The 55172-nt window shown below is 70.3% G+C and carries 58 protein-coding genes, 1 pseudogene and 1 riboswitch (2 of these 60 running past the window's edge); of the genes and pseudogenes, 18 read left to right on the top strand and 41 right to left on the bottom strand.

Features of this window, described 5'->3' with window-relative positions:
- The 3 genes in view from ACH4YP_RS36325 to ACH4YP_RS36315 are tightly spaced (at most 49 nt apart) and all read right to left on the bottom strand, a layout consistent with a single transcriptional unit that may run on beyond the window.
- Positions 1-16, bottom strand: the 5' end (the start) of a protein-coding gene (locus ACH4YP_RS36325) for an ABC transporter ATP-binding protein (protein WP_398495146.1). 1139 nt of this gene lie to the left of the window's left edge; the window shows 16 of its 1155 coding nt (coding positions 1-16); its start codon is at positions 14-16; the stop codon falls past the left edge of the window.
- Positions 17-27: 11 nt separating this feature from the next.
- Entirely contained in the window at positions 28-1272 is a 1245-nt protein-coding gene (locus ACH4YP_RS36320; protein ID WP_361062301.1) for a spermidine/putrescine ABC transporter substrate-binding protein, read from the bottom strand.
- Positions 1273-1321: 49 nt separating this feature from the next.
- Positions 1322-2842 carry a gamma-aminobutyraldehyde dehydrogenase gene (locus ACH4YP_RS36315; RefSeq protein ID WP_398495144.1) on the bottom strand — a complete coding sequence of 507 codons (1521 nt, stop codon included), beginning with the start codon at positions 2840-2842 and terminating at the stop codon, positions 1322-1324.
- 207 nt (positions 2843-3049) lie between these two features.
- Here ACH4YP_RS36315 and ACH4YP_RS36310 point away from each other — a divergent pair, with 207 nt between their 5' ends.
- Positions 3050-3607, top strand: coding sequence for an NADAR family protein (locus ACH4YP_RS36310; protein WP_398495142.1), 558 nt, complete (start codon positions 3050-3052; stop codon positions 3605-3607).
- Between the two features lie 241 nt (positions 3608-3848).
- Here the strand turns inward: ACH4YP_RS36310 and ACH4YP_RS36305 are convergent, their stop codons facing one another.
- A complete protein-coding gene (locus ACH4YP_RS36305) occupies positions 3849-4751 on the bottom strand; it encodes a DUF4190 domain-containing protein (protein WP_398495140.1) in 903 nt (300 codons plus the stop codon).
- Between the two features lie 99 nt (positions 4752-4850).
- Here ACH4YP_RS36305 and ACH4YP_RS36300 point away from each other — a divergent pair.
- Positions 4851-5944: pseudogene (locus tag ACH4YP_RS36300) on the top strand (adenosine deaminase).
- A 28-nt stretch (positions 5945-5972) separates the two neighbouring features.
- The gene (locus ACH4YP_RS36295) at positions 5973-6665 is read left to right on the top strand and encodes a glycerophosphodiester phosphodiesterase (protein WP_361062155.1); all 693 of its coding nucleotides are present in this window, start codon (positions 5973-5975) and stop codon (positions 6663-6665) included.
- Here ACH4YP_RS36295 and ACH4YP_RS36290 read toward each other — a convergent pair.
- The gene (locus tag ACH4YP_RS36290) at positions 6662-7261 is read right to left on the bottom strand and encodes an NADPH-dependent F420 reductase (protein ID WP_398495138.1); all 600 of its coding nucleotides are present in this window, start codon (positions 7259-7261) and stop codon (positions 6662-6664) included. The two genes, ACH4YP_RS36295 and ACH4YP_RS36290, sit on opposite strands and share 4 nt — an antisense overlap.
- Positions 7262-7331: 70 nt before the next feature.
- On the opposite strand from ACH4YP_RS36290, the gene ACH4YP_RS36285 reads away from it, so the two are divergent.
- Complete coding sequence (locus ACH4YP_RS36285; protein WP_361062160.1) at positions 7332-7739, top strand: helix-turn-helix domain-containing protein; 408 nt, start codon at positions 7332-7334, stop codon at positions 7737-7739.
- Here the strand turns inward: ACH4YP_RS36285 and ACH4YP_RS36280 are convergent.
- Both ACH4YP_RS36280 and ACH4YP_RS36275 read right to left on the bottom strand, forming a co-directional pair.
- Positions 7678-9339, bottom strand: a complete 1662-nt coding sequence (locus ACH4YP_RS36280) for an RNA polymerase sigma factor (RefSeq protein ID WP_398495136.1) — start codon at positions 9337-9339, stop codon at positions 7678-7680. The genes ACH4YP_RS36285 and ACH4YP_RS36280 overlap by 62 nt on opposite strands.
- Before the next feature lie 23 nt (positions 9340-9362).
- Positions 9363-10637 (bottom strand): alginate lyase family protein, encoded by a 1275-nt coding sequence (locus ACH4YP_RS36275; protein ID WP_361062165.1) that lies wholly within the window; start codon positions 10635-10637, stop codon positions 9363-9365.
- Between the two features lie 277 nt (positions 10638-10914).
- Here ACH4YP_RS36275 and ACH4YP_RS36270 point away from each other — a divergent pair, with 277 nt between their 5' ends.
- Positions 10915-12072 carry a serine hydrolase domain-containing protein gene (locus ACH4YP_RS36270; protein WP_398495134.1) on the top strand — a complete coding sequence of 386 codons (1158 nt, stop codon included), beginning with the start codon at positions 10915-10917 and terminating at the stop codon, positions 12070-12072.
- 26 nt (positions 12073-12098) lie between these two features.
- Here the strand turns inward: ACH4YP_RS36270 and ACH4YP_RS36265 are convergent, their stop codons facing one another.
- The 3 genes from ACH4YP_RS36265 to ACH4YP_RS36255 are packed head-to-tail and all read right to left on the bottom strand — an operon-like array spanning position 12099 to position 15424.
- The gene (locus tag ACH4YP_RS36265) at positions 12099-12704 is read right to left on the bottom strand and encodes a hypothetical protein (protein WP_361062171.1); all 606 of its coding nucleotides are present in this window, start codon (positions 12702-12704) and stop codon (positions 12099-12101) included.
- 11 nt (positions 12705-12715) lie between these two features.
- Complete coding sequence (locus ACH4YP_RS36260) at positions 12716-13582, bottom strand: hypothetical protein (RefSeq protein WP_398495132.1); 867 nt, start codon at positions 13580-13582, stop codon at positions 12716-12718.
- Between the two features lie 60 nt (positions 13583-13642).
- Positions 13643-15424 (bottom strand): substrate-binding domain-containing protein, encoded by a 1782-nt coding sequence (locus ACH4YP_RS36255; protein WP_398495131.1) that lies wholly within the window; start codon positions 15422-15424, stop codon positions 13643-13645.
- A gap of 227 nt (positions 15425-15651) precedes the next feature.
- Between ACH4YP_RS36255 and ACH4YP_RS36250 the strand changes: the two genes are divergently transcribed.
- Both ACH4YP_RS36250 and ACH4YP_RS36245 read left to right on the top strand, forming a co-directional pair.
- Positions 15652-16197 carry a dihydrofolate reductase family protein gene (locus ACH4YP_RS36250; protein WP_398495129.1) on the top strand — a complete coding sequence of 182 codons (546 nt, stop codon included), beginning with the start codon at positions 15652-15654 and terminating at the stop codon, positions 16195-16197.
- Between the two features lie 24 nt (positions 16198-16221).
- The gene (locus ACH4YP_RS36245) at positions 16222-16584 is read left to right on the top strand and encodes a hypothetical protein (protein ID WP_398495127.1); all 363 of its coding nucleotides are present in this window, start codon (positions 16222-16224) and stop codon (positions 16582-16584) included.
- Positions 16585-16675: 91 nt separating this feature from the next.
- On the opposite strand, the gene ACH4YP_RS36240 is transcribed toward ACH4YP_RS36245, so the two are convergent.
- On the bottom strand, positions 16676-18115 hold the full coding sequence (locus ACH4YP_RS36240) for a gamma-aminobutyraldehyde dehydrogenase (protein ID WP_361062185.1): 1440 nt from the start codon (positions 18113-18115) through the stop codon (positions 16676-16678).
- Positions 18116-18278: 163 nt separating this feature from the next.
- Between ACH4YP_RS36240 and ACH4YP_RS36235 the strand changes: the two genes are divergently transcribed.
- From ACH4YP_RS36235 to ACH4YP_RS36205, 7 genes are all read left to right on the top strand, one after another.
- Positions 18279-18800 (top strand): Lrp/AsnC family transcriptional regulator, encoded by a 522-nt coding sequence (locus tag ACH4YP_RS36235; protein WP_361062188.1) that lies wholly within the window; start codon positions 18279-18281, stop codon positions 18798-18800.
- Positions 18785-20182: an aspartate aminotransferase family protein gene (locus ACH4YP_RS36230; protein ID WP_361062191.1), complete on the top strand. Its 1398-nt coding sequence runs from the start codon at positions 18785-18787 to the stop codon at positions 20180-20182. Before ACH4YP_RS36235 ends, ACH4YP_RS36230 begins: the two co-directional genes overlap by 16 nt.
- 217 nt (positions 20183-20399) lie before the next feature.
- Positions 20400-21140 carry an ABC transporter ATP-binding protein gene (locus tag ACH4YP_RS36225; RefSeq protein WP_398495126.1) on the top strand — a complete coding sequence of 247 codons (741 nt, stop codon included), beginning with the start codon at positions 20400-20402 and terminating at the stop codon, positions 21138-21140.
- Entirely contained in the window at positions 21122-22876 is a 1755-nt protein-coding gene (locus ACH4YP_RS36220; RefSeq protein WP_398495124.1) for a hypothetical protein, read from the top strand. The genes ACH4YP_RS36225 and ACH4YP_RS36220 overlap by 19 nt, the downstream gene beginning before the upstream one ends.
- Before the next feature lie 124 nt (positions 22877-23000).
- On the top strand, positions 23001-23408 hold the full coding sequence (locus ACH4YP_RS36215; protein ID WP_398495122.1) for a VOC family protein: 408 nt from the start codon (positions 23001-23003) through the stop codon (positions 23406-23408).
- Positions 23409-23432: 24 nt separating this feature from the next.
- Positions 23433-24566 carry an LOG family protein gene (locus tag ACH4YP_RS36210; protein WP_398495121.1) on the top strand — a complete coding sequence of 378 codons (1134 nt, stop codon included), beginning with the start codon at positions 23433-23435 and terminating at the stop codon, positions 24564-24566.
- Positions 24567-24732: 166 nt separating this feature from the next.
- A complete protein-coding gene (locus ACH4YP_RS36205; protein ID WP_361062206.1) occupies positions 24733-25383 on the top strand; it encodes an LAETG motif-containing sortase-dependent surface protein in 651 nt (216 codons plus the stop codon).
- Positions 25384-25537: 154 nt separating this feature from the next.
- On the opposite strand, the gene ACH4YP_RS36200 is transcribed toward ACH4YP_RS36205, so the two are convergent.
- From ACH4YP_RS36200 to ACH4YP_RS36175, 6 genes are all read right to left on the bottom strand, one after another.
- Positions 25538-26329, bottom strand: coding sequence for a maleylpyruvate isomerase family mycothiol-dependent enzyme (locus tag ACH4YP_RS36200; RefSeq protein ID WP_361062209.1), 792 nt, complete (start codon positions 26327-26329; stop codon positions 25538-25540).
- A gap of 10 nt (positions 26330-26339) precedes the next feature.
- Positions 26340-27383: an ABC transporter ATP-binding protein gene (locus ACH4YP_RS36195; protein WP_361062212.1), complete on the bottom strand. Its 1044-nt coding sequence runs from the start codon at positions 27381-27383 to the stop codon at positions 26340-26342.
- A gap of 2 nt (positions 27384-27385) precedes the next feature.
- Positions 27386-29113, bottom strand: a complete 1728-nt coding sequence (locus ACH4YP_RS36190; RefSeq protein ID WP_398495119.1) for an ABC transporter permease — start codon at positions 29111-29113, stop codon at positions 27386-27388.
- Positions 29089-30177 carry a thiamine ABC transporter substrate binding subunit gene (locus ACH4YP_RS36185; protein WP_398495117.1) on the bottom strand — a complete coding sequence of 363 codons (1089 nt, stop codon included), beginning with the start codon at positions 30175-30177 and terminating at the stop codon, positions 29089-29091. The genes ACH4YP_RS36190 and ACH4YP_RS36185 overlap by 25 nt, the downstream gene beginning before the upstream one ends.
- 79 nt (positions 30178-30256) lie before the next feature.
- Positions 30257-30362: riboswitch (TPP riboswitch) on the bottom strand.
- Between the two features lie 24 nt (positions 30363-30386).
- Complete coding sequence (rlmN, locus tag ACH4YP_RS36180) at positions 30387-31493, bottom strand: 23S rRNA (adenine(2503)-C(2))-methyltransferase RlmN (RefSeq protein WP_383944427.1); 1107 nt, start codon at positions 31491-31493, stop codon at positions 30387-30389.
- A 51-nt stretch (positions 31494-31544) separates the two neighbouring features.
- Complete coding sequence (locus tag ACH4YP_RS36175; protein ID WP_398495114.1) at positions 31545-32381, bottom strand: hypothetical protein; 837 nt, start codon at positions 32379-32381, stop codon at positions 31545-31547.
- A gap of 154 nt (positions 32382-32535) precedes the next feature.
- Here ACH4YP_RS36175 and ACH4YP_RS36170 point away from each other — a divergent pair, with 154 nt between their 5' ends.
- Positions 32536-32691, top strand: coding sequence for a hypothetical protein (locus tag ACH4YP_RS36170; RefSeq protein ID WP_361062227.1), 156 nt, complete (start codon positions 32536-32538; stop codon positions 32689-32691).
- Positions 32688-32930, top strand: coding sequence for a hypothetical protein (locus ACH4YP_RS36165; protein WP_361062230.1), 243 nt, complete (start codon positions 32688-32690; stop codon positions 32928-32930). Before ACH4YP_RS36170 ends, ACH4YP_RS36165 begins: the two co-directional genes overlap by 4 nt.
- A gap of 216 nt (positions 32931-33146) precedes the next feature.
- On the opposite strand, the gene ACH4YP_RS36160 is transcribed toward ACH4YP_RS36165, so the two are convergent.
- From ACH4YP_RS36160 to rpsB, 5 genes are all read right to left on the bottom strand, one after another.
- Complete coding sequence (locus tag ACH4YP_RS36160; RefSeq protein WP_361062233.1) at positions 33147-34295, bottom strand: phosphatidate cytidylyltransferase; 1149 nt, start codon at positions 34293-34295, stop codon at positions 33147-33149.
- Positions 34295-34852, bottom strand: a complete 558-nt coding sequence (gene frr / locus ACH4YP_RS36155) for a ribosome recycling factor (RefSeq protein ID WP_055614581.1) — start codon at positions 34850-34852, stop codon at positions 34295-34297. Before frr ends, ACH4YP_RS36160 begins: the two co-directional genes overlap by 1 nt.
- A 120-nt stretch (positions 34853-34972) precedes the next feature.
- A complete protein-coding gene (gene pyrH / locus ACH4YP_RS36150) occupies positions 34973-35743 on the bottom strand; it encodes a UMP kinase (RefSeq protein WP_361062236.1) in 771 nt (256 codons plus the stop codon).
- 192 nt (positions 35744-35935) lie between these two features.
- On the bottom strand, positions 35936-36772 hold the full coding sequence (tsf, locus tag ACH4YP_RS36145) for a translation elongation factor Ts (protein WP_398495112.1): 837 nt from the start codon (positions 36770-36772) through the stop codon (positions 35936-35938).
- A 151-nt stretch (positions 36773-36923) separates the two neighbouring features.
- Positions 36924-37880 (bottom strand): 30S ribosomal protein S2, encoded by a 957-nt coding sequence (gene rpsB / locus ACH4YP_RS36140; RefSeq protein WP_398495110.1) that lies wholly within the window; start codon positions 37878-37880, stop codon positions 36924-36926.
- A 283-nt stretch (positions 37881-38163) separates the two neighbouring features.
- Here rpsB and ACH4YP_RS36135 point away from each other — a divergent pair, with 283 nt between their 5' ends.
- Positions 38164-38820 (top strand): peptidoglycan DD-metalloendopeptidase family protein, encoded by a 657-nt coding sequence (locus ACH4YP_RS36135; RefSeq protein WP_398495108.1) that lies wholly within the window; start codon positions 38164-38166, stop codon positions 38818-38820.
- Here the strand turns inward: ACH4YP_RS36135 and ACH4YP_RS36130 are convergent.
- From ACH4YP_RS36130 to proS, 19 genes are all read right to left on the bottom strand, one after another.
- A complete protein-coding gene (locus tag ACH4YP_RS36130) occupies positions 38817-39263 on the bottom strand; it encodes a PPOX class F420-dependent oxidoreductase (RefSeq protein ID WP_398495106.1) in 447 nt (148 codons plus the stop codon). The two genes, ACH4YP_RS36135 and ACH4YP_RS36130, sit on opposite strands and share 4 nt — an antisense overlap.
- A 308-nt stretch (positions 39264-39571) precedes the next feature.
- Positions 39572-40129 carry a helix-turn-helix domain-containing protein gene (locus tag ACH4YP_RS36125; protein WP_361062286.1) on the bottom strand — a complete coding sequence of 186 codons (558 nt, stop codon included), beginning with the start codon at positions 40127-40129 and terminating at the stop codon, positions 39572-39574.
- Positions 40130-40315: 186 nt separating this feature from the next.
- Complete coding sequence (whiG, locus tag ACH4YP_RS36120) at positions 40316-41152, bottom strand: RNA polymerase sigma factor WhiG (protein WP_361062248.1); 837 nt, start codon at positions 41150-41152, stop codon at positions 40316-40318.
- 272 nt (positions 41153-41424) lie between these two features.
- Positions 41425-42618 carry a DNA-processing protein DprA gene (gene dprA, locus ACH4YP_RS36115; protein WP_398495104.1) on the bottom strand — a complete coding sequence of 398 codons (1194 nt, stop codon included), beginning with the start codon at positions 42616-42618 and terminating at the stop codon, positions 41425-41427.
- Positions 42615-44240, bottom strand: a complete 1626-nt coding sequence (locus ACH4YP_RS36110; protein WP_361062254.1) for a YifB family Mg chelatase-like AAA ATPase — start codon at positions 44238-44240, stop codon at positions 42615-42617. The genes dprA and ACH4YP_RS36110 overlap by 4 nt, the downstream gene beginning before the upstream one ends.
- Positions 44240-44611, bottom strand: coding sequence for a YraN family protein (locus ACH4YP_RS36105; protein WP_361062257.1), 372 nt, complete (start codon positions 44609-44611; stop codon positions 44240-44242). The genes ACH4YP_RS36110 and ACH4YP_RS36105 overlap by 1 nt, the downstream gene beginning before the upstream one ends.
- Positions 44612-44773: 162 nt before the next feature.
- Positions 44774-45082 (bottom strand): DUF2469 domain-containing protein, encoded by a 309-nt coding sequence (locus ACH4YP_RS36100; protein ID WP_055510545.1) that lies wholly within the window; start codon positions 45080-45082, stop codon positions 44774-44776.
- 55 nt (positions 45083-45137) lie between these two features.
- Positions 45138-45653 carry an NUDIX hydrolase gene (locus ACH4YP_RS36095; RefSeq protein ID WP_398495163.1) on the bottom strand — a complete coding sequence of 172 codons (516 nt, stop codon included), beginning with the start codon at positions 45651-45653 and terminating at the stop codon, positions 45138-45140.
- Between the two features lie 79 nt (positions 45654-45732).
- Entirely contained in the window at positions 45733-46479 is a 747-nt protein-coding gene (lepB, locus tag ACH4YP_RS36090; protein WP_361062260.1) for a signal peptidase I, read from the bottom strand.
- Between the two features lie 80 nt (positions 46480-46559).
- Positions 46560-47525: a signal peptidase I gene (gene lepB, locus ACH4YP_RS36085; protein ID WP_361062262.1), complete on the bottom strand. Its 966-nt coding sequence runs from the start codon at positions 47523-47525 to the stop codon at positions 46560-46562.
- Complete coding sequence (gene lepB / locus ACH4YP_RS36080; RefSeq protein ID WP_361062265.1) at positions 47410-48495, bottom strand: signal peptidase I; 1086 nt, start codon at positions 48493-48495, stop codon at positions 47410-47412. Before lepB (ACH4YP_RS36080) ends, lepB (ACH4YP_RS36085) begins: the two co-directional genes overlap by 116 nt.
- The gene (lepB, locus tag ACH4YP_RS36075) at positions 48488-49276 is read right to left on the bottom strand and encodes a signal peptidase I (protein ID WP_361062268.1); all 789 of its coding nucleotides are present in this window, start codon (positions 49274-49276) and stop codon (positions 48488-48490) included. The genes lepB (ACH4YP_RS36080) and lepB (ACH4YP_RS36075) overlap by 8 nt, the downstream gene beginning before the upstream one ends.
- 47 nt (positions 49277-49323) lie before the next feature.
- A complete protein-coding gene (gene rplS, locus ACH4YP_RS36070) occupies positions 49324-49674 on the bottom strand; it encodes a 50S ribosomal protein L19 (protein ID WP_361062271.1) in 351 nt (116 codons plus the stop codon).
- Between the two features lie 135 nt (positions 49675-49809).
- Positions 49810-50631, bottom strand: a complete 822-nt coding sequence (trmD, locus tag ACH4YP_RS36065; RefSeq protein ID WP_398495161.1) for a tRNA (guanosine(37)-N1)-methyltransferase TrmD — start codon at positions 50629-50631, stop codon at positions 49810-49812.
- Entirely contained in the window at positions 50631-51218 is a 588-nt protein-coding gene (gene rimM, locus ACH4YP_RS36060; protein WP_361062274.1) for a ribosome maturation factor RimM, read from the bottom strand. Before rimM ends, trmD begins: the two co-directional genes overlap by 1 nt.
- Positions 51219-51322: 104 nt before the next feature.
- Complete coding sequence (locus ACH4YP_RS36055) at positions 51323-51562, bottom strand: RNA-binding protein (RefSeq protein ID WP_003973401.1); 240 nt, start codon at positions 51560-51562, stop codon at positions 51323-51325.
- Positions 51563-51564: 2 nt separating this feature from the next.
- Complete coding sequence (rpsP, locus tag ACH4YP_RS36050) at positions 51565-51984, bottom strand: 30S ribosomal protein S16 (protein ID WP_361062277.1); 420 nt, start codon at positions 51982-51984, stop codon at positions 51565-51567.
- 322 nt (positions 51985-52306) lie between these two features.
- A complete protein-coding gene (locus tag ACH4YP_RS36045; protein ID WP_269649597.1) occupies positions 52307-52903 on the bottom strand; it encodes a hypothetical protein in 597 nt (198 codons plus the stop codon).
- Positions 52904-53163: 260 nt separating this feature from the next.
- A complete protein-coding gene (proS, locus tag ACH4YP_RS36040; protein WP_398495100.1) occupies positions 53164-54579 on the bottom strand; it encodes a proline--tRNA ligase in 1416 nt (471 codons plus the stop codon).
- Positions 54580-54778: 199 nt separating this feature from the next.
- Between proS and ACH4YP_RS36035 the strand changes: the two genes are divergently transcribed.
- Positions 54779-55172, top strand: the start of a protein-coding gene (locus tag ACH4YP_RS36035; protein ID WP_361062283.1) for an SAM-dependent methyltransferase. 476 nt of this gene lie beyond the right edge of the window; only the first 394 of its 870 coding nucleotides appear in the window; it begins with the start codon at positions 54779-54781; the stop codon falls past the right edge of the window.

The raw sequence follows: 55172 nt of genomic DNA, 5'->3' as shown, positions 1-55172 counted from the left end.
TGTCTGTGTTCTTCATGGTCACGGTGATCACGCTCCCGTCAGCTTTGCGAACTTCTCTTCGTAGGCCGTCTCTTCCTTCGTGCTCAGGGAGCGGAAGGAATGGGACTTGGCCGCCATGGCGGCGTCGGGAATGATCAGCGGGTTGTTCGCCGCCGACTCGTCGATCTTCGCCAGCTCGGCCTTCACGCCGTCGACGGGACAGACGTAGTTGATGTACGCGGCGAGCTGCGCGGCCGGACCGGGCTCGTAGTAGTAGTCGATGAGCCGCTCGGCGTTGGTCTTGTGCCGCGCCTTGCCCGGGACCAGCAGGTTGTCCGTGGAGGTCAGATAGCCGCTCTCCGGGATGACGAAGTCGACGTCCGGGCTGTCGGCCTTGAGCTGGACGACGTCACCGGCCCAGGCGACGCAGGCCGCGAGGTCGCCCTTGGTGAGGTCGGAGGTGTAGTCGTTGCCGGTGAAGCGGCGGATCTGGCCCTTGTCGACGGCCTTCTGGAGGCGGGCGATCGCCGCGTCGAAGTCGTCGTCGCTGAACTTCGCCGGGTCCTTGCCCATGTCGAGCAGCGTCATGCCCATGCTGTCCCGCATCTCCGACAGCAGGCCTATGCGCCCCTTGAGCCTGGGGTTGTCGAGCATGTCGGAGAGTGACTTCACCTCCACGCCGTCCAGCGCCTTCTTGTTGTAGGCGATGACCGTGGAGATACCGGTCCAGGGGTAGGAGTACGCGCGTCCCGGGTCCCAGTCCGGCGTACGGAACTGCTGGGAGAGGTTGGCGTACGCGTGCGGCAGGTTGGAGGCGTTCAGCTTCTGCACCCAGCCGAAGCGGATGAGCCGGGCGGCCAGCCAGTCGGTGACGCAGATCAGGTCGCGGCCGGTGTCCTGGCCCGCCGCGAGCTGCGGCTTGAGCTTCCCGAAGAACTCGACGTTGTCGTTGATGTCCTCGGTGTACTTGACCTTGATGCCGGTGCGTTTGGTGAACTCGTCGAGCGTGGGGTGGTGCTTCTCGCTGTCGTCCACGTCCATGTACTCGGTCCAGTTGGAGAAGTTGATCTGCTTCTCCTTGGCCGAGTGGTCCTCGGACGAGACGCCCGCGGTGTTCTTCGCCGCGGGGATCCCGCAGGCGCTCAGCGTCCCGAGCCCGCCAAGGGCGAGTGCGCCGCCGGTGCCGGTACGCAGCAGCGAACGGCGGGTGAGGGAGGCCCTGCCGTTCCTGAGGCTGCGCCGCATGGCGGCCAGCTGGGCCGAGGACAGGCTGTCGGGCTCGTACTGCTCCATGCTCGTGGTGCCCTTTCGGGAGGGTCGGCCTGGTCTTGGCCGGTGACGACTAGCGGTCCCCGAAGATCGTGCGGTGCCAGTCCTTCCTGGCCACCGCGGTGTTGTCGAACATGACGTGCTTGATCTGGGTGTACTCCTCGAACGAGTACGAGGACATGTCCTTGCCGAAGCCGGACGCCTTGTAACCGCCGTGCGGCATCTCGCTGATGATCGGGATGTGGTCGTTGACCCACACGCAGCCCGCCTTGATCTCGCGCGTGGCACGGTTCGCGCGGTACACGTCACGGCTCCACGCGGAGGCGGCCAGGCCGTACGGGGTGTCGTTGGCGAGCCGGATGCCTTCGTCGTCGCTGTCGAAGGGCAGGACGACGAGGACGGGGCCGAAGAGCTCGGACCGCACGATCTCGCTGTCCTGCGCGGCGTCCGCGACCAGGGTGGGCCGGTAGTACGCGCCGTGCTTGAGGTCCCGCGGGATCTCGCCGCCGGTGACCACGCGCGCGTAGGAGCGCGCCCGGTCGACGAAACCGGCGACGCGGTCGCGCTGGGCGAACGAGATGAGCGGCCCGAGGTCGGTGTCCGGCGCGAACGGATCGCCGAGCCGGACGGTCGCCATCAGGTCCGCGGTCCTGGAAACGAACTCTTCGTAGAGGGGCCTTTGTACGTACGCGCGCGTGGCGGCCGTGCAGTCCTGGCCCGTGTTGATGAGGGAGCCCGCCACCGCGCCGTGCACGGCGGCCTCCAGATCCGCGTCGTCGAAGACCACGAAGGGCGCCTTGCCGCCGAGTTCCAGGTGGAGGCGCGTGACGGTGGCGGTGGCGATCTCGGCGACGCGCTTGCCGACCGCGGTGGAGCCGGTGAAGGAGGTCATGGCGACGTCGGGGTGCCCGACGAGATGCTCACCTGCGTCCTTGCCGGCCCCGGTGACGATGTTGACGACACCGTCGGGGATGCCCGCCCGGGTGGCTGCCTCGGCGAACAGCAGCGAGGTGAGCGGGGTGAGCTCGGCGGGCTTCAGGACGATGGTGTTGCCCGCGGCGATCGCCGGGAGGACCTTCCAGGCGGCCATCTGGAGGGGGTAGTTCCAGGGCGCGATGGAGCCGACGACACCGATGGGTTCACGGCGTACGTACGAGGTGTGGTCGCCGGAGTACTCGCCCGCGGACTGGCCCTGCAGCTGCCGGGCGGCGCCCGCGAAGAAGGCGGTGTTGTCGATCGTGCCCGGGACGTCGAACTCCCGGGTCAGCTTGATCGGTTTGCCGCACTGGAGCGACTCCGCCTGCGCGAACTCCTCCGCGCGGTCGGCCAGCACGGCGGCGAAGCGGTGCATGGCGTCCGAGCGCTCGCCCGGGGTGGTCGCGGCCCAGCCCGGGAACGCCTCGCGGGCGGCGGCGACGGCCGCATCCACGTCCGCGGTGCTCGCCAGCTCGTACGTGTATACGTCGTCGCCGGTGGCCGGGTCGACGACCGCGTGGGTGCGGCCGGACGTGCCCTTCGTCAGTCGGCCCGCGATGTACTGCGCGCCCGCCTCGAAGCGGTCCTGTGCCTGGAAGCGATGGCCCGGATTGTGCATGTCGCTCTCCTCCGCCGTCCTCCCCGTGCACCGGGGGTCGGCGTAGCTCCAGCTCGATTTGAGTGCCGATCCTGACAGAGCAATGCCCCTCCAACAAGTGATTCCGTTGTTGCCTTTTGGTTACGCGACGGAATCTGTCGACCAGGTGTCGAGTTCCCTTGAAAAAGGAGGGACGAAGTGTCAGTGGTGCCTGCCAGACTCGCGTGCATGGGGAAGATCGATTCACGGGACGCGCTGGTCAGTGCGGTCCGGTCGGGGGAAAGAGTCAAGTACCTGCACTTCTGGGGGCACCGGGCGCGGGCCGACGGGCAGGTGGGAGCGGGCTGTCTGAGTCAGTGGTGGCCGTCGCCGTTCACGGTGGACGGAGTCGAGTACCGGACGGCCGAGCACTGGATGATGGCGCGGAAAGCGCGGCTGTTCGGTGACGAGCGGGCCGAGCGGGCCGCTCTCGACGCCCCGAATCCCGCGCTCGCCAAGAAGGCGGGGCGGCTGGTGCGGGGGTTCGACGAGGCCGCCTGGGAGCGGGAGCGGTTCGAGATCGTCGTGGAGGGCAGCGTGCGGAAGTTCGCCTCGGACGGCGAACTTCGGTCGTTTCTGCTGGGCACGGGGGAGCGGGTGCTTGTCGAGGCCAGCCCTGTCGACCGGGTGTGGGGGATCGGGTTGGCGACGAACGACGACCGCGCGTTCGATCCCGAGCGGTGGAGGGGGCCGAACCTGCTGGGGTTCGCGCTGATGGAGGCGAGGGGTCGGTTGCGGGCTCTTTGAGGGCTGCGGGTGGGTCGGGGCTGAGTGCGCAGTTCCCCGCGCCCCTGAGGTGGGTGGGGCTCGGGTTGGTTGTTGGGTGCGGGTGTTCTGGGGTTGCTCGCGCAGTTCCTCGCGCCCCTAAGAAGCGTGGGGCACCCTGCGCTTTTAGGGGCGCGAGGAACTGCGCGCTCAGCCGAGGTCGGCCCGCACTCGGCACTCGGCGTCAAACCCGACCCACCCCAGGGCCCCGCCCACTCGCAGGTCAGCCAGTGACCGTCAGGGACGTGTTGAAGCCGTCGTTCACGGATCCCGAGTCGCTTTCGGAGTCGTCGGGGACGATCAGGAACACCACCACGAAGGCGATGGCCAGGGCTATCCCGACGGCACCGCAGATGATGCCGGCCAGCGCCTGGCCGGGATTCGTGGCCTCGCCGCGACGCGCCTTCCCGCGGCCGATCGCGCCGAAGATCACCGCGAGGATCCCGCAGGCGAGGGCGACCGGCCACAGACAGAAGCCGACCGCCGCGATGATGCCGAGCACGAGCCCGGCCGTGCCCAGCCCGTTGCTGGGCGCCATGGGCATCCCCGGCCAGCTGTAGCCGGGACCCCCGCCGGGGCCACCGTAGGCGGGGTATCCCGGGTAGCCGTAGCCGTACGGCATCTGCCCGGGGCCCTCGGGCGCGATGGGCGGCGGGGGAACGGAGGAGCCGGGAGCGGGGTGGGGGTGGGGCCCGGCCGGGGGCGCGTACGGGTGGGGCGCTCCTCCAGGAGGCCCGAAGGGGTTCGGCGGGGCCGAGGCGACCGGCGGCGCGAACGGGTTGGCCCAGGGCTGCGGGCCCGAGGGAGCCGCAGGGCCCGAGGGAGCCGCGGAGCCTGAGCCGGGAGGCACCGGAGTGCCCGGTCCCGCACCCGCACCCGCACCCGCACCCGGAGCCTGCGGCAGCCCGCCCGGCAGCGATGTCACCGTCTGCTGGTCGTGCACCGAAGGCGGCGTCGGGCCGGCCCCCTCTCCAGGGGCCGCGTCCGTCGGCGGGGCCCAGGGGTTCGGCTCGGCGGAGGCGGACGGCTTGCTCAGCGGGACCTTCGCCGCGGGAGCCGCGTCCTGGGGGCGGGCCCCCGATTCGTCGCCGGCCGCCGCACCCGGTGTCTGCGCGTCGTCGGACATGCGCGGAGTCCCCTCTGTCGTACGTAGCGTCATGCTACGGCCCGGGCCTCCCCTGCACGGACCGCGTCCTACGATGATCCCTGAACCATCGATCAGCCGATCACCCGCGTCCGCCGGACACACGGCCGGGCGCCGTTCCCGGGGAGGAACCCTTGACCGACCACCACGACCTGCACGCCTTCATCGCCGGACTGCCCAAGGCCGAACTCCACGTCCACCACGTCGGCTCAGCCTCCCCCCGTATCGTCTCCGAACTGGCCGCCCGCCACCCCGACTCCAAGGTGCCCTCGGACCCCGAGGCCCTGGCCGACTTCTTCACCTTCACGGACTTCGCCCACTTCATCGACGTGTACCTGTCCGTCGTCGACCTGATCCGCACCCCCGAGGACGTACGTCTGCTGACGTACGAGGTCGCCCGGGACATGGCCCGTCAGCAGATCCGCTACGCCGAGCTGACGGTCACGCCGTTCTCGTCGACCCGTCGCGGTATCGACGAGGGCGCCTTCATGGAGGCGATCGAGGACGCGCGCACGTCCGCCGAGGCCGACTTCGGGACCGTGCTGCGCTGGTGCTTCGACATCCCGGGCGAGGCGGGACTCGAATCCGCCGAGGAGACGGTCCGGCTCGCCACCACCGACAAGCTCCGCCCGGAGGGCCTGGTCTCCTTCGGGCTCGGCGGACCCGAGATCGGCGTGCCCCGGCCGCAGTTCAAGCCGTACTTCGACCGTGCGATCGCGGCCGGCCTGCACTCCGTGCCGCACGCGGGCGAGACGACGGGACCGGAGACGATCTGGGACGCGCTGACCGATCTGCGCGCCGAGCGCATCGGCCACGGCACCAGCTCCGCCCGGGACCCGAAGCTCCTCGCGCACCTCGCCGAGCACCGGATCCCGCTGGAGGTCTGCCCGACGTCCAACATCGCCACCCGCGCGGTCCGCACGCTCGACGAGCACCCCATAAAGGAGTTCGTCCGGGCCGGAGTCGTCGTCACGATCAACTCCGACGACCCGCCGATGTTCGGCACCGACCTCAACAACGAGTACGCGGTCGCCGCCCGCCTCCTCGACCTGGACGAGCGGGGTCTCGCCGCGCTCGCCAAGAACGCCGTCGAGGTCTCCTTCCTCGACGACGCCGGCAAGGCGAAGCTCGCCGAGGACATCGACACGTACACCTCTGACTGGCTCGCTCCCTGAGCCGACGCGGAGCCAGCACAATGGGCCCATGCGTACCGTGACAGCCGTGGCCCATCGCGGCGACCCCTACCGCGTCCGCGAGAACACGATCGACTCCCTGCGTTCCGCGCTCCAACAGGGCGCGGACGCCGTGGAGATCGACGTCCGGCTCACCCGCGACGGCGTGCCCGTGCTGCTGCACGACAGCACGCTGAAGCGGCTGTGGGAACAGGACCGGCCGTTGCTGTCGCTCTCCTCGGACGAGGTGCGGGGCCTGACCTCCGGCGGTGTTCCCACGCTGGAGGAGGCCCTCAAGTCGACGGACGACGGCCGGTTCATGGTCGACCTGCCGGGTCCGGCGGACGCGCGTGCCGTCCGCCGGATCGTCGGCGTCATCCGTGACCTCGGCGCCGAGGAGCGCGTGTACTACTGCGCCGGCGCCGACACCATGCTCGCCGTCCGCGCGGCCGACCCCGCCGCGGAGATCGCCCTCACCTGGACGACCCTCGCGCCCCCGCGGCCCGCGCTGCTCGACGCGGTGCGGCCCCGGTGGCTCAACTACCGCTTCGGGCTTGCCGGTCGCGACACGATCGCCCGTACGCATCGCGACGGGTATCTGGTGTCCGTGTGGACGCCCGACACCCGCCGCTCCATGCGGCGCCTGCTCGACGCGGGCGTCGACTCGATCACCACGAACCGCATCGACACGCTGTGCGCCCTGCGCAAGGGTCCAGAAGTCTAGGAAGAGGGCTGCGCGAACTGCAGTGGCGGGGCGATCGCCTGGGCGTCCGCCCCTTCCCCCACCCACAGCCCGATCAGCAGCGCCGCCGTCGCCTCCAGCAGCCCTGCCCGGTCCAGGCCGCCCGCGTTCAACGGCTCGCAGCCCAGGTCGCGTACGAGCCGGTGTACGACGGTCAGCGCGGCCTCGTCGTCGCCGCACAGCGGGACCGCCAGCGGGCGGCCGTCGAAGACCGGCGGGGTCAGCCGCCAGACGTCCTCGTGGCAGAGGTTGAAGGCCTTGACGACGGGCGCGCCCGGGGCGGCGGAGGCGATGCGCTCGGCAGCCGCGGGCCCGCCCGCCGTGAGCAGGGCGAAGCCCGGGCCCACCGGGTTGGTGCAGTCGATCAACACCCGCCCACGGAGCACCTCCTCAAGACCGGCGACCACGTCGACCACCGCCGTGTACGGCAGTGCCAGCAGCACCGCGTCCGTGCCGAACTCGGCCGCCTCCCTCAACCCGCCCGATCGGCTTCCCGCGAGCACCTCGTGTCCGGCCCGCCGCCATTGCGTGCCGAGCGCGTCCGCCATGCCGCCCGTGCCGAGAATCCCTATCCGCATACGCCTCTGCCTCCGGTCCGTGGGTCGATCTCCCACGACACTAGGAAGCCGCTCGGGCACCATTCGGTATGTGAGCACCGAACCGTTCTTCCTCGCCGACTGCCGCGCCCGGCTCGCCTTCGACCTGCTCTCCAACACCTGGAACGCCGTGGTCCTCTGGGCGCTGCGGCACGGGCCCCGGCGGCCGGGTGAACTGCGTGAACACATCGGCGGGATCAGCCAGAAGGTCCTGACGGAGACCCTGCGGCGGCTGGAGTTCAACGGTCTGGTCGTGCGGCGCGCGTACGCCGGGTCGCCGCCCCGGGTGGAGTACGAACTCACCGCGCTGGGGCGGACGTTGCTCGACCCGATCGAGACGTTCGGGGCATGGGCCTTCGACCACGGGGACGAGGTCATGGCGGCCCAGGAACGCGCAACTAGCCCTTCAGCTCCGACTTCTGACGGACCGTCGTCGCGTCGGTCGGGGTCGAGCGGGTGACGTACTGGGGAATCGGTGCCGTGTCGTCTCCGGTGTCGCGGACGAGGCCGTAGCGGATGGCGCCCTGGGCGGGGCCGGTCATGACGTCCTCGGTCACGGCGTCCCGGTTCGACGGGAAGACGGTCAGCCCGTAGTCGGCGCCCCGCTCGTTCTGGACGAGGGTGACGGTGCCGTCGACGTAGAAGTACTCGTTCTGCCACATCTGCTGGGTGCCGGCCGGCAGGACGGCGTAGCCGACACGCGGCCCGCCCATGCCGGAGGTGTAGCCGTCGGCGTTCTCCGCGAAGGTGTCGTCCATCCGGCGTCCGCCACCCGACGCCACGTGGAACAGCTTCCCCTTGAGGCCGGTCCAGGCCGGCATGACGAGGGCGCCGGGCCGCGACTTGGGGGAGATCTGCCAGCGCACCAGCACATAGCCCTGGCCGCTGAGCGTCACGTTGTCCCCGCGGTGCTGCATCACGGCCTTGGGTCCGCCGGTGCTGGTGAGCCCGGACTCGGGGCGGCGCGGCAGGTCCGCGGGGCGCGCGTTCGGGTCCGGGGCCCTGTCGAGGGCGTCGACGACCGTGCCGTACAGGTCCGTCCGGGTTCTGCTGGGGGACGGTGACGGGCCGCGCGTCGCGGTGGGGCTCGGTGCCTTCGGCCGCGAGGTGCTCGCCGCGGTGGGGGGCGCGGCGGCCCTGGGCGGCGCCGAGTCCGGCTGAGTGACGACGTACGCGCCGCCCGCGACGATGGTCGCCCCGGCGGTCATGGCGACGGCGGGCTTGGTGAGCGCGGCGGCGACCTTGGCGGACCAGCCGACCCCCGTGGCGGCGGTCGTCGCGGCGGCCGCCGTCTTGCCGCCGAGGGCGAGCGAGAGCGTGAAGCCGACCGGGATCGGGACGAGCGCGAGCCCGACGAGCAGCCGTTCGGCCGGTACGACCGCCTCGCCGGGCGCCGCGCAGTGGCGGCAGCCCCGGATGTGCCGGGCCAGCCGTTTGCGCCACACCGAGTCGGGGCGCCCCTCCCAGCGGGCGGTCAGCTCGCGCAGTTCGGGGCAGGACGAGTCGAGGGCCCGCACGATGCCGCGCGCGGCCTCCAGACGGGCCTTCATCCGCTGGACGCGTACGGCGGTGTGCTGGCGGCTGATGCCGACGGCCGCCGCCAGTTCGCGCCGGGTGAGTTCGCCCGCGACCTCCAGCCACCACAGCGACAGCAACTGCCGGTCCTCGTCGTCGAGCCAGCGCACCGCCTCCGCGACCTCGCGCCGCTGCCCCTCCAACTGGAGCCGCAGCACGGTTAGTTCGGCGAAGTCGGTGGCTTCCTGGGCCGTGTCGTCGGCCAGTGACTCGGAGGTCCGGCGTCTGGCCCGGTCGCGTATCTGCCGCATGGCGATGGCGACCAGCCAGGAGCGGAAGCTGTCCGGATCACGCAGCGTGCCGAGGTTGTCGACGGCCCGCAGCATGGTCTCCTGCACGACGTCGTCGACGTCGGCGTGACCGTTCAGCGCGCGGCCGACGATGTTGTAGACCAGCGGCAGCCAGCCCTCGACGAGTTCGTCGAGCGCGCGCCGGTCACCGGCCTGCGCCGCCGCGATCGTCGTACGCCACTGCCGCCCGTTCACGTACGTTCCTTCCCCAAGAGCTGTCACTTGGCGTAGAGCAGCGTCCCGAAACCGAGCTGGTCGAAGCCGCCGCTGTTCGGCCCGTAGTCGCCGCCTCCGCCTTCCGCACGCACCTTCTCAGCCATGGCCGTGATGTTCGGAACGGAGAGCCGGCGGCGGCGCGCGTAGTGGCAGTGCAGGATCTCCCAAACGGGACGAGTCTCTCCACGCGCTATGCCGGAGATCACAGCCTGCTCGTTGTACCTGCCCCTCCCGGTGCCGCTGCGCCAGGTGTACTTGGTGAAGGGCACGTCGCCGCCGAGGTTGTACTTGGCGACGTACTCGGCGGCCTTCATGAACCGGTTGTCGTCGTAGCCGTAGAGGTCGACGCCCTGGTTCCAGGCCATCTCGCAGATCGCGCCCATCTGGCCCATGCCCATAGCGGTGTGCCCCTGGTCGCGGCCGGCCTCCTGCCACTGGGCGAGACCGTCGGACTCGTGGACGAAGGGGACGGCGTTCGCGATCGAGCCGTTGCCCGCCCCCTTCTTGAAGTACTCCACCGCGCGGTCGAACAGGGCCCTGTCGTCGCAGAGGATGCCGATCGCCATGACCGAAGCCATGTTGCACAGGTCCCAGTTGGCCCAGTAGTTGGTGATGACGGCGCCGTTGTGGTGGGTGAGGAAGTCCTCGTTCATGGGGTGGAAGACCGTGAGCATCATCTTCTGGAAGCGGGCCAGGTCGAAGGCGTCGTGGTCGCGCACCAGCTCGGCGGCGTTGGCGAACTGGTAGCCGTAGAGCCCGGCGGCCAGGAACCGGTCGGCGTTGCCGTTGACCGCGGTGAGCGTGGCCGACCAGGCGTTGAGGATCGCGACGGCCGCCTCGGCGTTCTCCTTCGTACCGGCGATCTTCCAGCGCAGGGCGTTCTGGTAGGCGGCGTGGATGTCGTTGTAGAGGGTCACGTAGTTCTGCCCGGTGCCGCCGCGGACGACCGTGGCCCGCGGCCTGGGGGTCCAGGTGCTCGCGGAGTGCCGGTTGGCGGTCAGCCGCTGCCAGCCCGCCGTCCAGGGCTCCCGGCGGGCGGCGACGCGCACCCTGGCCCGGTTGAGGTCGCCGGCGTTGTGCAGCATGCCGGGGTGCGCGAAGACCGGTTTCCCGGCGGACTCACCGGACGACGGGGAGGCACCGCTCTGCGCCGCGTCGGCCGAGTCACCACCGCTCAACGAGACCGCGATACCCCCCACGGCCCCCGCGGCGGCGACACCACCGGCCAGCTGGAGGGCGCTGCGACGGCTGATGCGGTGCTTGTTGTGCTCTGCCACGAACAACTCCTGTGCGGATGGAGGGGCGGGTGTGGTGCGTGTTGCACACGTGCTGTGTGTGCTGCGTGTGCACAGGAGACGGAGGAGGGGCTTCCGCGATAACAGTTTTTCTCGTGAAGGCGTACGTCGCCCTAGGGGGAACCCCTGACAACACCCTTGCCCCGCACCGCAGTTGATGGGGGTCACGGCCAGGGTCGGCGCCCTCCTCGGAGAGGATCCGCGGCGACGGCGTACGACCGGAGGATGAAGGTCACCGATCACCCCTGGGAGTCAGCCGATGCATCTCCGTATACGTACCGCTTGCGCCGCCCTCGTGGTCCTGGGCCTCACCGCGGGGCCCCTGGCCGGGACCGCGCTCGCCGCCCCCACCCCCACGGCGGTCGTACGGGAGACCGTGAGTCCGAAGACCGACAAGGCGTTACGCGAAGCGCTCAAGGGAATCCCGGACAAGGACACGACGGCCGCGCTCGTACGCGTCGGGGGCAAGGCCGGCACCTGGCGGGGCAGCGCCGGGGTGCACGACCTGGCGAGGGGCCGCAAGGCTCTGGAACACGGGCGTTTCAGGGCCGGTTCGACCACCAAGGTGGTCACCGCGGCCGTCGTGCTGCAGCTCGCCGCCGAAGGCACGATCGACCTGGACGGACACGTCCAGACCTACCTCCCCGGCCTCCTCACGAAGGCGTTCAAGCCCATCACCGTACGGCAGTTGCTGACCTTCACCAGCGGGCTGAAGCCGGGAGCGACGCTGGGTGACGTGAACGGTGCGGGCTACGAGCGGCGGTTCGAGACCCTGACCCCCGAGGCGGTCGTGGCCTCGTCCGTCGCCGCCGGCCCCGCCTTCTGCCCGGGCGAACGGCAGCAGTACGCCAACATCGACTACACGGTGCTCGGCCTGCTCATCGAGAAGGTCACCGGCGACACGTACGAGCACCAGGCGGCCGTACGGGTCCTGCGGCCGGCCGGGATGCGTCACACGTCCTTCCCCGGCGGACCCGACCCGCGTATCCACGGCCCGCACAACCGCGGCTACCAGATCCTGGCGGACGGCAGGCTGGTGGACGCCACCGTGTGGAACATGTCGGACCGGTGGGCCGCGGGCGACATGATCTCCACGACGGAGGACCTGGAGCGCCTGCTCTTCGCCCTGTTCCGCGGCCGGCTGGTGCCCCAACCCCTCCTGGACAAGGAGATGTTCACGCTCCCCGACGTACCGAACGCGACGATGAGCGCCGGCCTCCAGCAGTTCGAGATCGACGACGACACCGTCGTCTGGGCCAAGTCCGGCGCCAGGCCCGGCTACAACACGGCGATCGCCGCCACACGCGATCTGTCACGCACCCTCGTGTACTCGGTGAACGCGACCGACGCGAAGAGCGAGGAGATGAACCCGGTGGCGGAGCGGATCATCGGGGCGGCCTTCGGTACCGGAAGCTGAGGATCCGGCCGCGGCGGCCGGGGCGCTCAGCCCTGGATTCTGCGCGGCCATGCCGCTGCCGTGGCGGCACAGGTGAGGACGTGGACGGTGACGAGGACAGCGAATGCGGTGACGAGGGTGTCGGCGTCCTTCAGGCGTTCGGTGGCGACGGGCGGCGACCAACCGTCCGGGATCACGGAGACGGAGACGACGGCGCCGGCGGGTACGCGTGTCCGTGGGCCGAACCGCAACCGGCCGAGGTCACGCTCGGTCGCCGCGTCCGCGATGCGGTAGTGGGTACGCCCGGTGTCGTCGTTCTTCCTGTCGACAGCGGGCTCGGCCTTGATGACGCGGGCCAGGGCCGGCTGCCCGGCCAGATCATGGAGGGCCCAAGGGGCCAACCATGGTGCTGAGACAAGCAGAGCGGAGGCGGTGAGCCCGGGCACCGCGGTCAGGAACTCTCGCGGCGTGGGGCGCGACCCGTAGTCCCAGAAATGGCCGCTTGCCAGGACCATGCTGCCTGAGACGATCGCAAGGAGGACGATGACCGCCACCCATTCGGTTCCGAAGCCATGGGAGGCCAAGGGAACCGCGATCGGTACGGCGACCAGGGACCAGAACATCGTGGCCACCAGGCGGCCCTTCTCGCGCATGCGTCGCCGCCTCACTCCGGCTGTTCGTCGGCCGTGCCGTGCAGGGAGCGGGTGATCTCGTCGAGTGTGTCCAGCCCGGTCTGTACGGCGTCGAGCTCGTGGTCGAGGGCGGTGAGGTCCGGAGGTGCGGCGGAGGCGTCCGTCGCCGCCTGGAGGGACAGCAGCATGGCCCCACGCTCCGCCGCGGCTTCCAGACGCAGAGCGGTGGCCTCCATGGTGGTGATCAGGAGCTGGCGCAGTTCGGCCAGGCGCTTCAGGGTGGCGGCACGTTCGCCCGTGGCGCGCGCGGCGTCCTGTTTGGCCCGCCGCAGCGGGCCCTCGGGGAGGGCCCGGGCCTCTCCCTCCAGGCGCTTCTGGTCGCGCCGCAGGGCCTGGTGGTCGGCGGGCGTGCCGCTGGTGTCGATGACGCGGACCGCCTCGGCCGCCGCCGTCAGCCGGTCGGCCGCGGCCCGTACAGATGTCGCCGCCGTTGCCAGCGTCGGCCAGAGCGAGGCGTTGGGGCTCTGCCGGCACTGGTGCTGCAGCCGGTCGGCGGCCGCCGACGCGCGGGTCAGCCATCGGACGGCGTCGGCGGGCGCTTCGGGCAACGGGTCGGACGTCGGGTCGGCGGTCGGGTCCGTCCGCCGACCCGCGTTCCGGGCGTCCGTCCGGCCGGTCGCGGACCTCGCGGATGCCGACGCCGCGGGGCGGGTGAAACGGCCGGTGAGGGCGTGCGTCCCCCACACGAGGCCGCCGACGCCCGCGCCGACGGGCAGGGCGGCGGTGGCCGGGGCGCCGGCGAGGAGAGCCGTGACGCTGCCCGCGGCGGCGAACAGCGTGACCGCGGCGGCGGGAAGGAGACGGCTGCCCATCGTGTCCTCTCTGTCTGCGCTGCCCATGGGGTTCGGTCTGTCGGTACCGCCCATGGGGTTGAGCCCGTCTTCCCGTGCTGTGCCGGGTCAGAAGTTGCTGATGACGGAGACCATCACCTTGTCGATGACCGCCGGGTCACGGGCGTCGTAGGAGGTGGCCTTGGTGGCGGCGGCGATCTTCGTGAGCGTGCCGAAGTCGGCCTGGCCGCTGAAGGCGACGGTGAAGACGCGTACGGAACGCTCCAGTTGACTGGCGTCGAGGTCGCGCAGAAGTGCGTCGAGGTCGTTGTCGGCCGGGTACTCGTTCCGGCCGTCGGTCAGGACGACGACGGCGTTGATGCGGTCGGTGTCCAGGTCGGCCAGCATCTCCTTCTGGGCGGCGCGCACGGTGCTGTAGAGGGCGGTGCCGCCTTCGGCGTTGAGCCCGTTGATGGCTTCGGTGAGCCGCTGTTCGTTGTCGCGGACGGGGCGCGGCGGCACGATCTCCCGGTACGGCTCGGGATGGTCGTCGGTCTCGGTGGAGAACGCCCACAGGCCGACCTCGTCGTCGGGGTGGTAGAGGTCGAGCGTGTCGGCGGCGGCCTTCTTGGCCGCCTCCATCCGGCTCTGTCCGCCGCCCGCGGTCTGGCTCATCGACCCGGAGACGTCCATGACGAGCAGTACCCGGGCCTTCTTGCGCAGCTCGTCCCAGCTGTCCACGACCGCCGCCAGCACGTCGGCCGCGGGCGGGTCGATCAGTGACAGGTTCCCCTCGCTCTGCTCGGACAGGCTGACCGAGCGGGCGAGTCCACTGCCGGCGTTGCCCTCGTGGTCACGGAATCCGGTCTGCTGGAAGCGGCGCTGCTGAGCGTCCTCCAGCAGGAAGGCACGGAAGTCGGCGGCCGCGGCCCGCTGCGCCTTGGACGCCGTGGGCAGCACCGCGAAGGGGTGGTCGAACATGAGCGTGCCGTCGGCCGGGTGCACGGCCACCAGAGGCACCTGCGGCTTCTTCCCCTTGCCGATCCGCTCGGTCTCGCCCGTGGGGCTGCCCTGGTTGTAGAGGTGGATCAGCTGTTCCTGTACGGCGATGGCGCTGGCGTACGACAGGGCCTGCCCGTCGGCGTCCGCCTCGGCGAGGTTGGCCATGTACGCGGTCGCGTCGGAGGCGTAGTGCAGGACACCCGACTCGACCCCGGCCACGAACCGCCGGGTCTTCGGGTCCTCGACCTCCTTCACGGTGAGGTCGCTGGAGCGGCCGGTGGCGGCGTAGAAGGTGGCCACGGTCGCGCCCAGGCCGGAGGTGGAGGTGTGCGGGTTGTCCTTGCCCAGGCTGAAGCGGCCCCACTCGGGCCGGCCGACCGAGGCCCAGCCCTTCTCCGTCAGTGACAGCACGTCCCGCCAGCCGATCTTCTTCTCCGGCCAGCCGAGTGCCTCCGCCATGGGCCGGGGCATGCCGATCGCCAGCGGGCTGGTGGCGAGCGACCGCGGCTTCTCGTCGGTGAGCAGCTTGCGGTCGGCGGCGGTCGCGTCGTGCTGGAGCAGTGTCAGCCAAAGCGAGGAGGACGGCGTCCACACCTGTGGTTCGGGCGTGCCGTCGCGCCGCTCGTCCCACCCCTGGGCGAGTGCGTCCTTGGTGACGCCGGAACTCGTCTCCGACACCGCCACTCGGGCGCACTTCCCGTCCGCCAGCTCACGCCCGGAGTCGTTGTAGTCCTCGGCCAGGTCGGCGAGCAGATCGCCCTTCTCCGTCGAGGAGTTCACCTCAAGCCGTACGTCGCAGTCGTCGCCCGAACCGCCGACGGACGCGCTCACCACCACGCCGACGGCCGCGAGCAGCACCAGCCCCACCACGACCGCCACCAGCATGGGCAGCCTGCGTGCGTTCCCCATGACACCCCCGTGTCCATGCCTTGCCCGAGGCGGACTCACACACAATGAGACGCGTGTCATCACACGGTCCACACAGCGCGCTGCGAAGTCAATGGCCTTTTCAACAAAGGCAGTTGGGCGTTCACGGGCCCGGCACGGCACCGCCGAGGTGAGCCGGGTCCGGCACCGGCGAGGGCCTGAGCCGTGACGCGCCGTTCGGCCACGCCGGCGAAAGGCCGCACCAGTGGATGTTCACCACCCGGTTCCGGCACGAGATGACCCACCGGCCCGGCGGGACCGGCGGTCTCGACGACGCCTTCGCCCGGCAGTTCGACCCCGGGATCGGCGCCGAGGTCATGGGCGCCGGGAAGTTCGGCTGTCCCGGATGGCGCGAGGCCCCGGAGTGGAAGGGGTGGTGGGGTCCCAACCCGCCGTTCCACACACCGACCTTCGCCCTCACGCATCACCCTCGCCCGTCGATCGGGATGGAGGGCGGCACGACGTTCCACGTCCTCGGCGCTTCGCCCGCCGAAGGGCTGGAGACGGCCCGCGAGGCGGCGGACGGCCAGGACGTACGCATCGGCGGTGGCCCCACCGTGGTCCGCGACTTCCTTGCCGCCGGGCTCATCGACCGCCTGCACGTCGTGGTGGTCCCGATCCTGCTGGGCCGAGGCATACGCCTCTGGGACGGCCTGGAGGGCCCCGAGAAGGACTACGAGGTCGAGGCCACTTCCTCGCCCGGCGGAGTGACGCGTGTGACGTTCACTCGTGCGGGTCTCTGGACACCTTGCTGAACCGCCTCGGTGAACGACCTCGGAGTGCCGCTTCGATCGAGGCCCGTCGGACGGTTCCTCCCCGTCCGCACCGTCGAGCGGCGGGTCGTCGGCGGAGCCCCGAAGGACGACGGCCCGAGCGAGTCCACGGACCCGACCGGTTCCCCGACATCGTCATCCACACAACGGACGACGGCGACGGCGTACGCGTACGGATCGACGCGGGCGACCGGGCGAACCGTCCCGCCCCCGGTCCCGCCCGACGGGACGCCCGGCAAGGGCGACCGGCCCCGGCCCTCGGACTGCGGCGGCCGCGAGGAGCACAGGAACGAGAAGGGCGACGAGAGCGGGAAGGGGTCCGCCGAAGGACGGAGCACCGCCGGACTCGTACTCACCCAAGCCGTCTGACCCGGCACGGCACGCACAACACGGCCCCGGGCGGATCAACTCCCGCCCGGGGCCGTGCCGTTCACTCCGTACGTGGCGAACCGTCAGTCCGTCAGCCCTCGATGGACGTCATCACGTGCTTGATCCGGGTGTAGTCGTCGAACCCGTACGCCGAAAGGTCCTTGCCGTAGCCGGACTTCTTGAAGCCGCCGTGGGGCATCTCCGCGACCAGCGGGATGTGGGTGTTGATCCAGACGCAGCCGAAGTCGAGGACCTTGGCCATGCGCATCGCGCGGGAGTGGTCCTTGGTCCAGACGGAGGAGGCGAGGGCGTACTCGACGCCGTTCGCCCACTCGACGGCCTGCGCCTCGTCCGTGAAGGACTGGACGGTGATGACCGGGCCGAAGACCTCGTTCTGGATGATCTCGTCGTCCTGCTTCAGCCCCGACACCACGGTCGGAGCGTAGAAGTAGCCCTTGTCGCCGACGCGGTGGCCGCCCGCCTCGACCTTGGCATGTGCGGGCAGGCGCTCGATGAAGCCGGTGACCTGCCCCAGCTGGTTCGGGTTGTTGAGCGGCCCGTACAGCACGTCCTCGTCGTCCGGCATGCCGGTCTTCGTGTCGGCGGCGGCCTTGGCGAGCGCGGCCACGAACTCGTCGTGGATGGACTCCTGGACGAGGACGCGGGTGGCGGCCGTACAGTCCTGGCCGGCGTTGAAGAAGCCCGCGACCGAGATGTCCTCGACGGCCTTGGCCATGTCGGTGTCCTCGAAGACGACGACCGGCGCCTTGCCGCCCAGCTCCAGGTGGACCCGCTTGACGTCCTTGGCGGCGGACTCGGCGACGGAGATGCCCGCGCGTACGGAACCGGTGATCGACGCCATGGCGGGCACCGGGTGCTCGACCATCGCGCGCCCGGAGTCGCGGTCGCCGCAGATGACGTTGAAGACGCCCTTGGGAACGATCGAGCCGATGATCTCGGCGATCAGGACCGTGGAGGCGGGCGTGGTGTCCGACGGCTTGAGGACGACGGTGTTGCCGGCCGCGAGCGCGGGGGCGAACTTCCACACGGCCATCATCATCGGGTAGTTCCACGGCGCGACCTGCGCGCAGACGCCGACCGGCTCACGGCGGACGATCGAGGTCAGGCCCTCCATGTACTCACCGGCCGCGCGGCCCTCCAGCATGCGCGCCGCGCCCGCGAAGAAGCGGATCTGGTCGACCATGGGCGGGATTTCCTCGGACCGGGTGAGACCGATGGGCTTGCCCGTGTTCTCGACCTCGGCCGCGATCAGCTCCTCGGCCCGCTCCTCGAAGGCGTCCGCGATCTTGAGCAGGGCCTTCTGGCGCTCGGCCGGGGTCTGGTCGCGCCAGGCCGGGAAGGCCGCGGCGGCCGCCGCCATCGCGGCGTCGACGTCGGCCTGTCCGGACAGCGGCGCGGTGGCGTAGGCCTCGCCCGTCGCGGGGTTGACCACGTCGGTGGTCCGTCCATCGGCGGCATCGCGGAATTCTCCGTCGATGTAATTGCGCAGACGACGCAGCTCGGTGCTCACTGCCGGCCCTCCAGTCAGATGTCCAATCACTGAGACATCCACCCTAGTCCCGCGCCCCACGTTTTCAATACCCCCGATCGCCCCAGAACTGCGAAATCCGCACATGTGGGCCGCGCAGACAACGAATTTCATCAATCAACTCTTGCGGAACTGCTGATGCCTCATGCACAGTGAGCACGTGTCCAGTCGCAGCGCAGAGCCAAAGGGCTCCCGAGACACCCGGTCGGGGAACACCACTCCCTCGCTGGACAGCGTCTCCCTCGCCATCATCGAGCAACTCCAGGAAGACGGCCGGAGGCCCTACGCCGCGATCGGCAAGGCCGTCGGCCTCTCCGAGGCGGCCGTGCGCCAGCGCGTGCAGAAGCTGCTCGACCAGGGCGTGATGCAGATCGTCGCCGTCACGGACCCGCTCACCGTGGGTTTCCGCAGGCAGGCGATGGTGGGCATCAACGTCGACGGCGATCTGGAGCCCGTGGCGGACGCCCTGACCGCCATGCCGGAAGTCGAGTACGTGGTGATGACCGCGGGCTCGTTCGACATCCTCGCCGAGATCGTCTGCGAGGACGACGACCACCTGCTGGACGTCATCAACCGACGCATACGGGCCCTGCCCGCCGTGCGCTCCACCGAGAGCTTCGTCTACCTCAAGCTGAAGAAGCAGACCTACATGTGGGGAACCCGATAGCCGTGACCACCAAGGACCTCAGCAAGACCGCGTACGACCACCTGTGGATGCACTTCACCCGCATGTCCTCGTACGAGAACGCTCCCGTCCCCACGATCGTCCGTGGCGAGGGCACCTACATCTACGACGACAAGGGCAAGCGCTACCTCGACGGTCTCGCGGGGCTGTTCGTGGTCCAGGCGGGCCACGGCCGCCGGGAGCTGGCCGAGACGGCGATGAAGCAGGCGCAGGAGCTGGCCTTCTTCCCGATCTGGTCGTACGCCCACCCGAAGGCCGTCGAGCTCGCGGAGCGCCTCGCGAACTACGCGCCGGGCGACCTGAACAAGGTCTTCTTCACCACGGGTGGCGGCGAGGCCGTCGAGACCGCCTGGAAGCTCGCCAAGCAGTACTTCAAGCTGCAGGGCAAGCCGACCAAGTACAAGGTCATCTCCCGCGCGGTCGCCTACCACGGCACCCCGCAGGGCGCCCTGTCCATCACGGGCCTGCCGGCCCTGAAGGCGCCGTTCGAGCCGCTGGTCCCGGGCGCCCACAAGGTCCCGAACACCAACATCTACCGCGCCCCCGCCTTCCTCGACCAGGGATCCGGCGTCTCCCCCGAGGCCTTCGGCCGCTGGGCCGCCGACCAGATCGAGGAGCAGATCCTCATGGAGGGCCCGGAGACGGTCGCCGCGGTCTTCCTGGAGCCCGTGCAGAACGCCGGCGGCTGCTTCCCGCCGCCGCCCGGCTACTTCCAGCGGGTGCGCGAGATCTGCGACCAGTACGACGTGCTGCTCGTCTCCGACGAGGTCATCTGCGCCTTCGGCCGCCTCGGCACGATGTTCGCCTGCGACAAGTTCGACTACGTACCGGACATGATCACCTGCGCCAAGGGCATGACGTCCGGCTACTCCCCCATCGGCGCCTGCATCATCAGCGACCGCCTGGCGGAGCCCTTCTACAAGGGCGACAACACCTTCCTGCACGGCTACACCTTCGGCGGCCACCCGGTGTCGGCGGCCGTGGGCCTCGCGAACCTCGACCTGTTCGAGCGCGAGAACCTCAACCAGCACGTACTCGACAACGAGAGCGCGTTCCTCTCCACCCTCCAGAAGCTCCACGACCTGCCGATCGTCGGCGACGTCCGCGGCAACGGCTTCTTCTACGGCATCGAGCTGGTGAAGGACAAGGCCACCAAGGAGACCTTCACGGACGAGGAGTCGGAGCGCGTGCTCTACGGCTTCGTCTCCAAGAAGCTCTTCGAGTACGGCCTCTACTGCCGCGCAGACGACCGCGGTGACCCGGTCATCCAGCTGTCGCCGCCGCTGATCTCCGACCAGTCGACCTTCGACGAGATCGAGGGCATCGTCCGCCAGGTCCTGACGGAGGCGTGGGCGAAGCTCTGATCCCGCCGAGCCCCCAGGGGCTCCGATGAGCTGAATCTGTGATCAACACCGGCCCCGGTGCCGCCCGTTCGAGTGAGAATGGGCGCCCCGGGGCCGCGTGCTGTCCGGCCTCCTGGCCCCGACTACCTACCGTGCCCAGTGACCGATCGGCCCTGCCTTCGTTCCCCCGGAAGGGGGACTCCGCACGGCATTTCTGATCTGAACCGAGGTGTACGCCATGGTGGCTCCGCCGGACAACGACGTGCTGTGGGCACGCGCCCTGCACGTCAACCACAACGGCTCGCCCGCGCTCACCGGCGTCTCGCTCGGGGTTCGCGAGGGCGAGATCCTCGCCGTCGGCGGCCCGCGTGGCAGCGGCAAGACGACGCTGCTCCAGTGCCTGTCCGGCCAGTTGCGGGCGCAACAGGGCGAGGTCTGGTTCAACAGCACGCCCGTGCACACCATGGGTCCGCTGACCCGCGAGCGGCTGCGCCGCGACCGGTTCGCGTGGATCGACCCGACGCCGGTCCTGGTCCCGGAACTGAACGCCTGGGAGAACGCGGCGCTGCCCCTGATGCTGCGCGGTGTCTCGCGCCGCCGCGCCAAGACCGCCGCCCTGGAGTGGCTGGACCGCCTCGACATCGGCGGCTGCGCCCGCAAACGCCCGCACGCGCTCCTGCACGCCGAGCGACAGCGCGTGGCCATCGCCCGCGCCCTGGCTCCCGCGCCGACCGTGCTCTTCGCCGACGAGCCCACCGCCCCGCTGCACCGCGCCGACCGGGCCCATGTGCTGCGTACGCTCACGACGGCGGCCCGTTCCCACGGGATCACCGTCGTACTGGCCACGCACGACGCGGACACCGCGGCACTCGCCGACCGCACGGTGTCACTGCTCGACGGGCGGCGCGTGAACACCGTCCATCTGCCGCCGGTGTCCGACACCACGGAAGGCCGGGCCGCGTGCTCGCTCTCCGTCTAGCGCGCGGGGCCCGCCCCGCCGTCCAGCTCCGCAGGCTCCTGGTCGCGGCGGCGTCGGCGGGCACGGGCTTCCTGCTCCTGTGCACCCTGGGGTACGCGATGGGGCACCCGGACGCGTCCGGCGCAGCCGTGCTGCGGCTGGCCTGGTGTGTCGCGCCGCTCGCCGCGACCGTGCAGTTCGCGGTGGCGGTCGCCCGGACCGACCCGGCCACCCGTCCCCGGCAGGGGCTGTCGGCGCTCGGCCTCGGCCCCGCCCGCCTGACGGTCCTCGCGGCGATCTCCACCGCCGTGTCCTGCACGCTCGGTTCGATGGTCGCCCTGCTCTTCTTCCTGCATCTGCGCGGCGACCTGACCGGCCTCCCCTTCGACGGCGACGCCGCCGGCCTCCTCGCCGCGGACGAGCCGCTTCCCCTCCCGGCCGCGCTCACCCTGCTGGCCCTCGTACCCATCATCGCCTCGGCGGCCAGCGCGGCGGTGCTCCGGCCGCGGGGCCCGCGGCCCAGCGGCTTCACACCGGGCGGCCGGCCGGGACGGCTGAGCGGCTTCGGCGGCTACGGCCGCTCCGTCGAACGCGTCGGCTTCGGCGCGTACGGGCGCTTCGGCACGCGTACGGAGACGCAGACGGGCCCGCACTCGGAGGGCCAGGTCGGCTCCGAGGGCCGGGGCGGCTCCGGGCAGGACACCATCGGCCGCTCCGGACAGGACGGGGCCGACGGAGCTTCCGGCGGGCGGAGCGCGCAGGGCACTCCCGACGATCACGCCGGGCGTACCGCACGCACCGCACGCACCGCACACGCAGGGCCCGCCGGGCACGGCAACCCGGAAGCGTCCACCAGCGCCTCGGCACTCGACGTGCCCCGCCGCTCCGGCGCGCGCGCCCGCGCGAGGGTCGAGGGCCGCCCCGGCGGCGAGCAGCTCTCCGCCACCCACGCCACCACCGACGCACCCGCGCACAACGGTCACGGCCGTCACAAGGGTCACGACCGTCACGACGCGGCCGACCGCCACGCCACCTCACAACATCCCGACAGCCACGGCGGCCCCGCCGACCCCGGTCTCTCCGGCCGTCCCAGCCACACTCGCCACCCCCTGGACCCACAGGACCCCCACCACCCCCCGGCCCCCCTTCCCACCCCCTCCGGTCTCCCCTGGGGTGCCGCGGTCCTCGCCGCCGGGCTCGCCGTGGAGACGTACGCCGGCCGTACGTCCCCGGCCCTCGCGGGACCCGAACTGCCCGGCGGCTTCAGCGTCGGGCCCCTCGGTGTGCTGGTCGGCTGGGCACTCACCGCGTTCGGTCTCGCGCTGGCCGGGCCCGCGATCACGCACCTCTGCGGCAGGCTGCTCCAGGCGGTGCGGCCGGGCGCCCTGCGGCTGCTCGCGGGCCGCGTGCTCATGGAGGAGGCGGCCCGCATCGGACGCCCGCTCGGCGTGGTGTGCGCGGTGGCGTCGGGGGCGTACGCCATGGCCGTGCTCTACGGCCGCGCGCGCCCCGACGTGGGGCCGCTCACCACCCTGGGCGCGCTGCTCGTCGCGGGGTGCGCCGTCGCGACGCTCATGACCGCCGCGGTGGAGGCGAGGAACGCGCGCGCCGACACCACGGCCGCCCTGCTGCGGCTCGGGGCGCCCGCCACGGCGCTGCGCAGCGCCGCCGCCCTGCGCACCGGCGCCCTGCTCGCCGTCTTCGGCCCGCTGACCTGGGCGGTCGCGGAGCTGGCCGCACTGCCACTGACCCGCTGACGGTTCACCCACAACACCCGCCCACAGCACTCGCCCGAAAAAGTTCGCGGGACGCCGATGACTTTTCGACGGCCCCCCGGTCTACCCCTGCGAACAGCACATCACCCGACGGGAGAGACCCACCATGTACCAGCAGATGATCTTCGTGAACCTGGCCGTGAACGACGTCGACGCCTCCAAGAAGTTCTTCACGGAGCTCGGCTACACGATCAACGCGCAGTTCTCGGACGAGAACTGCGCGTCCGTCGTGATCAGCGACACGATCGTCGCGATGCTGCTGAACAAGCAGCGCTACGCGGACTTCACGAAGAAGGAGATCGCGGACTCGACGAAGACCAGCGAGGTGCTGATCTGTCTGAGCGCCGAGAGCCGCGAGAAGGTGGACGAGCTGGTCGACAAGGCGGTCGCGGCGGGCGGTTCTGAGACCCGCGACCCCCAGGACTACGGCCAGATGTACGGCCGCGCCTTCGACGACCCGGACGGCCACACGTGGGAGGTCATGTGGATGGACCCGGCGGTCGTCCAGGGCTGAACCGGCCGTGCTTAGCATGGGCGGGTGCAGACGAGCCCCGCCCATGCGGCCCACCACAACGACCGTGAGATCGAGACGCTGCAGGAGTTCGACGCAGTCGTCTCGTCCCGCGGCACCCTCACCGGCTTCCGTGTCCAGTGCGTCGATCTGACGGACCGCACAAGGGAGTTGCTGGCGAGCGACGCCACCGGAGCCGTCTTCCTCGGCTGCCCGATGCGGGAGAACGCCGCGGCGAAGGTCCGTGCCGACGGCGCCCTGGTCTTCCCGCCGCTCCCCGGCCTGCCCTTCGACCCGTACCGCGGTCACCTCTACCGTCCCGACGAGCTGTTCGCCTCGCTCGACAAGGGGTACGAGGAGACGCCGGACGCCCTCGCGTACGCCTGGTTCCAGCAGACGAAGACCGACGGCGACATCTACGCCTCGATGCTGCGCTCCGTCCACGACGACGCGGTCTCCGACGCCCTCGACGAACTCCTGCGCGGCACACGGGTGGTGGGCGTGATGGGCGGCCACGCGCTCGGGCGCGGCACGGACGCGTACGGCGGCGCCGCCCGGCTCGGCCGTGCGCTCGCGCGCGCCGGGTTCACGGTGGCTACGGGCGGCGGCCCCGGCGCGATGGAGGCGGCGAACCTCGGCGCGTACGCGGCCCCGTACGACGACACCATGCTGCACGAGGCGTGCGAACTCCTCGCGAAGTCACCGTCGTTCGTGCCGTCGGTGACCGACTGGGCGCGCGCCGCCTTCGAGGTGCGCACACGCTGGCCGAAGGGCAACACCTCTGTCGGCATCCCGACTTGGTTCTACGGCCACGAGCCGCCGAACGCCTTCGCCTCGCACATCGCCAAGTACTTCGCCAACGCCACCCGCGAGGACGGCCTGCTGGCTCGTTCGAACGCGGGTGTGGTGTTCCTGCCCGGCGCCGCCGGCACGGTCCAGGAGATCTTCGACAACGCGACCCCCAACTACTACGAGTCCCGCGGCGAACCCACCCCGATGGTGCTGGTGAACCGCGCGCACTGGACGGAGCGACTGCCCACCTGGCCCCTGCTCCAGGCGCTCGCCCGCGACCGCTCGATGGAGTCCCGGATCGCGCTGGTCGACCGGATCGAGGAGGCACCGGAGGCGCTCATCCGGTTGGCCCATGTAAATGAAAGCTAAAGCCGTAGGGTCAAGACGGACAGACCGATTGACAACCCGCGACGTGGCCCAATAAACCTGTGAGGCGTCTGGGATTGCTGTTTCTTCGCAGCCAATCCCCCACCCCCCTCGTTTGTGCATCCCGTGAAGGGCAATCGTGTCCATATCTCGCCGTACCGCACGTTCCGTGCGCATTCTCGGAGTTGCCTCCGCCTCGGCCGCGCTCACGCTCGGCCTCGCCGGCAACGCGCTGGCCTGCAACATCAGTGAGTTCTCCGCCGTCGCCAAGTGCGACGGCGACAAGGGCGTCATCAGCGTCACCGACAAGGACCCGACCGGCGTCGCGGCCACGGTCACGGTCTTCCTGGAGTCCAAGGGCGCGGACGAGAAGCTCGTCGGCACCCAGGAGGTCAAGGGCTCCCGCGAGGGCGTGACCATCGACTTCTCCGAGGACTGGAAGCCGAACGCGGAGTACCGGATCCACGTCAAGGCCGGCAAGCAGGTCGACGAGGACATCAAGCCGAACCTCGTCACCCCGTCCGAGGCCTGCAAGTCCGAGGAGCCGTCGACGCCTCCGGCCAGCCCGTCCCCGTCCGACGAGTCCTCCTCGCCCGTCACCGCGAAGCCCGAGTCCCCGGCGCCCTCGGAGCCGGAGAGCACCCCGGCCGCGTCGGCCGGCGGCAGCATCCCGTCTCCCGCGGGCGGCGACTCGAACCTCGCCGAGACCGGCTCCAGCTCCAACACCGGTGCGATCGCCGGGATAGCGGCCGCGCTCGTGGCGGCCGGCGCCGGCGTGATGTTCGCCCTGCGCCGCCGGGGCGCGTCGAACGGCCACTGAGCACCACCAGGTTCACCCGGTTCCACCAGGCGTGGCCCGCCCCCGCGAGGGGGCGGGCCACCGCCCTTTAGGGGCGCGGGGCCATATCCATATGCGGCTCCGCCGCGTAGGCGCGACCAGCCCCCGCCTGCCCGCGCACTCATCAGCCTGCCGGCTAGCCGAACGTGGCCCGCTCCAGCCAGAAGTCCAGCAACTCCCGCTCCCCCAGGATCTCCAACCGCCCGCCGTCCGGCGGCATCCGGCGATAGAAGGCGAGCATCACCTCGGTGAGCGGCCCCCGCAGCGCGACGGTCGCCTTCTCGTGCCCGCGCCGCCAGGCGATGCCCTTGTCCTCGAACTCGATGAGCCACTCGGCGTCCAGGCCGGGCTCGGCGTCGGTGGCGTGGAGGTGGATGCTGCGCCCCTCGCCCCGCAGCTCGTTCGCGGCATCGTTGGGGTACTTCTCCTGCGCGAACCGTACGATCTGCAGCCACTCGTCGATCGCGTCGGCGGCGAACTCCGGCGCCACCTCGTACGGCACGCCCGCGGCGATCGCCGCGTCGGCCCGGTGGACCACCGTCTCGTGGGTCATGCGCCGCGCCCAGAACCCGGCCGTGTGCTCCCAGGCCCAGGACCAGGCGGCGGTGTCGGCCCCGGCGGAGCGAAAGGTCTCCGCGGCCTTCTCGGCGCCCTCCGCGAGCCAGGCGTCCAGGGCGGCGGGGTCGTCGCTCTCCGGCCCTCTGACGTGGGCCACGCGCTCGACCGGCACGTTCTTCGTGACCCTCATCCGCACGATGTGCTCGGCCCAGCGATGCGCCTCGCCGACATGCACGGCGAGCTGCCGCAGCGTCCAGTCCGGACAGGTCGGTACGGTCGCGCCGAGGTCGGCTCCGGCGAGGTGCGACCTCAACAGCGCGGTCTGCCCGACGATTTCACCGCAGTAGCGGTCGTGCCCGAGTAGCGTCATGAGCCGCACCCTAGGCTCCTCGGGCACCCCCGAGTACGACAATTTCCGCCGCGTCGAACGCCACCCCGACCTCGTCCCCCGTCTCCGGCGCGTCCCGCAGCGCACACGCCGCCTCCAGCCACGGCGCGTCCTCGGGCCGCAGGCGTAGGGCGACATGGGTGCCCCGGAAGGTCCGCGCGGCCACCGTGCAGCGCAGCCCCTCGGCCGCCGGTACGAGGCGTACGCCGGCGGGCCTGACGAGCAGTTCGACCTCGCCCTGTTGGGCGTCCGAGGGCACCGGCAGCTTGCCCCACGGCGTGTCCGCGGCCTCCCCGCTGACGGTCGCCGCGGTCACGTTCTCGAAGCCCAGGAAGCGGGCCACGAACGCGTCGGCCGGGCGCTGCCAGACCTCAAGTGGCGTACCGGACTGGGCGATCCGGCCGTCCCGCATCACGACGACCCGGTCGGCGAGCGCGAACGCCTCCCCCTGGTCGTGGGTGACCGCGAGCACGGTCGTGCCCAACTCGCCAAACAGCTCACGGAGTTCGACCACCAGCCGTTCACGCAGCGACCGGTCCAGCTGACCGAGGGGTTCGTCGAGCATGAGCAGCCAGGGGCGGGGCGCCAGGGCCCGGGCGAGCGCGACGCGCTGCTGTTCACCACCGGAGAGGGAGGCGACGGCCCGCTCACGGGCGCCGGGCAGCCCCACCAGATCCAGCAACTCCCCTACACGTACGGCCTGTTGGTCCTTCGACTCGCCGTGCATCCGCAGCCCGAAGGCCACGTTGCCGCCCACGTCGCGCTGCGGGAAGAGCTGGTGGTCCTGGAACATCAGACCGACACCGCGCTTGTGCGCGGGCACGCCGTGGAGGTCGCGGCCGTCCAGGAACACCCGCCCCTCGTCCAGGGGTTGGAGCCCCGCGACCGCCCGCAGCAGGGTCGACTTGCCGCTGCCGCTGGGCCCGAGCACGCACACGATCTCGTGCTCGGCGACACCCAGCCCGACGGAGTCGAGCACGGCCCGCCCACCGAAACGTACGGTCGCGCCAACGAGTTCGAGCTTTGCGTCGCGCATGGTCAGAACTCCCCGGTCCGGTCGGTGCGAAGGCGTTCGAGAACCAGCAGCGCCACCGCGCACACCACCATCAAGATCGTCGAAAGGGCCATGGCCTGCCCGTAGTTGAGCTCTCCGGCCCGCCCGAGCAGCCGGGCCACGGCGACCGGCAGCGTCGGGTTGTCGGGCCGCGCGATGAAGACGGTCGCGCCGAACTCGCCCAGCGACACGGCGAAGGCGAACCCGGCGGCGATCAGCAGCGCCCGCCGCACCATCGGCAGATCGACCTCGCGCCACACCCGCCACGGCGAGGCCCCGAGTACGGCCGCCGCCTCGCGCAGCCGTCCGTCCACGGCCCGAAGCACGGGCAGCATGGTCCGTACGACGAAGGGGACGCCCACCAGCGCCTGCGCGAGCGGTACGAGGATCCAGGTGCTCCGGAGGTCCAGCGGAGGCTCGTCGAGCGCGATGAGGAAGCCGAACCCGACGGTCACGGCGGAGACGCCGAGCGGCAGCATCAGCAGGGCGTCGAAGCCCCGTACGAGACGGCCGGCGTCCCGGCGGGTGAGGGCGGCGGCCGCGAGCCCGCCGATCACCAGGGCGATGGCGGTGGCGGCGAGGGCGTACTGCAGCGAGTTGCCGACGGCCTCGATCGGCGGCACGAGGAAAATGCCGCCCTCGTCGCTGGTGAGCGCCTTGTAGTAGCCGAATCCGGGGGCGTCGAGGGACCGCTCGACCAGCACGGCGAGCGGCAGCACCAGCAGGACGGCGATGGTGGCGAGGACGGCGGCGAGCAGCGCCCACTGCCCGGCGCCGCGCGGCCGTCGTGCCGTCACGGACGCGTCGACCAGACGCAGGGCCGTCTCCCGCCGCCGTACCGTCCAGGCATGGACGGCGAGGATCGCGCCGACCGCCACGAACTGGACGAGGGTGAGGACGGCGGCCGTCGAGAGGTCGAAGATCTCCGAGGTCTGCCGGTAGATCTCGACTTCGAGCGTCGAGAAGGTGGGGCCGCCGAGGATCTGCACCACGCCGAACGAGGTGAAGGTGAAGAGGAAGACCATCAGCGCGGCAGCCGCCACCGCCGGCCCGAGCGCCGGAAGCGTCACTCTGCGCCAAGCGGCGAACCGTGAGGCGCCGAGCACCCGCGCGGCCTCCTCCTGGCGCGGATCGAGCTGCGACCAGAGGCCGCCGACCGTGCGGACGACGACCGCGTAGTTGAAGAAGACGTGCGCGAGCAGGATCGCCCACACGGTCGTGTCGAGCCGTACGCCCCACAGTTCGTCCAGAAGCCCACCGCGGCCGAGGAGCGCCAGGAAGGCCGTGCCGACGACCACGGTCGGCAGCACGAACGGCACGGTCACGACGGCTCGCAGGACCTGCTTGCCCCTGAAATCGAAGCGCGCGAACACATACGCGCCGGGGAGCGCGATCAGCAGCGTGAGCGCGGTCGAGGCGAGCGCCTGCCAGGTCGTGAACCACAGGACGTGCCGGATGTCGGACTGCGCGAGCACGTCCCCGACGCGCCCGAACCGCCAGACCCCGTCGATCCTGAGCCCACGGGCCGTGATCGCCGCGACCGGGTAGGCGAAGAAGAGCCCGAAGAACGCGACGGGCACGGCCATGAGAGCGAGCCGCGCCGCGCTCCCCGTACGCGGGCGCGTACGGGGGTGCGGACGGAGACGCGGACGCCGGCGCGCGGGCGCCTCCGCCCCGGCGCGGGGCTCTACTTCAGTACGAGCGAGGTCCATGACTTGACCCACTCGTCACGGTTGTCGGCGATCTTGGCGGGGTCGAGGGTCTCGGGGTCCTCGACGGCAGGGCCGAACTTCGTGAACTCCGGCGGCACCTGGGCGGCCTCACGGACCGGGTAGACGAACATGTTGAGCGGCATGTCGTCCTGGAACTGCTTGGAGATCAGGAAGTCGACGAGCGCCTTGCCGCCCTTCGTGTTCTTCGCGTTGCTCAGCAGGCCCGCGTACTCGACCTGACGGAAGCAGGTGCCGTCCGCGACCCCGGTCGGCGCGGTCTTCGGCTTCGGGTCGGCGTAGATGACCTCGGCGGGCGGGGACGAGGCGTACGAGACGACGAGCGGCCGGTCGCCCTTGGCCTTCTTGCCGCCGGCGGACCCGGAGAACTCCACGTTGTAGGCCTGCTCCCAGCCGTCGACGACCTTCACGCCGTTGGCCTTGAGCTTCTTCCAGTAGTCCTGCCAACCGTCGTCGCCGTACTTCGCGGCCGTCCCGAGCAGGAAGCCGAGACCGGGCGAGGAGGTGGACGCGTTCTCGGTGACCAGCAGGTTCTTGTACGCGGGCTTGATCAGGTCGTCGAAGGACGTCGGCGGAGCCAGCTTCCGCTTGCTGAAGTACGCCTTGTCGTAGTTGACGCAGATGTCGCCGGAGTCGATGGGCGTGACCCGGTGCTTGGCCTGGTCGACCCGGTACTGCGGCAGGATCAGTCCCGAGCCCTTGGCCTCGTACGACTGGAACAGCCCGTTGTCGAGCGCCCGCGACAGCAGCGTGTTGTCGACGCCGAAGAAGACGTCGCCCTGCGGGTTGTCCTTGGTGAGGATGGCCTTGTTGACGGCCGTACCGGCGTCGCCGTCCTTGAGGACCCTGACCTTGTAACCGGACTCCTTCTCGAACGCTTTCAGTACGGCCTTGGTGTAGGCGAAGGAGTCATGGCTGACGAGGGTGACGGTCTTGGACCCGGAGCCTTCGTCGCCCGAGTCGGACGACCCGCACGCGGTGAGCGCGGCGAGGCCGAGCCCGGTGACCGTGACCACGGCCGTGAACTTCCTGGTGGTGGTGCTCACTGGATTCCTCCTGGGGGTGACCAGGAAGAGACGCGGCCCTGCCCGGGACCTCGGTCGGATCCCGGGCAGGGCGCAACAGCTTGAGTAGTGACCGAACTTCCTACCCAGAATGACCTGGGCAAGGTTCAGAGGGTCTGCGGGCTGTCCCGCACTCTCAGCGCTGTGGCGCTCCCCTGTCGGAATATGAAGATGTACGTACGTCCGCCAGACTACCGCTCGGTCGCCGCGAGCTGCCCGCAGGCCCCGTCGATCTCCTGGCCACGGGTGTCCCGGACGGTGACGGGCACACCATGGGCGGCGATCGCCTCGACGAACGCCTTCTCGTCCTCGGGCCGCGAGGCGGTCCACTTGGAGCCGGGTGTCGGGTTCAGCGGAATCAGGTTCACATGCACCGGCTTGCCCTTGAGCATCCGCCCGAGCCGGTCACCGCGCCACGCCTGGTCGTTGATGTCCCGGATGAGCGCGTACTCGATGGAGAGCCGGCGCCCCGACTTCGCCGCGTACTCCCAGCCGGCGTCCAGCACTTCCCGCACCTTCCACCGCGTGTTCACGGGCACGAGGGTGTCGCGCAGCTCGTCGTCCGGTGCGTGCAGGGAGATGGCGAGGCGGCACTTGAAGCCCTCGTCGGCGAACCGGTTGATGGCGGGGACGAGACCCACCGTGGAGACGGTGATCCCCCGCTGCGACAGCCCGAGCCCGTCCGGCTCCGGGTCGGTGAGGGCCCGGATGGACTGGACGACCCGCTTGTAGTTGGCCAGCGGCTCGCCCATACCCATGAACACGATGTTGCTGAGCCGGGCCGGCCCACCGGGAATCTCGCCGTCCCGCAGCGCCCGCATCCCGTCCACGATCTGGTGCACGATCTCGGCACTGGACAGATTCCGGTCGAGACCGGCCTGCCCGGTCGCACAGAACGGGCAGTTCATCCCGCAGCCCGCCTGCGAGCTGATGCACATGGTGACCCGGTCCGGGTACCGCATCAGCACGGACTCGACGAGCGTGCCGTCGAAGAGCCGCCAGAGGGTCTTGCGGGTGGTGTTCTCATCCGTGGAGAGATGCCGCACGACCGTCATCAACTCGGGAAGCAGCGCCTCCTGCAGCTTGGCGCGCGATCCCGCGGGGATGTCGGTCCACTGCTCCGGGTCGTGCGCGTACCGCGCGAAGTAGTGCTGCGACAGCTGCTTGGCACGAAACGGCTTCTCACCGACCGCGGCAACCGCCTCTTTGCGCTCGGCAGGCGTGAGATCGGCAAGGTGCCGCGGCGGCTTCTTGGCTCCGCGGGGGGCAACGAAAGTGAGTTCTCCGGGCTTAGGCATGGCTGTACCAGTGTCGCAGATCGATTCGTGTGACTTGCGCCCCCGGCAGTCTCAGCCGCGGGGCCGGGCATCCAGGAACCGGTGGACCGATTCCGTCATGCTCGCCACGAAGGAGTCGCGGGTCCGGTCGGAGACCAGTTCCAGGGAGAGGTACGGGTTGAGGTCCTCGAGCTCGACGAGGAGCAAGGCGCCTTCCCGGGTGCGGCAGGCGTCCACGCGCTGGATGCCGTGGTCGAGGGTGTTCCAGTCGATGAAACGCCGGGCGAAGGCCAGGTCGGCGTCGGTGGGCTCGTAGGGCTCAAGGACCCAGCGCCGCTCGGGATCGGGGGCGTGAAGGGCGTACTGGTAGGCGTCGTCGACGTAGTAGAAGGACACTTCGTAGCGGAAGTCGATGCGCGGCTGGACCAGGATGTCGCCGTAGGCGAGGCCGTCGAGCCGCTCGCGGGGCAGGAAGGCCAGGCCGATGGAGTCCGCGCCCACCTTCGGCTTGACCGCGTACTGACGGGCCTCGGGCAGCAGGTGCAGGTCCTCGGGCCGGTCGACGGTGGGTATGACCGGGTGTCCGGCGGCGGTCAGGTCCAGCAGGTACTGCTTGCCGGCCATGTCGCCGCGGCCGGTCAACGGGTTGTAGACCCGGGTGCCGTCGGCCGTGGCCCGCGCCCGGAAGGCGTCGTACTCCTCCCGGTAGTGCAGCACCGGTCCACTGTTGCGGACCACGACCACATCGAAGGCGTCCATCAGCGCGGCGGCGTCCAGCGGGTGGCACAGGGCGACGTCGAAGTCGTCGCGCAGCCGGGAGGTCAGGAAGATGTCCTCGTCGCAGTAGCGCCGCCCCCGCGCCTGGTAGGCGAGATCGGTCACGTACAGAGCTCTGCGGCGGTCCGGCATCGCGCATCTCCTTAGGTGGTGCGACAAACCTACCCATCCCGCCAGACACGACCTCAGGCAGGTGCGTGGTCGCGGGCTACCGGCTCACTCAGGTCTGATGCCGAAGGACGCGGGCACTGTCCCATGGGCCACACCTGGACCTACAATCGAACTCGTGTACGAATACGTGTCTCGCCCGGATCATGAGCGCAGCGACCGCGATCGGCTGGTCCGGCGGCTGCGCCGCACCGACGGCACCAACGCCGACGCCTCCACCTCCGCCACCCCCACGCCCGACATCGATACAGACACCGCCCGCGGTGCGCTGTGAACCGCGAACAGTCGTCACCCGAGGGCGAGAGCGCCGCGCCCATCGTCGTGCATCGCGCGGCGGGCGCCGGTGGACGTCGGGTGTCGATCCGTGCCCGGGTCGCCGGCCTCGCGCACAGCGACGCCGACCTGATCGAGTTCCTGCGCCGCGCGGGCCTGCCGGACGCGTGGGAGCTGCTGGACGATCCACTCTGGGTGGACTGGCAGGACGGCCGACCGCACGAGTACGGCAGGGACTGACAGCGGCGCGGGCCACGGCTCTCCCGTTTCGAGCGTTCAAATGGCCCGGACATCCGGCATGCGTGCGGCAGACACACGTCAGGGGCTCGCCGTCCAGTTGGACGACGAGCCCCTCGTACCGCGAAACCGCAGACCGCAGACCGCAGACCGCAGACCGCGAGCCTCTGCGTCGGCTCCCGACGATCAACTACTGCCGATCAAATCAACTACTGCCGATCAGCTGCCGACGAACAACACGAGCAGCAGCCACACCACAGGCGCCGTAGGCAGCAGTGAGTCCAGGCGGTCCATGATGCCGCCGTGCCCCGGCAGCAAGGTGCCCATGTCCTTGATGCCCAGGTCGCGCTTGATCATCGACTCGCCGAGGTCGCCGAGCGTGGCGCTGGCCGCGACCGCGAGGCCGACGATCAGGCCCTGCCACCAGGTGCCGTCGTCGATGAGGAACTGCATGCACAACGCGCCGGCCACCATGGCGAAGGCAAGCGCGCCCAGCAGGCCCTCGCGGGTCTTGCCGGGGCTGATGCGCGGGGCGAGCTTGTGTTTGCCGAAGCGCCAGCCGACGGCGTACGCGCCCGTGTCGCTGACCACGGCCAGCAGCAGGAACGTGAGCACCCGCCGCGCACCGTCGTCCGCGGTGAGCATCATCGCCACGAACGTGGCGAGGAACGGGATGTAGAAGGCGGCGAAGACTCCCGCGGTGACGTCCTTGAGGTACCCCTCGGGCGGTTCCGTCATCCGCCAGACCAGGACCGCGAGCGCGGTGAGCGCCATCGCCACCCAGGCGCCCTCGGCGCCCCGGACGTATCCGGCGACGACCATCGCGGCACCGCCGACCGCCAGCGGCACGAGCGGCGCCTTGATGGCCTTCTGCTCCGCGAGCCGCGACGTGAGTTCCCAGAGGCCGACCACGACGGCGACCGCTATCACTCCGACGAAGGCGGCCTTGACGACGAACAGCGACGCGACGATCACCGCACCGAGCCCGACCCCGACCCCTATGGCAGCGCCCAGGTCGCGGCCCGCGCTCTTCTTCTGCGGCGCGGGTGCGGGCTGTGCGGCGCTGGACATGGGCTCCTGCGGATTCTGCGACTGGTCGGACGGCACCTGGGAGGACGGATCCTGGTGCGGCGGCGTCCGAGGCGTCTCGTCGCGGAACAGGGGGCCGCCCGTCCGAGCAGCCCCCCGGTCGTCATCCTGGTCTCCGCCATGCGCGGGTACGTCGGGCACGATGGGCATGGGGCGAGTCTGCTGCGCGTTGTGCGCATCGTAGGCGGGACCCGCCGGGGCAGCCCCCTGGACAGGCCCCTGGTCGGACGGCCCCCAGTACCCGGCTTCTGGCGGCGCCCCCCAGGAAGAGTCGTTCATCAGACCTCGAGCAGCTCTGCTTCCTTGTGCTTGAGCAGCTCGTCCACCTGAGCGACGTACTTCGCGGTGGTGTCGTCGAGCTCCTTCTCCGCACGGCGGCCCTCGTCCTCGCCGACCTCGCCGTCCTTGATCATCTTGTCGATGCCGTCCTTGGCCTTGCGGCGCACGGAGCGGATCGAGATCTTGGAGTCCTCGGCCTTGGTACGGGCGACCTTGATGTAGTCCTTGCGGCGCTCCTCCGTCAGCTCGGGGAACACCACCCGGATGATATTGCCGTCGTTGCTCGGGTTGACGCCGAGGTCGGAGTCACGGATCGCCTGCTCGATGTTGCGCAGCGCGCTCTTGTCGAACGGGGTCACCACGGCCATGCGCGGCTCGGGCACCGAGAACGAGGCCAGCTGGTTGATCGGCGTCAGCGCGCCGTAGTAGTCCGCCACGATCTTGTTGAACATCGCCGGGTGCGCACGGCCGGTGCGGATCGCGGCGAAGTCCTCCTTGGCGACCACGACGGCCTTCTCCATCTTCTCCTCGGCCTCGAGGAGGGTCTCTTCGATCACCACTTGCTCCTGCGTGTCTTGAGTAGGCCCGGCTGCGGTTCCTTGGCGGGTAGGCGGCCGGCTGCGTCGCGTCTTGTTCCTGCACGGTTCCCGACCGGCAGGACATTGTCCATCCCCCGGTCAGGCCCGACTGCCCTGGTCACCCACAAGCGTGCCGATCTTCTCACCCTTGACCGCCCGCGCGATATTGCCCTCGGCCAGAAGCTCGAAGACGAGGATCGGGAGCTTGTTGTCGCGGCACAGGGTGATCGCCGTCATGTCGGCGACCTTGAGGTCGCGGGTGATGACCTCGCCGTAGCTGAGCGAGTCGAACTTGACCGCTCCGGGGTTGGTCTTCGGGTCGGAGTCGTAGACCCCGTCCACACCGTTCTTGCCCATCAGCAGAGCCTCGGCGTCGATCTCCAGGGCGCGCTGGGCGGCGGTGGTGTCGGTGGAGAAGTACGGCATGCCCATGCCCGCGCCGAAGATGACCACACGGCCCTTCTCCAGGTGCCGCACGGCCCGCAGCGGGATGTACGGCTCGGCGACCTGCCCCATGGTGATGGCGGTCTGCACACGCGAGTCGATGCCCTCCTTCTCCAGGAAGTCCTGGAGGGCCAGGCAGTTCATGACGGTGCCGAGCATGCCCATGTAGTCGGAGCGGGCCCGGTCCATGCCGCGCTGCTGGAGTTCGGCGCCGCGGAAGAAGTTGCCGCCGCCGATGACGACGGCGATCTGGGCACCGCCGCGGACCACCGCGGCGATCTCCCGGGCCATTTTGTGCACCACGTCGGGGTCGACGCCGAGTGCCCCGCCACCGGCGAAAGCCTCGCCGGAGAGCTTCAGCAGGAAGCGGCCGGCGCCCTTGCCGGTGTCGCTCTTTTCGTCCTTGTCGGCCTTGGTGGTGGTCATGGAGATCTCGCCTCTTCTACTACGTGTCGCACATACAAAGAAGGCCATTGCCGGTGGGGTGTCGGTGGCAACCCATGCGCGGCAATGGCCTCCTCGTCAGATCTGCTGTCGACCGTCACGCACGCGCGTGATGGCGTACACGGACGACTGCTGTCGACCCTATCTGGGTCGCGCGTCGATCGCGGTACGGACTCAGATGCCGACCTTGATGCGTACGAAACGCTTCAGGGTGACACCGGCCTCGTCCAGGATCTTCTGGACGGACTTCTTCTGGTCGAGCGCGTACGGCTGACCGAGAAGGGTGGCTTCCTTGAAGAAGCCGTTGACGCGACCCTCGACGATCTTCGGGAGGGCGGCCTCGGGCTTGCCCTCGGCGCGGGTGGTCTCCTCGGCGACGCGACGCTCGGACTCGACGACCTCGGCCGGAACGTCCTCACGGGAGAGGTACTTCGGCGCGAAGGCGGCGATGTGCTGCGCGATGCCCTTGGCAAGGTCGGCGTCGGCCTTGTCCAGCTCGACCAGGACACCGATCTGCGGGGGCAGGTCGGGCATGGTGCGGTGCATGTACGAGCCGACGTAGGTGCCGGAGAACTGCGCGAAGCGGTCCAGGACGATCTTCTCGCCCAGGTTGGCGTTGGCCTCGTCGACGTACGCCTGGACCGTCTTGCCGGCCTCGATCTCGGACGCGAGCAGCGCCTCGAGGTCGGCCGGGGAGGTCTTGGTGACGTGCTCGGCGATCGTGTTGGCGACGGCCTGGAACCTCTCGCCCTTGGCGACGAAGTCCGTCTCGCACTTCAGCTCGACCAGGACGCCGGAGGTGTTGTCGTCGGCGATGATGGAAACCACGGCGCCGTTCTCGGCGGAGCGGCCCTCGCGCTTGGCGACGCCCTTCTGGCCCTTGATGCGCAGCGCCTCGACAGCCTTGTCGACGTTGCCGTCGGCCTCGTCGAGGGCCTTCTTGCAGTCCATCATGCCGGCGCCGGTGAGCTCACGGAGCTTCTTGACGTCAGCGGCGGTGTAGTTCGCCATGATCTGTGAATCTCTTCTCGGAGTTCGAAGTCTCGAAGTCGGCGTCCGCCGCTGATCGGGCGGGCGTCCACCGAAGATCTACGGTCTGGGGGTGAACGGCGGGCGGCGCCTTCGGCACCGCCCGCCGTCACTCAACCGTGACGCTGGTTCGTCAGGCCTGCTCGGCGGCCTCGGCCGGCTTCTCGGCCTCGGCAGCGGGGGCCTCGGCGACGGGAGCCTCAGCAGCGGCCGGAGCCTCCGCCTCGGCGGCCGCGGGGGCCTCCTCGGCGGCAGGGGCCTCAGCAGCGGGCGCCTCGGCGACGGGAGCCTCGGCGGTGGCCTCGTCGGCCTTCTTCTCGCCACCCTCGAGCAGGTCGCGCTCCCACGCGGCGAGCGGCTCGCCCGCGGCCTTGTCACCCTCGGCGGCCTTGCCGGCGCCGGAACGGGAGATGAGGCCCTCGGCGACGGCGTCGGCGATCACGCGGGTGAGCAGGGTGACGGAGCGGATCGCGTCGTCGTTGCCCGGGATCTTGTAGTCGACCTCGTCGGGGTCGCAGTTCGTGTCGAGGATGGCGACGACCGGGATGTTGAGCTTCCGGGCCTCGCCGACCGCGATGTGCTCCTTCTTGGTGTCCACGATCCAGACGGCGCTGGGAACCTTGGACATCTCGCGGATACCACCGAGGGTCTTCTCAAGCTTGGCCTTCTCGCGCGAGAGCACGAGAAGCTCCTTCTTGGTCAGACCGGACGCGGCGACGTCCTCGAAGTCGATCTGCTCAAGCTCCTTGAGGCGCTGCAGACGCTTGTAGACGGTCGAGAAGTTGGTGAGCATGCCGCCCAGCCAGCGCTGGTTGACGTAGGGCATGCCGACGCGGGTCGCCTGCTCGGCGATCGCCTCCTGCGCCTGCTTCTTCGTGCCGACGAACATGACCGTGCCGCCGTGGGCGACGGTCTCCTTGACGAACTCGTAGGCGCGGTCGATGTACGACAGCGACTGGAGCAGGTCGATGATGTAGATGCCGTTGCGCTCCGTGAAGATGAACCGCTTCATCTTCGGGTTCCAACGACGGGTCTGGTGACCGAAGTGGACGCCGCTTTCCAGCAGCTCCCGCATCGTGACGACGGCCATGGCCGTTCTCCTTGAGTTTCTCGGTTGTGCCGCGCGTGCCGGACGGCACTCGCGCCTGACGCCCGCGATGCGCCTTTGCCACTAGGGACCGAGAGGCGCTGACACCAGCTGTTTTAAGGGCCTGGTGTCGGGGCGTGCGAAGTCGACCCGGTGACCCGGATCGCCACAAGAAGTGTACGGGACCCGCGAGGTGCCGGGTGACGCCGCTGTCCACAACCGGCCGGTACTCCACAGATCCTGATCATGATCCACTTTTTTACGTCGTACACGGGACCGTTCTCGCATGCGAGAAGACCGATCGACGCGTACGTGGCCGACGCTGCTGCCTGCCTTGACCGTGGTCCTGATGGTGGCCGCCGTGGGCACCCTGGGTGCCGCTCTCCCCGCGGCGACCGCCCTCGGCGGTGATCCCGGCGGCGGTCCCGGCGGCAGTTCGCCCCCGTTTCCGCCCACCGACACACCGGTGCCTGCCGTCGGCCGCGCCTGGCCGGTGGGCCTGCGTCCGTCGGTGATACGCGGTTGGGAACCCCCTGCCACCGCCTACGGCCGGGGCCATCGCGGCGTCGACCTCACCGCCGCTCCCGGCGCCCCGGTCCGTGCCGTGGCTCCCGGCCGCATCTCCTTCGCGGGCCGGGTCGCGGGCCGCGGAGTCGTGTCGGTGGAACTGAACGGCACGGGCGACCCACCCCTGCGCACGACCTACGAGCCGGTGCGGGCGACGGCGAAGAAGGGCGCGGAGGTGACGGCGGGCGAGGTGATCGGCGTACTGGAGCCGACGGGCTCCCACTGCCCGGCGTCCTGCCTGCACTGGGGACTGCGCCGGGCCGACACCTACCTGGACCCGCTCTCCCTGCTGCCGCCGTGGCTGCTCGGCCGGGGTCCGTCACGGCTGCTGCCGGTCGTCGGAGTGCCCGAGCCCGAGGTACGGGCCGTGCGCTAGCTCGGGTCCGGCCGACCACTCGGCGGCGCCTCATGGACCGACCGCCGCGACGGGTACCACTCCGCGCCCACCGGACGGCCCGCCATGTTCCAGCTCCAGGAGACGGTCGTCGTGATGCGCGTATAGAGCCCCGGGCCGAACATCCCCACACGCTCGACGGGTTCTTCGGCGGTCCCGTAGACCCGCACTCCTCGCGCGATGAACGGATCGAGGGACACCAGGTCGTCGATGACGAGGGCCACCTCGTGGTGACCGGCCCGAATGTTGCGGAACTTGCGGGTCCCGGAGACCGCCGAGCCGCTGCCGCCGACCCAGAAGTGCGTGCCATCGTACTCGAAGGCGAGCGGCACCACGTCGGGCTGCCGACCGTCGGGGCACAGCGTCGCGACGCGGGCGAGCGGCTGTGACCGCATGTAGGCGATCTCTTCATCGGTGAACGACACAACAACCTCCGGGCGTACGTTCGGAAAGGGCGCCCCCTCCCAGAGGAGAGGGATCCTCCACTCCCATCACTCCCATCACTCCCATACGAAGGGCATCCCGCCGGATCACACCGACCGACACACCTGAGAGACACCCGGACCGACGGACGCCGGAGCGACACCAGCCGGCAGACACCTGGGGGACACCGACTGTCCGAGGCCGGAGGGACGCCGACGGGCGGACGCCGGAGCGACACCGCCCGGCCGTCGCCGGAAGGATCCCCACCGCCGACGCCGGAGGGATTTCGGTCGGCCGACGCCGGAGAGGCTCAGCCCTGAACGCCCCGCAGGGCCATCGACACCGCGGCGTCGGTGATCACACCGGGATCCTCGGCCGCACCGATCTCGATCCTGCGTACGGCCGCGTCCACGATCCCCTGGAGGAGCATCGCGGCCATCCGGGGCTGCTCGTGCCCGATGTCCCGCAGCGCTTCCACGATCATCGCGACGAGTCCCCCGTGAGCCGCGCGGATCTTCTCGCGCGCACCCGCGTCGAGTTCGCTCGCGGAGATCGCCACGACGGCCCGGTGACGCCGGTCGCCGACGAGGCCCAGCTGCTGGCGGACGTACGCCTCGACCTTGCCCTCGGGCGTCCCGGCCAACGCCATCGCCGCCTCGACCTCGGCCGCCCACACCGGGAAGTCGACCTCACAGAGCTCTTCGACGACGGCAGCCCGCGACCGGAAGTACTCGTACACGGATGACCGCGCGAGGCCCGTCCGCTCGGCGAGTGCCGGGAACGTCAGCGCCTCCGTCCCGCCCTCGGACAGCAGTGACCGTGCCGCGTCCAGCAGGGCGGCTCGCTGCATCGACCGGTGCTCGGCCACGGAGGCCGCTCGAATCCTTGGCACGCCCCCACTTTACGGATGCCACGCCCAACACGGGAGGCTCTCGCCCGTGAGGGCTTGGTCCTTGGATCCGTCAGGGCTTGATCTTCGGGTCCGTGAGGGCTCGATCCTTGGATCCCCGGCCGAAAGAAGTCCCACTTCAGAGGCGTCGCCGAGGAAAGGAGGTCAGCGACCGAAACTCGCCAGCTTCGCCCGCAGCTGCAGGACCGACTTGGTGTGGATCTGGCTGACCCGGCTCTCCGTCACACCGAGGACGTTGCCGATCTCGGCGAGCGTGAGCCCCTCGTAGTAGTAGAGCGTGACGACGGTCTTCTCGCGCTCGGGCAGCGTGTTGATGGCACGTGCCAGGAAGCGCCGCAGCTCCCGGTCCTCGGCGACCTCCACGGGATTGTCGGCCGCGGTGTCCTCAAGGGTGTCCATCAGGCTCAGCCGGTCGCCGCCCTCACCGCCGACATGCAGCAGCTCCTCCAGGGCCACCACGTTCGCCAGCGACAACTGACTGAACACTGCATGCAGTTCGTCGACCGCGATGCCCAGCTCGCCGGCCACCTCGCACTCCGACGGCGTACGCCGCAGCCGTGCCTCCAGCGTCGCGTAGGCCCGCTCGACATTGCGCGCCTTCTGCCGCACGGACCGCGGGATCCAGTCCAGCGCCCTCAGCTCGTCGATCATCGCGCCCCGGATCCGCGTGATCGCGTAGGTCTCGAACTTGATCTCGCGCTCGATGTCGAACTTCTCGATGGCGTCGATCAGCCCGAACACTCCCGACGAGACGAAGTCCGCCTGTTCCACGTTGGGCGGCAGGCCCACACTCACCCGGCCCGCGACGTACTTCACCAGTGGCGAGTAGTGCAGGATCAGCTGCTCGCGCAGTCGCTCGTCGCCCGTGGTCTTGTACGACCTCCACAGCTCGTCGAGCGTCGAGGGGGCGGGCGGCCGCACGCCGCCGCGGGCAGCGGGGGGAACAGCCGCCCGGTCAGACCCGGAGGTGTGCTGGGGCATTCGTCGCCTTGTGCCGTTCTGCCGTGAACTGGGGGTGCCTGAGTGAGCTGTCGGTCTGATGTCGAGTTGCCTGTCTGAGTCGGAATCCTTGTGAGCGTAGCGTGACTGGAGCGTCGCAGTGTGCGAACGGCAGGGGATCCACCGTGCGCAGATACGTTCCGCTGGGCGCCCCCCAGGGTCACGATCGTCGCCGTGCGTAATCACCGTGGGGCGCCAACTACGGGAATTGCCAAGGGTTTCGGGGGGTCGCCCGGACGGCCGAACACTCTCGGTCAGCATCGCCCCCGATCCGTGTCGACGGAGATAGTGGCCTGGCGTGTCAACTTCCAGCCGTCGCCGTGTCGTTCGACGAACCCAAGTGAGCGGAGTTCGTACAGTCTCGCGACCGCGTCGTCCACCGTCGTCCCGGCGCCTCGGGCGGTGTCCTGGGTCGACGCGGTCCCGTGGGCCGGCAGCGCGGCCAGCACCCGGGCGGCGGCGGGGTCAAGGAGGTCGCGCGGCAGCACCGGCCCACGCCGGTCCGGCGCCAACTCGCCCATGTCGCCGACCAGCTCCGCCACTTCCGCCGCGTCGGTGACCAGCGCCGCGTCCCCGCGCAGCAGTTCGTGCACCCCCGCCGAGAGCGCGCTGGTGGCCGGGCCCGGCACCCCTATCGCGTACCGGCCCAACCGCTGAGCTGCCCGGGCGGTGACCAGGGCCCCGCTTCGGTACGCCGCCTCGACGACCACCGTGCCGCGGGTCAACGCCGCGATGACTCTGTTGCGCAGGATGAACCTGCTCGGTGTCGGATGGTCGCCGGGCGGCAACTCGCCCACGACCAGTCCCTGTTCGGCGATGCGGGTGATCAGTTGTGTGTGCCCGGACGGATAGGGCCGGTCGACCCCGCAGGCGAGTACGGCGACGGTGGCCCCGCCCGCGCCGAGCGCACCGCGGTGTGTCGCGCCGTCCACCCCGTAGGCACCCCCGGACACCACGACCCACCCCCGCTCGGCGAGCCCCGAGCCGAGTACGGACGCCATGTGCGCGCCGTACTCGGTGCAGGCCCGCGCTCCCACAACCGCGACCGAGCGCAGCGCCCATATCCGCAGGCTGGGCCGCCCCCGCACCCAGAGGCCGGTGGGCCGGGCGTCCCCGAGGTCGTCCAGCTGTGCGGGCCATTCGGTGTCCCCCGGGCACACGAACCGCGTCCCGGCGTCTCGTGCCACGGCGAGGTCGCGCTCCGGGTCCGCCCGCTCGGCCCGGTCCATCAGCCCCGCCCATCGCTTGTCCGTCACGCCCGGCAGCTGCTGCCCGCCTCCGGTGAGCCGCCGGACCACCTCCGCCGTCCCGAGCTCGCGCAGCCACCGCCCGCAGACCTCGTCCCCCGGTTCGACGACGCGCGCGAGGAAGGCCCGGTGGAGTCGCGCGTCGTCCCCACCATCGCCGCTGCCCCTGCCATTCCCTCCGCCTGTGCTGTCCTCGCTCATGACAGTGCTCCGATCGCCATGGGCACCCCCCGAGGGACCCCGGTGCGCAGTTGCAGGGCGAGGGCGACGTCCGTCACGTCGGGCCGGTCGTGGCCCACGAGGTCCGCGACGGTCCAGGCGACACGCAGGACACGGTCGAGACCGCGCGCGGTGAGCCCGCCTCGCTCCAGACTGCGCTCGGCGTCCTCCATGGCTCCCGAGGAGGCGTACCAGCGGCTGCGCAGCTCCCGCCCCGGCACTTCGCTGTTGGTCCGCCAGGGAGTGTCCGTCAGCCGCGCCGCGGCTCGCTCCCTGGCCGCCCGCACCCGTCCGGCGACCGTCTCGGTGGATTCGCCCCGCGCGCCCCTCTCCGTGAGTTCGGACCGGGTGACGCGGTCCACCTCGACCCTCAGGTCGACCCGGTCGAGCAGCGGTCCGGAGAGCCGTGCCTGGTAGCGGCGGATCGCGGAGGACGGGCACTCGCACAGGCTGTCCCGCTGTGAGAAGCGGCCGCAAGGACATGGGTTCGCCGCGAGGACCATGAGGAACCGGGCGGGGAAGCGTACGACTCCGGCGCTGCGCGCGATCACCACATGCCCCGATTCCAGGGGCTGGCGCAGGGCGTCGAGGGCATGGCTGCTGAACTCGGGTGTCTCGTCGAGGAAGAGCACTCCCCGATGGGACAGCGACACCGCGCCCGGCCGTGCGATGCCCTGGCCGCCTCCGACGAGCGCCTGCATGGTCGCCGAGTGGTGCGGTGCGCAGTAGGGCGCGACGTCGACCAGGGGTTTGCCCGGTGGCAGCAGGCCCGCGACCGAGTGGACGGCTGTGACCTCCAGGGACTCGCCGCGGCTGAGCCTCGGCAGGATGGCCGGGAGTCGCTCGGCGAGCATCGTCTTTCCCGCGCCCGGCGGGCCTTCGAGGAACAGGTGGTGTCCTCCTGCCGCGGCGACCTCCACCGCGGTCCGTGCCGAGTGCTGGCCGACGACGTCGGCGAGGTCGTGTCCGTGGTCGTGCTGCATGGCGCCCATGCTGTGGATGCCCGTGGCCGCGCCCGTCCCCGGCATGCGCAGGCCCGCGAGCAGCGGATCCGGCCGCCCCTGGTCGTCGGGCACCTCGTCGGGCACCGGTTCGTCCGTGAGGACGGCGATCAGCTGCCGGAGGCTGCGGACGCCGAGCACGGACACCCCGGGCACCAGCGAGGCCTCGGCGGCAGCGCATTCCGGCACCACCACCTGCTCGTATCCCGCGTCCGCCGCGGCGAGCACGGCCGGCAGCACACCCCGGACGGGCCGGACCCGCCCGTCCAGGCCCAGCTCGCCGATCATCACGATGTCCGAGATCACCCGTGGGTCGATGCGCTCGGAGGCCCCCAGCGCCGCACAGGCGATCGCGAGATCGAATCCACTGCCGCTCTTCGGCACGGAGGCCGGACTGAGGCCCACCGTGAGCTTCTTCTGCGGCCACTCTCCGCCGGAGTTGACCACGGCCGCCCGCACCCGGTCCTTGCTCTCCGTCAGGCTCTTGTCGGGCAGGCCCACCAGGGTGAACGCCGCGACCCCGGGCTCCAGGTCCGCCTGGACCTCGACGACGACACCCTCCACACCGACGAGGGCCACCGAGCACGTACGCGCGAATCCCATCAGGCCACCCCCCGCACGTGCTCCACGACGGGAGCGCCACGGTCGGGCAGCAGGACGCCGACGACGTCGATACGGACGCCGCCGGGTGGGGCTCCTCCGTGTTCCTGCAGCCAGCGCTCGGCGAGGCCGCGCAGCCGCTGCGCCTTGACGGGGGTGACGGCGGCCATCGGGTGCTCGAAGGTTCCCGTGCGGCGGGTCTTCACCTCGCAGACGACCAGCGCGTCGCCGTCCCGGGCCACGATGTCGATCTCACCGGCCCTGCCCGAGCGCCAGTTGCGCCGCAGGACCGTCATTCCCGACTCGGTCAGCCGCCGTGCGGCCAGATCCTCGCCGTACTTCCCCAGTGCGTTGCGTGCCTTGGACGTCTTCATGTGGGCACCACCTCCGGCACCCACACTGAGCCCGCCGCGGCCCGCTAGTGGATCTTGGTGGACGGCCACTCGGATGTGGACAACTCAGTCACCCACACGAGCGGCCGCTCCCCGTCTCCGGCCGGTCGACGACACCTCCGGCCGGTCGTCGACCGTGATCGCTCAGCTGCTCGGCAGTTCGAGGTCGCTCTTGTTGAGCTCCTCGATGTTCACGTCCTTGAATGTGAGGACGCGTACTTGCTTCACGAACCGAGCAGGCCGGTACATGTCCCACACCCAGGCATCCGCCATGGACACCTCGAAAAACACCTCGCCCTGGACCGAGTGCACCTGCATCTCGTAGTCGTTGGTGAGGTAGAAGCGCCGTTCGGTCTCGATCACGTATTTGAACAGACCGACGACATCGCGGTACTCCCGGTAGAGCTTCAGCTCCATCTCGGTCTCGTACTTCTCGAGGTCCTCGGCGCTCATGGCATGTTCCCCTTCAGCCGTGCGTCCCCCTATTGTGCGCCAGCCCCGCGAGCCCCTAGACGATTTCCGTGTCGAGGGTCTCGGGACCGGCCGGGGGCCCTTCGTCGAGCAGCCTGCGCAGCAGCTCGGCGAGTCTGGTCGGATACACCGTCTCATGTGCCTGGTTAAGTTCCTGGCACGTCCACCAGCGCGCTCCGGCGACACTGCGCCGTTCCAGCTCCGTCAGTCCCGTGGCCTCGGGCACCACCTCGCGCGTATCCGCCGTCCGGGCCAGGTAGTACCACTCCTCCTGGTCCCAGCGGCGCCCCGCGAACGGGAACGAACAGGTCCGCCGCCACAGCACCGGGCCCAGCTCGACCTCGGTGATGCCGGTCTCCTCCAGGAGTTCCCTGCGGGCGGCCTCTTCCCGCGTCTCGTCGCCCTCCACGCCGCCGCCCGGTGTGAACCACCAGTTGTCCGACGGATCCTCGGGTTCGTGGCCGTGGAGCAGCAGGATGCGGTCCTGCGGGTCGAGCAGCACCACCCGGGCGACCTTCCGCAGCTCCCCGAGTTCGCCGGGCCCGGGGACCAGCCGCTCGCCCGTGCTTCCGGACCCCGCGGACGTGGCCGAGGCCGACCGCTCGCCCGCTCCCTCGGATCCCTGAGGCACGTCAGCCGGCAAGAGCCTGCTCCCTCGTCCCCGTGCGGCCGCGCCGGCGCTCCGCCCGCTTGGCGATCGGACCGTACGCCCCTCCGCCGAGGACGAGCACCGCGCCCACCACGATCGCCGTGAGCACCAGGCGCAGGGGTCCCGGCTCGGAGATGGCGCCGAGGGTCTCGAAGTTGGTGGGCCGGGCCAGCATGCCGTTCATGGGCCAGGCCACGGCGTCGACGCGGGCGTCCACCGCGCTGCGCGGCACCGTGCCGCTGCCGGCCTCCGTGAGGTGCGCGGTGGAGTCGAGGGAGCCGCTGCGCTCGTCACCGAGCAGGAAGAGCCTGCCCTCGGGAACCTTGATGGCCGGGATCGTGGTCGCCTCGGCCACGCTGCCCTTGGGGAGATACGGTTCGTCGATCTTCTTGCCGTTGACGGTCAGCTTGTTCTCGGTGCAGCAGGCGACGGTGTCCCCGCCCACCGCGACGACGCGCTTGACCATGGGCATGTTGCCCCAGCTGGCCTGCTTGAAGACGACGACGTCACCACGCTCGACGTCGGAGCCGTCGATCCGCTCGGCGAGCACCCGGTCGCCGGCCGTGATGGTCGGCGACATCGAGTCGGTCGGCACGGTGTAGGGCTGGTAGACGATCGCACCCCAGGCGAAACCGCCGAGGAAGAGCACACAGCCGAGGGCCATGGCGAATCCCGACAGCTTGCTGCCGAGCCGCCCATGGCCCTCGTCCGTACGACTTGTCCCGCTCATCCCAGTGCTCCCCCAACTCGGAGAATCGACCCCGCGGCCCAGGTGCGGGCCGCGGAAGATCGGCGATCTGGGACGGCACCCTACCCGGCGGTACCCGGCCCAGAAACCCTGGCGTTCGCGACGGTGAGACGGCGCCTGCGCCACAGCACCAGCGGCACCGCGCCCGCGAGCCCGAGCGCGCCGGGAGCGGCGGCGCTGAGGTTCTGGTCGAAGGTGTCCGGCACCGGCAGCGTCGACCAGCGGGTGGGCGGCCAGGCGACGACGACGGCGCGGCCCACGACGTTGTCCACGGGCACGAAGCCCTTGTGCTTGTCCTGCTGGTGGTAGCGGGAGTCCAGCGAGTTCTGCCGGTGGTCACCCATGACCCAGATTTTGCCTTCGGGCACCTTCACCTTGAACTGGCCGCCGAGGTCGTCCACCGTGCACGGCGTGTTCCCCGGGTACACGTAGGAAGTCTCGTTCAGCGCCTTGCCGTTGACCTTCACCGGGCCGGTGCCCTTGCACTCGACGGTGTCGCCGCCGACGCCGATGACGCGCTTGATGAGGTCCTTCTCCTCGGCGGACGGCATCAGGCCGATCCAACTGAGGCCCTTCTGGATCGCGTTCGGGTTCGGGGTCGGCTCGCCCGCCAGCCACTTGGCGGGGTCGTGGAAGACGACGACCTCGCCGCGCTCGGGCTCCGAGCCGAACCACGGGGTCAGTTTGTCGACCAGGACGCGGTCACCCTGCTGAAGGGTGTTCTGCATCGAGTCCGAGGGGATCGAGAACGCCTGCACCAGGAAGGTCTTGATCAGCAGCGCGAGAACCAGCGCGATGCCGATGAGCAGCGGGAGTTCTTTCCAGAAGGACCGCGGCTTCTTCGGCTGCGGGGCGGCTCCGTCGCCGTCCCGCGCGTCTCTGCCTCCGTCGCCGCCGGAGTCACCTCCGTTGTCACTGCCGGCGGTCACGTCGTCCTCTACGGCCGGGGGGAGCGACTCTTCGGGTCGTTCCGGTCGCTCCTCGGGGCCCTCGTGTCCGGACCGTGCGCCGACCGCCAAATCCCCCACATCCACTCCTCACTCCGTGCCGCCGCCTGCGACGGATACGACGCAGGCCCACCACTCCCATAACGAGCGGGAGTTCCGCAGGGGTCGGGAGCGGGATCAATCCGTATCGATCCGCGGTGGCCACCCTATGCGACGCGCCGAGCACAACGCCCGCCCCACCGGGCGCGTCGGGCACGGAGGCATACGTTTCCGGCTCGTCGAGCTGGCTCCAGTGACCGATGGGCCAGGCGATGACCATGGCGCGGCCCACGACGTCCTCGGAGATGGTGCCGTTGTCCTTCTCGGTGCGGTGGTAACGGGAGTCGGCGGAGTTGGAGCGGTGGTCACCCATCACCCACAGGCGCCCCTCGGGCACCTTCACCTCGAAGTTGAGTGACGAGGGTTTGTCGCCGGGGTTGATGTAGGGCTCATTGAGCGGCATGCCGTTGACGGTCACGCGGCCCTGGGTGTCGCAGCACTTGACGGTGTCGCCGCCGACCGCGACGACCCGCTTGATCAGGTCCCGTTCGTTGTCGGAGGGCAGCAGGCCGATGAAGGTGAGCACCTCCTTGACCTGCTTGACGACGATGGGGTCGTCGGCCTTCGCGACCGGCTGTTCGTCCTCCAGCCATCCGCCGGGGTCCTTGAACACGACGACGTCGCCGCGCTCGGGCTTCGAGCCGAACCACGGCGTGAGCTTGTCGACGAGGACGCGGTCGCCGATCCGGATCGTCTGCTCCATGGAGCCGGAGGGGATCACGAAGGCCTGGACGAGGAACGTCTTCAGGACGAGCGCTATGAGCAGGGCGACCCCTATCAGAAGGGGTATCTCCTTGATCGCCGAGCGCTGTCGGCGCCGCTTGACCCTGCGGGCGAGCTTGCGCCGCTCGGCCCGGCCCGGCATGACCGGGCCGCCGGTACGCCGGCTGCCGGTGGGCAGAAGGTCCTCGGCGGCGCTGTGTGCGCTGCGAGGCTTGCCGCGGTTACCCATGGACACCGTCCGCGGTGCCCGGCCCGCTCGACGCCGGGGCGCTGCGCCCTGTGGCGGTCGCCGCCGGAGCGCCGCCTGTCGTGGCGGCGGGCACGCGCGCGTAGTCGTCGGCGCGCTCCAGGCGGGTCCAGTGGCCGATGGGCCACGCGATCCAGTCGGCTCTGCCGATCACGTCGTCGACGGGGATCATGCCGCCGCCCGGGGAGCCCAGGTGGTCGCGGGAGTCGCTGGAGTCACCGCGGTGGTCGCCGAGGACGAACAGAGTGCCGTCGGGCACTGCGAGGTCGAAGGACACCTCTGACGGCTTGTCGCCCGGGAACAGAAACGTCGACTCGTCGACCGACCGGCCGTTCACCTCGATCCTCCCCTGCCTGTCGCAGCAGACCACATGGTCTCCCCCCACGCCGACGACACGCTTGATGTAGTCGGCGTCGCCGAAGTAACCGGTGCCGTCGAACACGACGACGTCACCGCGCCTCGGCTCAGCACCGAAACGGTACGCCAACTTATTTACGAGAACGCGGTCCCCGATCCTCAATCCGGGCTCCATCGAGCCACTGGGAATCTGGAACGGCTGGATCACGAAGCGGCTGAGCAGCAGCAGGAAAACCAGACAGAACAGCACGGTCAGGGTGATCCGGCCCCCTGGCAGCCAGTCCGCGGCCCGGGCCACCAACGCGAAACGCGACCGCCCCTCCGTCCCCTCTGTGTCCGAGATCTCCTCGGATCCGGCGGGGTGGGAGGAGCGGTCGCGCTCCGTCTGCTGTGCTTCGGCGTCCATCGAGGCCAGATGCTATCCGGCCTTCACACGGCGCCCGGCGCGAGTGCTCAGCGCTCGCGCTTCTCCTTGATCTTCGCGGCCTTGCCGCGCAGGTCGCGCAGGTAGTACAGCTTCGCGCGACGCACGGCACCGCGGGTCACGAGCTCGATCTTCTCGACGATCGGGGTGTGCACCGGGAAGGTGCGCTCGACGCCGACGGAGAACGAGACCTTGCGGACCGTGAAGGTCTCGCGGACACCGGCGCCCTGGCGGCGGATGACTACGCCCTTGAACTGCTGCACACGGGAGCGGTTGCCCTCGATGACGCGGACGTGGACGTTGACGGTGTCACCCGGGCGGAAGGCCGGGACGTCGCTGCGCAGCGACGCGGCGTCGACGGAGTCGAGCAGGTGGGACATGATCGTCTGCTTTCTTCGCTGATGCCACAGGTCATCAACGGAAGTCGGTGTTTCAGAAAGGGGGCTGTCCGGGTCGGGGCGGGCGTCGTGTCCCCCTGTGGCAGGGGCGCACGCCGGACGACGTACAGCAGCCGCCTATTCTTCCACGGCCTCTGGCCTGCGCCAAAATCGGCCGTCGGGGCCGGGCTGCCAGCCGAGGATGGAGAGCATCTCGCGGTCCTTCTTGTCGAAGGCGGCGGGGTCGCAACGCTCGATGAGGTCGGGCCTGTTGGCCGTCGTGCGCTTCAGTGCCTCGTCCCGCCGCCAGCGGGCGATCTTCCCGTGGTGGCCGCTGAGCAGCACGTCCGGGATCCCGCGGCCGCGCCACTGGGGCGGCTTCGTGTAGACGGGCCCCTCCAGGAGGTTGGTCATGGCTCCCGGCGCGAAGGAGTCGTCCCGGTGCGACTCGGCGTTGCCGAGGACACCGGGCAGCAGCCGGGCCACGGCCTCCGTGACGACGAGGACGGCCGCCTCGCCGCCGGCCAGCACGTAGTCGCCGATGGACACCTCGTAGACCGGCATACGGGTCGCGTACTCGTCGATGACCCGCCGGTCGATGCCCTCGTAGCGGGCGGGTGTGAAGACCAGCCAGGGGCGCTCGGAGAGCTCGACGGCGAGCTCCTGGTCGAACGGGCGTCCGCTGGGTGTGGGGACGACCAGGGCGGGCCCGTGGGAGCCCGTCTCGTAGCCTTCCGCGAGGACGGAGTCCAGCGCGTCGCCCCAGGGGTCGGTCTTCATGACCATGCCGGGGCCGCCGCCGTACGGGGTGTCGTCGACCGTGTTGTGCCGGTCGTACGTCCACTGCCGAAGATCATGCACGTGCACATTCAGCTGTCCACGCGCGCGTGCCTTGCCGACGAGCGAGACGTTCAGGGGTTCCAGGTACTCGGGGAAGATCGTGAGGACGTCGAGCCGCATCACGCCTCGTCTCCCGCGGAGGTGTCCTCGGCGTCGCCGGAGGAGCTCTCGGCGTCCCTGGCGGAGGCGATCTCGGCCCGGTCGTCGATCAGTCCGGGCGGCGGGTCGATGACGGCCCGCTGCTTCTCCAGGTCGATGTCGACGACGATCTCCTCGACGAACGGGATCAGCACCTCGGTCCCGTCCGCCCGCTCGACCACGAAGAGGTCCTGCGAGGGCAGGTGCGAGATCTCGGTGATCCGTCCGACCTCGGTGCCGTCCTTCAGGACTACGTCCAGGTCCATGAGCTGGTGGTCGTAGTACTCGTCCGGGTCCTCGGGCTTGTCGTCCGGGTCGACGTCGGCGATCAGCAGGGTGTTGCGCAGCGCCTCGGCGCCGTTGCGGTCACGTACGCCCTCGAAGCGCAGCAGGAGGCGGCCGCTGTGCACCCGCCCCGTCTCGATGGTCAGCGGACCGGCCGAGGCGGGGTCCGTGGCCAGGACGGCGCCGGGCGCGAGCCGCAGCTCCGGCTCGTCGGTACGTACCTCGACGGTGACCTCGCCCTTGATGCCATGGGCGCGGCCCACCCGCGCGACTACCAGCTGCACTTGCCTGATCTCCTGTCGTGTGGCTACGGCATTGCCGCGTAGACGACTACGGGCCGGGGACGGCCAATGGCCCTCCCCGGCCCGAGCCGGTGCTGCGTTTTACGTCAGCGGACGTGGTCCACGTCGACGAGGTCGACACGGACGCCGCGGCCACCGATGGCGCCCACGACGGTGCGCAGAGCGCGTGCGGTGCGGCCGTTGCGGCCGATCACCTTACCGAGGTCGTCGGGGTGCACCCGGACCTCGAGAACGCGCCCGCGGCGCAGGTTGCGCGAGGCGACCTGCACGTCGTCCGGGTTGTCGACGATGCCCTTCACGAGGTGCTCAAGAGCCTCCTCGAGCATGCTCAGGCCTCGGTCGACGCGGACTCGGCGGGAGCCTCGTCCTTCTTCTCAGCCTTCTTCTTCTGGGTGATGGCCTCACCCTTGCCCTCGTCTTCGCCGCCCAGGGCGTCGAACAACGGGCGCGCGGCCTTCGGCTCGGCGACGAGCAGCGGCGGCGGGGCGGGCTCGCCCTTGTGCTTCTGCCAGTCGCCGGTCAGCTTGAGAATGGCGAGCACGGGCTCGGTCGGCTGCGCGCCGACACCCAGCCAGTACTGCGCACGCTCGGAGTCGACCTCGATGCGCGAGGGGTTCTGCACCGGGTGGTACAGGCCGATCTCCTCGATGGCCCTGCCGTCACGGCGGGTACGGGAGTCGGCTACGACGATGCGATAGTGAGGCGAACGGATCTTGCCCAGACGCTTCAGCTTGATCTTGACTGCCACTGGAGTGGTGTCTCCTGGTCTTGACGTGGTTGGGCACGACGAAATTGCCGCGTGGGGTTGCGGTACCCGAGTGCCCGATGGACGCGTCAGCCGGAGGAGAGAGGGGTCCTGTGCGGCTGTCGAGTACAGCTGGCCATTCTGCCACACCCTGACCGGCGCCCTCGACCCGGGCAGCGCATGACCGGCCCGCGGCACGATCGGGCCCCACGCGGGTGTCGCCGTCGAGGTGGGCCGCTGCGCAACCCGGCATCCACGAGATGCCACTGCGCTCTCCCGCACCACCCCGGCGGCACGACCGCCCGCCGCTACGACAACTGTCCGCTCAGCCCGCTGCGGCGCCGACCACCTCCGGGATACGGAACGGCTTCCCGCACCCTCCGCACACGATCGGCGCCTGGGCGAGGACCGACGGGACGACGCGGACGTTGCGCCCGCAGTCGCACACCGCCTTCACGCGCACGCCTCCTCCGGAGGAGCCGTGCCGGGCGGCCGGGCCCCGGAAGCTGCGGGCCGTGTCCGCGGCGGTCGCGACCGTGTGCGCCTTGAGGGCGCGCTGCAGCCGCTCGATCGTCGGGCGGTAGCGCCGCTTCGCCTCGGGGTTGAGCGTGACCAGCGAGAAGCCACTGCTGGGATGCGGCTCCTCGGGGTGGTCCAGGCCCAACTCCTCGGCGATCGCGAGGAATCTGCGGTTGTGGTACCGGCCGGCGCGGGAGGTGTCTCGGACACCTCGGGCGGCGGCGATGCCGTGGACTGCTTCGTGAAGCAGTCGTTCGAAGGAGAGCTCGTGCCCGCAGGCGGACGACGACTCTCCGATCAGGGACTCTGGCGCGGCAAGATCGGGCAGCTCGGTGTGGTGCCGCTGAATGTCGGCCCACGCCCCTGCCAGCTCTGCGGCGAGAACAGGTGGTGTCGTGCTCACGTAATGACAACGAGCCGGGGTGCCTCTGTGTTCCTATTCCGGGGCATCCCAAATAATTTGCACGTACCCGTCAGTTGCCGCTGATGCGTCCTGACGAGGGCGGGTGCGCTGATCTGCGGAGAAGCCTCACAGTTCACACCTAGCCGGTACGTAGTGACTCGTACGCCCCGGCCTGTAGACGGTGTCCGCGCGCCGGGGCCCCTGCGGTCATCAGATACGCAAGAGGCGTTTCGGTCCTTCTCGCGGCGGAATGCCGGGGCTCAGTAGGCGCGGGCCACGACGGCGACGTTACCGGGTGCGTCGTCGCTCCCGGGCACCGACCCGTCCTCCGCGACCAGACAGCGTACGGTCACCGCGTGCGCCGCCAGCTCGGCCTCACCCTCTTCGCCGAGGTCGGCCCAGGGGATGCGCGCCCAGCCGCCGGCGACGGCGGCCTCGACGGCCTCCCCGATCGTCGACACCTCGGACGTCCGGGACTCCCGGCGCTCGCGCGACTGCGTCAGCAGCAGGGCCTGGTCCTCTTCGAGAACGGCGGGCAGCAGCCGTACGAGGGAGTCGATCGCCACCGCCTCCTTTCCGCCCGGGATGCGGCGGGCCAGCATCGCGGTGCCGTTCTCCAGGTCACGGGGGCCGACCTCGATACGTACGGGCACGCCCTTGAGTTCCCAGTCGACGGCTCGGCGGCCGAACGCGACGTCCGTGCGATCGTCGACCTGGACGCGTACGCCCGCCGCCCTCAGCCGGTCGCCGAGCTCGTGGACCTTGGCCAGAACCGCATCGTCGCCCTTGATGGCGAGGACGACGGCCTGTACGGGGGCGAGGCGCGGCGGCACCCGCAACCCACTGTCATCACCGTGCGACATGATCAGGCCACCCACCATGCGGGTCGAGGACCCCCAGGAGGTCTGCCAGACGAGCTCCTGCCGGCCGTCCCCGGACAGGTACCGGGTGTTGAAGGCCTTCGCGAAGTTCTGGCCCAACTCATGGCTGGTGCCCATCTGCAGGGCCTTGCCGTCACCCATCATCGCTTCGAGGGTGAGGGTGTTGACGGCCCCGGCGAACCGCTCGCCCGGCGTCTTCCGCCCCAGCACCACATCGATGCCCAGGACGTTCACCATGAAGTCGGCGTACACCTTCTCGTGGATGTGCGCGGCGTAGTCCCGGGCGTCCTCGTACGTGGCGTGGGCCGTGTGTCCCTCCTGCCACAGGAATTCCGTCGTACGGAGGAACACGCGCGGGCGCATCTCCCAACGGACCACGTTCGCCCACTGGTTGATCAGCAGCGGGAGGTCGCGGTAGCTCTGCACCCACTTGGAGAAGTAGTCGTTGACGATCGTCTCGGAGGTGGGGCGGACGACGACAGGCTCCTCCAGCTCCTTGCCGCCGGCGTGCGTGACGACGGCGAGCTCGGGCGCGAAGCCCTCGACATGCTCGGCCTCCCTCGTCAGGTACGACTGCGGGATGAGGAGCGGGAAGTACGCGTTCTGCGCACCCGCCTCCTTGATCCGGGCGTCCATCTCCCGCTGCATCCGCTCCCACAGCCCGTAGCCGTACGGCCGGATGACCATCGTGCCGCGCACCGGACCGTTGTCTGCCAGCTCCGCCTTGCTGATCAGGTCCTGGTACCAGCGCGGGAAATCGTCCGCCCGAGGGGTGAGAACAGGTGCCTTTGCCATGGCGCGATGGTACGGGCACATGTTGCCGGTATGTGAATTTTTGCGGCGCGCGCCGGTGGCACGCAAACCGGGCTCCGTAACCCCTGGACGCCACGACGAGCGCGGAGTTTCCTGGCATACGGGGGGAGTGCGCGCGCACTGCACGGGGGCGGAGAAACGGGGCACAAGAAGCAACTCTCGGCGGATTGGGGCGCTTTCGATGACACCTACGCTCGTGCGGCATCACCTACCTCGCGCGGGGACCGCGCCCCGGGTGGATCCGTGGGCACGCGCGCGTGACTGGGCCGAGATTCAGGAACGGATGCTCGTCCCGCTCTACGAGGCCGTGTACCAGCGGCTCGAAGTGGGCGCTGCCACCCGGCTGTTGGGGCTCGGCTGCGGATCCGGTCTCGCGCTGTTGATGGCGGCCTCCCGAGGTGCCGGGGTCACCGGTGTCGATGCCCGCGCGCCCGAGCGGCTGGCTCTCGCGCGGGAGCGGTTGCTGCCCCAGGCGTGGGGCACGCGTGCGCGTGCCGGTACTCGGCTGGTCGACGGTGAGCCGGCGGACCTCGCGTCCGGCGCGGGTGACTCGGGGCCGGCCGCGTACAACCTGG

The organism is Streptomyces sp. NPDC020747, from assembly GCF_044334695.1.
Classification (GTDB): Bacteria; Actinomycetota; Actinomycetes; order Streptomycetales; family Streptomycetaceae; genus Streptomyces.
Note: the sequence above shows the minus strand (reverse complement) of the source record. Positions and strands in the feature narration are given on the sequence as shown.

What these genes read in the sequence shown, in the direction of transcription:
- ACH4YP_RS36270 (WP_398495134.1), top strand. Translation starts at nt 10,915, where the DNA reads ATGCATCTCCGTATACGTACCGCTTGCGCCGCCCTCGTGGTCCTGGGC.
- ACH4YP_RS36305 (WP_398495140.1), bottom strand. Translation starts at nt 4,751, where the DNA reads ATGTCCGACGACGCGCAGACACCGGGTGCGGCGGCCGGCGACGAATCG.
- ACH4YP_RS36290 (WP_398495138.1), bottom strand. Translation starts at nt 7,261, where the DNA reads ATGCGGATAGGGATTCTCGGCACGGGCGGCATGGCGGACGCGCTCGGC.
- ACH4YP_RS36310 (WP_398495142.1), top strand. Translation starts at nt 3,050, where the DNA reads ATGGGGAAGATCGATTCACGGGACGCGCTGGTCAGTGCGGTCCGGTCG.
- ACH4YP_RS36200 (WP_361062209.1), bottom strand. Translation starts at nt 26,329, where the DNA reads ATGACGCTACTCGGGCACGACCGCTACTGCGGTGAAATCGTCGGGCAG.
- lepB (WP_361062268.1), bottom strand. Translation starts at nt 49,276, where the DNA reads ATGGACGCCGAAGCACAGCAGACGGAGCGCGACCGCTCCTCCCACCCC.
- rplS (WP_361062271.1), bottom strand. Translation starts at nt 49,674, where the DNA reads ATGTCCCACCTGCTCGACTCCGTCGACGCCGCGTCGCTGCGCAGCGAC.
- ACH4YP_RS36260 (WP_398495132.1), bottom strand. Translation starts at nt 13,582, where the DNA reads ATGGGCAGCGCAGACAGAGAGGACACGATGGGCAGCCGTCTCCTTCCC.
- ACH4YP_RS36265 (WP_361062171.1), bottom strand. Translation starts at nt 12,704, where the DNA reads ATGCGCGAGAAGGGCCGCCTGGTGGCCACGATGTTCTGGTCCCTGGTC.
- ACH4YP_RS36315 (WP_398495144.1), bottom strand. Translation starts at nt 2,842, where the DNA reads ATGCACAATCCGGGCCATCGCTTCCAGGCACAGGACCGCTTCGAGGCG.
- ACH4YP_RS36255 (WP_398495131.1), bottom strand. Translation starts at nt 15,424, where the DNA reads ATGGGGAACGCACGCAGGCTGCCCATGCTGGTGGCGGTCGTGGTGGGG.
- trmD (WP_398495161.1), bottom strand. Translation starts at nt 50,631, where the DNA reads ATGCGGCTCGACGTCCTCACGATCTTCCCCGAGTACCTGGAACCCCTG.
- lepB (WP_361062265.1), bottom strand. Translation starts at nt 48,495, where the DNA reads ATGGGTAACCGCGGCAAGCCTCGCAGCGCACACAGCGCCGCCGAGGAC.
- tsf (WP_398495112.1), bottom strand. Translation starts at nt 36,772, where the DNA reads ATGGCGAACTACACCGCCGCTGACGTCAAGAAGCTCCGTGAGCTCACC.
- ACH4YP_RS36215 (WP_398495122.1), top strand. Translation starts at nt 23,001, where the DNA reads ATGTACCAGCAGATGATCTTCGTGAACCTGGCCGTGAACGACGTCGAC.
- ACH4YP_RS36100 (WP_055510545.1), bottom strand. Translation starts at nt 45,082, where the DNA reads ATGAGCGCCGAGGACCTCGAGAAGTACGAGACCGAGATGGAGCTGAAG.
- ACH4YP_RS36110 (WP_361062254.1), bottom strand. Translation starts at nt 44,240, where the DNA reads ATGGGATTCGCGCGTACGTGCTCGGTGGCCCTCGTCGGTGTGGAGGGT.
- lepB (WP_361062260.1), bottom strand. Translation starts at nt 46,479, where the DNA reads ATGAGCGGGACAAGTCGTACGGACGAGGGCCATGGGCGGCTCGGCAGC.
- ACH4YP_RS36190 (WP_398495119.1), bottom strand. Translation starts at nt 29,113, where the DNA reads ATGGACCTCGCTCGTACTGAAGTAGAGCCCCGCGCCGGGGCGGAGGCG.
- ACH4YP_RS36235 (WP_361062188.1), top strand. Translation starts at nt 18,279, where the DNA reads ATGCACAGTGAGCACGTGTCCAGTCGCAGCGCAGAGCCAAAGGGCTCC.
- dprA (WP_398495104.1), bottom strand. Translation starts at nt 42,618, where the DNA reads ATGAGCGAGGACAGCACAGGCGGAGGGAATGGCAGGGGCAGCGGCGAT.
- ACH4YP_RS36295 (WP_361062155.1), top strand. Translation starts at nt 5,973, where the DNA reads ATGCGTACCGTGACAGCCGTGGCCCATCGCGGCGACCCCTACCGCGTC.
- rlmN (WP_383944427.1), bottom strand. Translation starts at nt 31,493, where the DNA reads ATGCCTAAGCCCGGAGAACTCACTTTCGTTGCCCCCCGCGGAGCCAAG.
- ACH4YP_RS36160 (WP_361062233.1), bottom strand. Translation starts at nt 34,295, where the DNA reads ATGAACGACTCTTCCTGGGGGGCGCCGCCAGAAGCCGGGTACTGGGGG.
- rpsB (WP_398495110.1), bottom strand. Translation starts at nt 37,880, where the DNA reads ATGGCCGTCGTCACGATGCGGGAGCTGCTGGAAAGCGGCGTCCACTTC.
- whiG (WP_361062248.1), bottom strand. Translation starts at nt 41,152, where the DNA reads ATGCCCCAGCACACCTCCGGGTCTGACCGGGCGGCTGTTCCCCCCGCT.
- ACH4YP_RS36225 (WP_398495126.1), top strand. Translation starts at nt 20,400, where the DNA reads ATGGTGGCTCCGCCGGACAACGACGTGCTGTGGGCACGCGCCCTGCAC.
- ACH4YP_RS36250 (WP_398495129.1), top strand. Translation starts at nt 15,652, where the DNA reads ATGTTCACCACCCGGTTCCGGCACGAGATGACCCACCGGCCCGGCGGG.
- ACH4YP_RS36135 (WP_398495108.1), top strand. Translation starts at nt 38,164, where the DNA reads ATGCGAGAAGACCGATCGACGCGTACGTGGCCGACGCTGCTGCCTGCC.
- ACH4YP_RS36195 (WP_361062212.1), bottom strand. Translation starts at nt 27,383, where the DNA reads ATGCGCGACGCAAAGCTCGAACTCGTTGGCGCGACCGTACGTTTCGGT.
- pyrH (WP_361062236.1), bottom strand. Translation starts at nt 35,743, where the DNA reads ATGACCACCACCAAGGCCGACAAGGACGAAAAGAGCGACACCGGCAAG.
- ACH4YP_RS36175 (WP_398495114.1), bottom strand. Translation starts at nt 32,381, where the DNA reads ATGCCGGACCGCCGCAGAGCTCTGTACGTGACCGATCTCGCCTACCAG.
- proS (WP_398495100.1), bottom strand. Translation starts at nt 54,579, where the DNA reads ATGGCAAAGGCACCTGTTCTCACCCCTCGGGCGGACGATTTCCCGCGC.
- ACH4YP_RS36105 (WP_361062257.1), bottom strand. Translation starts at nt 44,611, where the DNA reads ATGAAGACGTCCAAGGCACGCAACGCACTGGGGAAGTACGGCGAGGAT.
- ACH4YP_RS36320 (WP_361062301.1), bottom strand. Translation starts at nt 1,272, where the DNA reads ATGGAGCAGTACGAGCCCGACAGCCTGTCCTCGGCCCAGCTGGCCGCC.
- ACH4YP_RS36055 (WP_003973401.1), bottom strand. Translation starts at nt 51,562, where the DNA reads ATGCTCGAGGAGGCTCTTGAGCACCTCGTGAAGGGCATCGTCGACAAC.